This window comes from Caulobacter sp. ALps2, from assembly GCF_058681635.1.
The window spans coordinates 2,801,803-2,842,500 of the sequence record NZ_CM178743.1 but is presented as its reverse complement, the minus strand read 5'-3'; the positions used below and the strand labels follow the sequence as shown (position 1 = coordinate 2,842,500).

The 40,698-nt window shown below is 67.7% G+C and carries 39 protein-coding genes, 1 rRNA gene and 1 pseudogene (2 of these 41 cut by a window edge); 22 read left to right on the top strand and 19 right to left on the bottom strand.

The features are described from left to right. Nucleotides 1–389: ribosomal RNA gene (locus ACW173_RS13545) — 16S ribosomal RNA — on the bottom strand; it reaches 1,097 nt to the left of the window's first position. 907 nt (nucleotides 390–1,296) lie between these two features. On the opposite strand from ACW173_RS13545, the gene ACW173_RS13540 reads away from it, so the two are divergent. After that, a complete protein-coding gene (locus ACW173_RS13540; RefSeq protein ID WP_492080529.1) occupies nucleotides 1,297–1,728 on the top strand; it encodes an RrF2 family transcriptional regulator in 432 nt (143 codons plus the stop codon). Between the two features lie 94 nt (nucleotides 1,729–1,822). Here ACW173_RS13540 and ACW173_RS13535 read toward each other — a convergent pair whose 3' ends face one another. Further along, nucleotides 1,823–2,254: a CBS domain-containing protein gene (locus ACW173_RS13535; RefSeq protein ID WP_492080528.1), complete on the bottom strand. Its 432-nt coding sequence runs from the start codon at nucleotides 2,252–2,254 to the stop codon at nucleotides 1,823–1,825. A 105-nt stretch (nucleotides 2,255–2,359) separates the two neighbouring features. After that, entirely contained in the window at nucleotides 2,360–3,004 is a 645-nt protein-coding gene (locus ACW173_RS13530) for a rhomboid family intramembrane serine protease (RefSeq protein ID WP_492080527.1), read from the bottom strand. Between the two features lie 159 nt (nucleotides 3,005–3,163). Between ACW173_RS13530 and hfaA the strand changes: the two genes are divergently transcribed. From hfaA to hfaD, 3 genes are read left to right on the top strand one after another with little or no spacing between them, the layout of a single operon-like run. Further along, complete coding sequence (gene hfaA, locus ACW173_RS13525) at nucleotides 3,164–3,619, top strand: holdfast anchoring protein HfaA (RefSeq protein ID WP_492080526.1); 456 nt, start codon at nucleotides 3,164–3,166, stop codon at nucleotides 3,617–3,619. Continuing rightward, nucleotides 3,616–4,629 (top strand): holdfast anchoring protein HfaB, encoded by a 1,014-nt coding sequence (hfaB, locus tag ACW173_RS13520; protein ID WP_492080525.1) that lies wholly within the window; start codon nucleotides 3,616–3,618, stop codon nucleotides 4,627–4,629. The genes hfaA and hfaB overlap by 4 nt, the downstream gene beginning before the upstream one ends. Then, entirely contained in the window at nucleotides 4,547–5,791 is a 1,245-nt protein-coding gene (gene hfaD / locus ACW173_RS13515) for a holdfast anchor protein HfaD (RefSeq protein WP_492080524.1), read from the top strand. The genes hfaB and hfaD overlap by 83 nt, the downstream gene beginning before the upstream one ends. Before the next feature lie 8 nt (nucleotides 5,792–5,799). Here the strand turns inward: hfaD and ACW173_RS13510 are convergent, their stop codons facing one another. Beyond that, a complete protein-coding gene (locus ACW173_RS13510) occupies nucleotides 5,800–6,141 on the bottom strand; it encodes a hypothetical protein (protein WP_492080523.1) in 342 nt (113 codons plus the stop codon). Nucleotides 6,142–6,415: 274 nt separating this feature from the next. After that, complete coding sequence (locus ACW173_RS13505) at nucleotides 6,416–8,332, bottom strand: ATP-binding protein (protein ID WP_492080522.1); 1,917 nt, start codon at nucleotides 8,330–8,332, stop codon at nucleotides 6,416–6,418. 212 nt (nucleotides 8,333–8,544) lie between these two features. Between ACW173_RS13505 and ACW173_RS13500 the strand changes: the two genes are divergently transcribed. From ACW173_RS13500 to ACW173_RS13465, 8 genes are all read left to right on the top strand, one after another. Further along, a complete protein-coding gene (locus tag ACW173_RS13500) occupies nucleotides 8,545–10,392 on the top strand; it encodes an ABC-F family ATP-binding cassette domain-containing protein (protein WP_492080521.1) in 1,848 nt (615 codons plus the stop codon). 317 nt (nucleotides 10,393–10,709) lie between these two features. Beyond that, nucleotides 10,710–12,794 (top strand): MASE1 domain-containing protein, encoded by a 2,085-nt coding sequence (locus ACW173_RS13495; protein ID WP_492080520.1) that lies wholly within the window; start codon nucleotides 10,710–10,712, stop codon nucleotides 12,792–12,794. A gap of 52 nt (nucleotides 12,795–12,846) precedes the next feature. Then, the gene (locus tag ACW173_RS13490) at nucleotides 12,847–13,836 is read left to right on the top strand and encodes an ABC transporter substrate-binding protein (RefSeq protein ID WP_492080519.1); all 990 of its coding nucleotides are present in this window, start codon (nucleotides 12,847–12,849) and stop codon (nucleotides 13,834–13,836) included. Next, nucleotides 13,833–14,579 (top strand): ABC transporter ATP-binding protein, encoded by a 747-nt coding sequence (locus tag ACW173_RS13485; RefSeq protein ID WP_492080518.1) that lies wholly within the window; start codon nucleotides 13,833–13,835, stop codon nucleotides 14,577–14,579. The genes ACW173_RS13490 and ACW173_RS13485 overlap by 4 nt, the downstream gene beginning before the upstream one ends. Next, on the top strand, nucleotides 14,576–15,334 hold the full coding sequence (locus ACW173_RS13480) for an ABC transporter permease (RefSeq protein WP_492080517.1): 759 nt from the start codon (nucleotides 14,576–14,578) through the stop codon (nucleotides 15,332–15,334). Before ACW173_RS13485 ends, ACW173_RS13480 begins: the two co-directional genes overlap by 4 nt. 59 nt (nucleotides 15,335–15,393) lie before the next feature. Next, nucleotides 15,394–16,032 (top strand): hypothetical protein, encoded by a 639-nt coding sequence (locus tag ACW173_RS13475; protein WP_492080516.1) that lies wholly within the window; start codon nucleotides 15,394–15,396, stop codon nucleotides 16,030–16,032. 1 nt (nucleotide 16,033) lies between these two features. Next, complete coding sequence (locus tag ACW173_RS13470; protein ID WP_492080515.1) at nucleotides 16,034–17,122, top strand: DUF2336 domain-containing protein; 1,089 nt, start codon at nucleotides 16,034–16,036, stop codon at nucleotides 17,120–17,122. Between the two features lie 111 nt (nucleotides 17,123–17,233). After that, a complete protein-coding gene (locus tag ACW173_RS13465; RefSeq protein ID WP_492080514.1) occupies nucleotides 17,234–20,164 on the top strand; it encodes a M16 family metallopeptidase in 2,931 nt (976 codons plus the stop codon). 186 nt (nucleotides 20,165–20,350) lie between these two features. On the opposite strand, the gene ACW173_RS13460 is transcribed toward ACW173_RS13465, so the two are convergent. After that, nucleotides 20,351–21,280, bottom strand: coding sequence for a hypothetical protein (locus tag ACW173_RS13460; protein ID WP_492080513.1), 930 nt, complete (start codon nucleotides 21,278–21,280; stop codon nucleotides 20,351–20,353). 174 nt (nucleotides 21,281–21,454) lie between these two features. Here ACW173_RS13460 and ACW173_RS13455 point away from each other — a divergent pair, with 174 nt between their 5' ends. Then, on the top strand, nucleotides 21,455–22,000 hold the full coding sequence (locus ACW173_RS13455; RefSeq protein WP_492080512.1) for a PAS domain-containing protein: 546 nt from the start codon (nucleotides 21,455–21,457) through the stop codon (nucleotides 21,998–22,000). On the opposite strand, the gene ACW173_RS13450 is transcribed toward ACW173_RS13455, so the two are convergent. From ACW173_RS13450 to ACW173_RS13440, 3 genes are all read right to left on the bottom strand, one after another. Continuing rightward, entirely contained in the window at nucleotides 21,997–22,941 is a 945-nt protein-coding gene (locus ACW173_RS13450) for an aldo/keto reductase (RefSeq protein ID WP_492080511.1), read from the bottom strand. The two genes, ACW173_RS13455 and ACW173_RS13450, sit on opposite strands and share 4 nt — an antisense overlap. A gap of 11 nt (nucleotides 22,942–22,952) precedes the next feature. Beyond that, nucleotides 22,953–24,620: a choline dehydrogenase gene (locus tag ACW173_RS13445; RefSeq protein ID WP_492080510.1), complete on the bottom strand. Its 1,668-nt coding sequence runs from the start codon at nucleotides 24,618–24,620 to the stop codon at nucleotides 22,953–22,955. Between the two features lie 281 nt (nucleotides 24,621–24,901). After that, nucleotides 24,902–25,435, bottom strand: coding sequence for a gamma carbonic anhydrase family protein (locus ACW173_RS13440; protein ID WP_492080509.1), 534 nt, complete (start codon nucleotides 25,433–25,435; stop codon nucleotides 24,902–24,904). A gap of 315 nt (nucleotides 25,436–25,750) precedes the next feature. On the opposite strand from ACW173_RS13440, the gene ACW173_RS13435 reads away from it, so the two are divergent. The 3 genes from ACW173_RS13435 to ACW173_RS13425 all read left to right on the top strand — a co-directional run bounded on the left by ACW173_RS13435 (nucleotide 25,751) and on the right by ACW173_RS13425 (nucleotide 29,142). Beyond that, nucleotides 25,751–26,554: a PhoH family protein gene (locus ACW173_RS13435; RefSeq protein ID WP_492080508.1), complete on the top strand. Its 804-nt coding sequence runs from the start codon at nucleotides 25,751–25,753 to the stop codon at nucleotides 26,552–26,554. Between the two features lie 130 nt (nucleotides 26,555–26,684). After that, nucleotides 26,685–27,047 (top strand): hypothetical protein, encoded by a 363-nt coding sequence (locus ACW173_RS13430; protein WP_492080507.1) that lies wholly within the window; start codon nucleotides 26,685–26,687, stop codon nucleotides 27,045–27,047. Between the two features lie 106 nt (nucleotides 27,048–27,153). After that, entirely contained in the window at nucleotides 27,154–29,142 is a 1,989-nt protein-coding gene (locus tag ACW173_RS13425) for an OPT family oligopeptide transporter (RefSeq protein WP_492080506.1), read from the top strand. A gap of 64 nt (nucleotides 29,143–29,206) precedes the next feature. Here the strand turns inward: ACW173_RS13425 and ACW173_RS13420 are convergent, their stop codons facing one another. Together ACW173_RS13420 and ACW173_RS13415 are read right to left on the bottom strand one after the other, a co-directional pair. Next, a complete protein-coding gene (locus tag ACW173_RS13420) occupies nucleotides 29,207–29,896 on the bottom strand; it encodes a GNAT family N-acetyltransferase (protein ID WP_492080505.1) in 690 nt (229 codons plus the stop codon). An 8-nt stretch (nucleotides 29,897–29,904) separates the two neighbouring features. After that, nucleotides 29,905–30,492, bottom strand: a complete 588-nt coding sequence (locus ACW173_RS13415; RefSeq protein WP_492080504.1) for a TetR/AcrR family transcriptional regulator — start codon at nucleotides 30,490–30,492, stop codon at nucleotides 29,905–29,907. 103 nt (nucleotides 30,493–30,595) lie between these two features. On the opposite strand from ACW173_RS13415, the gene ACW173_RS13410 reads away from it, so the two are divergent. Beyond that, a complete protein-coding gene (locus ACW173_RS13410; protein ID WP_492080503.1) occupies nucleotides 30,596–31,879 on the top strand; it encodes an MFS transporter in 1,284 nt (427 codons plus the stop codon). A 24-nt stretch (nucleotides 31,880–31,903) separates the two neighbouring features. Here the strand turns inward: ACW173_RS13410 and ACW173_RS13405 are convergent, their stop codons facing one another. After that, entirely contained in the window at nucleotides 31,904–32,110 is a 207-nt protein-coding gene (locus ACW173_RS13405; protein ID WP_047409605.1) for a DUF3126 family protein, read from the bottom strand. A gap of 15 nt (nucleotides 32,111–32,125) precedes the next feature. Then, entirely contained in the window at nucleotides 32,126–33,094 is a 969-nt protein-coding gene (locus ACW173_RS13400) for a LysR substrate-binding domain-containing protein (RefSeq protein ID WP_492080502.1), read from the bottom strand. Nucleotides 33,095–33,167: 73 nt separating this feature from the next. Here ACW173_RS13400 and ACW173_RS13395 point away from each other — a divergent pair, with 73 nt between their 5' ends. Then, nucleotides 33,168–33,329 carry a hypothetical protein gene (locus tag ACW173_RS13395; protein ID WP_492080501.1) on the top strand — a complete coding sequence of 54 codons (162 nt, stop codon included), beginning with the start codon at nucleotides 33,168–33,170 and terminating at the stop codon, nucleotides 33,327–33,329. Nucleotides 33,330–33,465: 136 nt separating this feature from the next. Here ACW173_RS13395 and ACW173_RS13390 read toward each other — a convergent pair whose 3' ends face one another. From ACW173_RS13390 to ACW173_RS13380, 3 genes and pseudogenes are all read right to left on the bottom strand, one after another. Beyond that, nucleotides 33,466–34,233 (bottom strand): glutaminyl-peptide cyclotransferase, encoded by a 768-nt coding sequence (locus ACW173_RS13390; RefSeq protein WP_492085992.1) that lies wholly within the window; start codon nucleotides 34,231–34,233, stop codon nucleotides 33,466–33,468. Between the two features lie 34 nt (nucleotides 34,234–34,267). After that, nucleotides 34,268–35,098 (bottom strand): serine O-acetyltransferase, encoded by an 831-nt coding sequence (cysE, locus tag ACW173_RS13385; RefSeq protein WP_492080500.1) that lies wholly within the window; start codon nucleotides 35,096–35,098, stop codon nucleotides 34,268–34,270. Nucleotides 35,099–35,175: 77 nt separating this feature from the next. Further along, nucleotides 35,176–35,854 (bottom strand): annotated as a pseudogene (locus ACW173_RS13380) (NUDIX domain-containing protein). Between the two features lie 4 nt (nucleotides 35,855–35,858). On the opposite strand from ACW173_RS13380, the gene ACW173_RS13375 reads away from it, so the two are divergent. Continuing rightward, a complete protein-coding gene (locus ACW173_RS13375) occupies nucleotides 35,859–36,476 on the top strand; it encodes a nitroreductase family protein (RefSeq protein WP_492080499.1) in 618 nt (205 codons plus the stop codon). 38 nt (nucleotides 36,477–36,514) lie between these two features. Then, the gene (locus ACW173_RS13370) at nucleotides 36,515–36,808 is read left to right on the top strand and encodes a hypothetical protein (RefSeq protein WP_492080498.1); all 294 of its coding nucleotides are present in this window, start codon (nucleotides 36,515–36,517) and stop codon (nucleotides 36,806–36,808) included. Here ACW173_RS13370 and ACW173_RS13365 read toward each other — a convergent pair. The 3 genes from ACW173_RS13365 to queF all read right to left on the bottom strand — a co-directional run bounded on the left by ACW173_RS13365 (nucleotide 36,805) and on the right by queF (nucleotide 39,396). Continuing rightward, nucleotides 36,805–37,566: a LytR/AlgR family response regulator transcription factor gene (locus tag ACW173_RS13365; RefSeq protein WP_492080497.1), complete on the bottom strand. Its 762-nt coding sequence runs from the start codon at nucleotides 37,564–37,566 to the stop codon at nucleotides 36,805–36,807. The genes ACW173_RS13370 and ACW173_RS13365 overlap by 4 nt on opposite strands. After that, nucleotides 37,566–38,687, bottom strand: coding sequence for a sensor histidine kinase (locus ACW173_RS13360; protein WP_492080496.1), 1,122 nt, complete (start codon nucleotides 38,685–38,687; stop codon nucleotides 37,566–37,568). The genes ACW173_RS13365 and ACW173_RS13360 overlap by 1 nt, the downstream gene beginning before the upstream one ends. A gap of 253 nt (nucleotides 38,688–38,940) precedes the next feature. Beyond that, nucleotides 38,941–39,396, bottom strand: coding sequence for a preQ(1) synthase (queF, locus tag ACW173_RS13355; RefSeq protein WP_492080495.1), 456 nt, complete (start codon nucleotides 39,394–39,396; stop codon nucleotides 38,941–38,943). A gap of 85 nt (nucleotides 39,397–39,481) precedes the next feature. Between queF and ACW173_RS13350 the strand changes: the two genes are divergently transcribed. After that, entirely contained in the window at nucleotides 39,482–40,276 is a 795-nt protein-coding gene (locus ACW173_RS13350) for an SDR family NAD(P)-dependent oxidoreductase (RefSeq protein ID WP_492080494.1), read from the top strand. Nucleotides 40,277–40,522: 246 nt separating this feature from the next. Further along, nucleotides 40,523–40,698, top strand: the beginning of a protein-coding gene (locus ACW173_RS13345; protein ID WP_492080493.1) for a TorF family putative porin. The gene runs 517 nt beyond the window's last position; 176 of the gene's 693 nt are visible here — the first part of the coding sequence; the start codon lies at nucleotides 40,523–40,525; its stop codon lies off the right edge, out of view.

The following is a 40,698-nucleotide window of genomic DNA, read 5'->3' as shown; positions in this document are numbered from 1 at the left end:
AAGACCTTCATCATTCACGCGGCATGGCTGCGTCAGGCTTTCGCCCATTGCGCAAGATTCCCCACTGCTGCCTCCCGTAGGAGTTTGGGCCGTGTCTCAGTCCCAATGTGGCTGATCATCCTCTCAGACCAGCTACTGATCGTCGCCTTGGTGAGCCTTTACCTCACCAACTAGCTAATCAGACGCGGGCCGCTCCAATGGCGATAAATCTTTCCCCCGAAGGGCACATCCGGTATTAGCTCAAGTTTCCCTGAGTTGTTCCGAACCAAAGGGCACGTTCCCACGTGTTACTCACCCGTCCGCCACTAATCCCGAAGGATCCGTTCGACTTGCATGTGTTAGGCCTGCCGCCAGCGTTCGCTCTGAGCCAGGATCAAACTCTCAGGTTGAGTTGACATTGACTTCAGACTTCCAGTCCCGGGGGAAAACCCAGAACCAGGTATCTGGTTTGCATAGTTTCTTGACGAGTTCCCATCACACAATGACCAGCTCGAAAGCCAGCCACCGTATTAATGGTGTCTTCAAGAGACCGCATTTGTCAGCGTCGAGGTGGACCTAAAGTCCACCGCCAGAGCGCCGCCGCCTGCGTTTCTCTTTCCAAATCAACAATGTCAAAGACCCGCTCGCCTTCCGGCGAACCATCCGTTTAGCGCCCGATGTCGGCGGAGGCGGCTATCTATCCAACCTCGAATTCCGTGTCAAATCGTTTTTTTCAAAACTTTCCGACCTCACCGCCAACCGACCCGGAGGTCTTCGGCGGAAGCCGGCAGCTTCTAAAGAAACCACCGAAACCAGTCAAGCTATTTTTCGAAGAAACTTCGAAGCTCTCCCGGACCGAAATACTTAGAAGCTCAACAGAACCACCTAAGCATTTCTTGGAGCGCGGCTTCTAACGAAGCAGAACTCCCAGGTCAACCGCCCCTTTTACTTTTGTTTTCCTGGAGGCCAGAGCCGCTTCAGAGCGCAAAAGGTGACCGAGGCGCGCCGCTTGGAGCGCCGTAAGTCAGAAGGGATTCGATTGAGGCTGCGGAACTTAGCGATCCGCTTTCAGAAACGCAAGCCCCGAAGGTCCAGGTTTCGTCCGGCGGGCCGTGGCCCCGAAGCGAGGGGCGGCTTCTAGAGGTCGATTTCCCACCTCGCAAGCGGGGAATCGCGATTCCATCCCCAGACGCCCCATTCCCCTGTGCATGAACGCTGTCACATGGGCTCTTGCGCGGTGGCCCCGCCTCGCTCAGAAGGCTGAGCACTGTGAAAGCGTCGCCAGTGCGCGGCGCTTATATAAGGTAGCTGGCGTCCATGTTGTCCCAGAAGGCGCGTTACGCCCTGCGCGCGATGATCGAGCTGGCCCGCGAAGACGGGCAGGTGACGGCCGGCGAACTGGCCGAGCGCGCCGACGCCCCGCGCAAGTTCCTGGAAGCCATTCTCCTGTCGCTCTCGCGCGAGGGCCTGGTGATCAGCCGGCGCGGCAAGTTCGGCGGCTATGTGCTGGGCCGCCCCTCTGAAGAGATAAGCTTCGCGGAAATCATCCGCCTGGTCGACGGTCCCCTGGCCCTGACGCCCTGCGTCAGCCGCACGGCCTTCCGCCGCTGCGAGGATTGCCGGGACCTGGCGACCTGCGCCCTGCGCGAAGCGCTGCTGCGCGCCCGCGACGCGACGGCCGCGGTGCTGGAAGGCTACAGCGTGGCCGACGCCGCCAAGGGCGTCGGCGCCGAGCTGATCGAGGGATAAGCTCTCTTATATATGCGCTGTCCTCGCTACCGCTTCGCTGCTTGAGCGAGGACAGCGCATGGAAGACGCTCTCTATATAACCAGCGCCCCGCCCTCAGCCCGCCGAAATGTAAGCCTTGAGGCCGTCGGCTTCGGCCTGGGCTTCGCTGATCTTGTACTTCACCAGGTCGCCGATCGAGATGATGCCGGCCAGGCGCTCGCCCTTCACCACCGGCAGGTGGCGGATGCGGCGGTCGGTCATGCGCTCCAGCAGGATGTCGATCGACTCGTCCGGCTGGGCGAAGACGACGCTGGTGCTCATGCAGGCGCTGATCGGCTTGGTCAGCGCACCGGCGCCTTCCTTGGCGATCACCCGCACGATGTCGCGCTCGGACAAAATCCCGACCACGGCCTCCTTGTCGTCGACCACCACCATGGCCCCGACCCGCCTTGTATGAAGTAACGCCGCCGCGGCGCCGACGGTCTCCTGCGGGGAGGCCGTGAACACGAGATCGCCCTTGTCCTTGAGGATCTGAGAAACCAGCACTGCGCTTCTCCCTTGTTCTTTGAAGAACGAGGGTCTCGCAAAGAGCCCCCGTGATCAATGGGGGATCAGCCGCTTTCGACCTCTTAAACTATAAGAAAGAGCGGCTTAAGCTTCGGGCCGAGCTCGCGGACCGGCCCAGCGCGCGAACGGACCGATCAGTACGACGCCGGCGGCGAAGCCGATCAGATGCGCCTCCCAGGCCACCGCGCCGGTCCCCATGGTCAGAAGGCTGCCCGTGACGGCCATGACCAGATTCACCACCAGCCAGCCCAGGCCCAGGGAGATGACACGCGGTCCCAGGATCGGTCCGACCCGTCCTTCATAGTCCATGGTCCGGGCCGCCGCGCCCATCAGGCCCGACACCGCGCCCGAGGCGCCGATCACCGCGTTCGTCGCATCCGGATGGATCAGCGCATAGCCGACGCCCGACAGCGCGCCGCACGCCAGGTAGAACAGGCAGAAGATTCCCCCTCCCCGGCCGTTTAGTCCCAGCAGGCGGGCGACAGGAGCGCCGAACGCCAGGGCGAAGGCGGCATTCATGATCGCGTGAAGCCAGCCGCCGTGCACGAACATCATGGTGATCGCGCCGGTCCAGCGGCCTTCCCAGAAGTCGTGGGGGATCAGGGCCAGGGACTCGATCGTCGCCTCGTCCGCCCTCAGCAGCAGGATATGCGGGACGATCACGGCCGCCGCGGCCAGCAGCGCCGGCCAGGGCGCGTTGAAGATCGGCTCGGGACGCTGGTCGGTCATGCCTCCTTATCTAGGCGCTTCCGCGACGATTCGAACCACGCGGCGACCATCAGCCGGCGCTTAACCATTTTTTCTCGACCTGCTTGGTATCCCTCAGGCTGTACCTTTTTGGCACGAGGGTTGCTTACCCTTCGGTGTCGACAGTTCGCGGAGCCGCGTATGGCCTGGCATCGGAAAAAGAAGAGCAGCGTCGCGACGGCCGCCCCCCTGGTGCTGGGCATCGTCGTGCTGAGCGCTTGCGGCCCGGCCGCCGCGCAATCGATGACGACGAACTCGGCCTCGATGAACGCCGGTTACGGCCGCAGCTCGGGCCAGGAAAACCGTATGGTCGAGTATTCGACCCGCGACGCGAACGGCAACCGGGTGATCGTCGACGGCGTCATGCTGACCGGCTCGGACCAGAGCGTCTATTCCTCGAGCCGCAGCAACGGTTCGTTGGACGCCTATTCGGGCGTGGGCGGCATCGGCGGCTATGCCGGCTCGACCGCGATCGGCAACAACCTGACGGTCATCACCCAGGGCAACAACAACACGGTCATCGTCAATTCCAGCCAGGTGAACAACGGCAACGTCACCGCCGGCTCGAATGTCGTGAAGGCGGGAACCGCTCAATGAGTCTCAAGCGCACAGGTCTGGTCCTGGCCCTGATGGCCGCGACGGCCCTGGCCGGTTGCGGCAGCGTGCCCGTGGCCTCGACGGCCGGCAACTACGCCCAGCCGATCGGCAGCGCGCCGGTCACGGCCAACCCGACCGACTATTCGGCCGCCCTGGTCTGCCTGAACCAATACGCCCGCGCCAACCGCGTGGCCGCCCCGCGCATCGCGATCGGCCGCATCGCCGACTACACCGGCAAGGAAGAGTCCGACGGCTCCGGCCGCAAGGTGACGCAAGGCGCCTCGCTGATGGCCTTTTCGGCCTTCGCCAAGGCCGGCATGCCCATGGTCGAACGCTTCGACACCTCGGTGTCGGAGTTCGAACTCAAGTACGCCAACAACAAGCTGATCTCGGATCGCCCCAACAGCGCGCCCGACGCCCCGGCGGACTATCGCAAAATCCTGGCGGGCCAGGTGCCAGGCTCGGATTTCTACGTGGTCGGCGGCATCACCGAGCTGAACTACAATATCCGCTCGGCCGGCGTGGACGCCTATGTCGGCGACAAGGACACCGACGGACTGAAGGGCAACTTCCGCCGTCGCGTCTTCATCATGAACATCGCCTTGGACCTGCGGATGGTGAACACCCGCACGCTCGAGGTGGTCGACGTCATCTCGTATCAGAAGCAGGTGGTCGGCCGCGAAATCAGCGCCGGCATCTTCGACTTCCTGAACGGCAACATCTTCGACATCTCGGCCGGTCGCGGGGCGCTTGAGCCCATGCAGCTGGCGGTGCGCGCCCTGATCGAGCGCGCCACCGTCGAGATGGCGGCCAACCTCTACGGCATGGCGGGTCCGCAAAGCTGCCTGCGCTACGACCCGTTCGGGGACGCCACCGTCGGCCAGACGGGCGCCTTCGTGCCGGCCTACGACAATCTGGGAACGAACAATGCGCAAACCCGCGATGACCCGTCTCGCTGGAACGCTCGCCGCGATCCCGATATCCGTGATGCTAAGCGGGGTCGCTACTAGCCAGACCGTCACGCCGAGCCCGGTTCTCAACAACCAGCTGAATCTCGGTGAGATCTTCTCGGAGCAGACCCTCAACGTCCAGACGGTGTCGGACGGCGTGACGGCCAGCACGACCGCGCAAGCCAACGGCGTCTCGGTGGGCGTGACCAACGCCGACGCCGCCGTGACCTCGTACCAGGACAACCAGGGGACCGTTTACGGCCACACCGTCGTCGACATCGGCGCCAATGCCGGTGCGTCCAGCGCCGTGCGTAGCACCGCGGTCGGCAATTCGGGCTCGTTCTCGGCCTCCAACGGCACGGTCTCGGCCTTCGCGGTCCAGACCAATTCGGCCGAAGTCACCGCGCGCGGTCAGGTCGAGGCGGCCACCGCCGAGGCCGCCGACCTGACGGTCTCGACCCTGGCCATGGGCAACAGCCAGGGCGTCAACCTGGACAACGGCTCGGCCGGCCTGCGCATCAGCCAGGCGAACTCGGCCAACACCCTGGCCGACGGCGGGGCGATCGTCCAATACGTCTCCGGGACCAGCGCGATCACCGCGACCACGAGCGGCAACAACATCGATATCCAGGGCGGAAACCAGTCGGCGGCGCGCGCCATCACCGACCAGGCCAACACGGCCGAGGTGACCCAGGCCAGCAAGTTCACCGCCTATGGCAACAGCTACCTGACAGCGACGACCGCCACGGCGACCGGCAACAACCTGTCGGCCACCAACGAAGGCCCGCTGATGGACGTGACGTCCAACCAGTGGAACACCTCGTACGTGCGCGGCCAGGCCGAAGGGACTTCGTACCAGTTCGGCGCGGCCCAGACGAACGCCTACGCCGCCGGCAACTCCTCGCAGGTCAACAACGTCGGGACCGAGCTGGTGCTCGACAACCTGCAGACCAACACCGGCGGCGGGGTCGAGGCGACGGCCAGCTTCGAGGGCCACGACGGTTATGACGCGGTGACCACCGCCACGGCCATGGGCAACGCGGTGACGGGCTATGTCTGCGCCAAGTGCAGCGGCCGCATGACGGTGACCAACAACCAAACCAACAGCGCCGACATCGGCGCCAAGTCCGGGGCCACGATCAATGCCAGCGGTCGCCAGGTGACCGGCGTCTCGACGGCGATCGGCAACAACGCCAGCTTCAACGTCAGCGCGCCGAACTAGCCCCTCGCTCAGCGCGACGCCATGGCTTGAGGCAGGGCCGCGAGGTCGGCCTGCAGCTTGGCCAAGTCCTTGTCCGTGATCGCGCCGCCGAACTTCGGGGCCAGGGTGCGCAAGCTCTCGTGCTTGAACTTCTCGTACATCGGATGGGTGGTGAGCCCCGGAATATCGGCGTCCAACGCCGCCTTGGCCGGCGGCGTGGCGACGAGGGTCTCGACGGGGGTGTCGATGCTCAGGGCCTGGCTCGGAGAAGCCGCGGACGGCGGCGAAGACGGCGCGGACTGCGCCAGGGCCGTGGAGGCGCCAACGAGGGTCATTATCGTGGCGACCGCGACGTGACGAATGGCGGACATGCGATCTCTCTCAAGAAGAAGCGCCGCGATCCGCGTGGAAACCGGCGCGCTTTGATGAGATGAAATCCCGACACCTGGCGGTTCGCCAAGCTGAGCCGTTTCGCTAACGTGCGGCGGAGCCCGACCTGCTCAATTCCGAGGCGCCGAACGCCGGCGCGAGCAATCAGCGGGGCGGCGCGCGTCATGCTCAATCCGCCTGGGCAGGGTGAAGCCTTGGGCGCCGACGGCGCGGCGCAAGCCGCCGTCGGGCGCGGTCAAGCTTCCCCGAAAAGGTTCAGGCCTGGGCGCCGTCCAGTGCCCGGTCGGCGGTCCTCACCAGATCGTCCCGGCTCCACAGCGCGATTTTCAGCAGCAATTCCCGAGGGTTGATCGGCTTGCCGACATGGTCGTCCATGCCGCTGGCCCGGTAGAAGGCGATCTGGTCGGGCAGCACGTTGGCGGTCAGGGCGATGATCGGCGTCGCGGCCGCCTCCCCCGCCAGCATGCGGATCGCGCGCGTCGCGGCCAGGCCGTCCATGCGCGGCATCTGCACGTCCATCAGGATCAGGTCATAGCCGCCCGAGGCCGCCGCCTCGACCGCCGCGCAGCCGTCGGCGACCACGTCGACCTCATGGCCCATGGCCCGGACAAGGGTCCCGATCAGCTCGCGATTGGCTTCGTTGTCGTCGGCGACCAGCAGCTTCAGCGGCCGCGCCACGCTCTGCGTCGCCTCGGTTTCGTGGCGTTCGGGCGCGACCGCGACAGGCAGGTCCAGCACGCACCAGAAGCGCGCGCCCTGCCCGGCGACGCTGTCGACGCCGATCTCGCCGCCCATCAGCTCGACGATCTCCTTGCTGATCGCCAGGCCCAGGCCCGTGCCGCCGAACTTGCGCGCCACTTCGGGTCCGGCCTGGGCGAAGCGGTCGAAGACCGTCTCCAGCATGGCCGCCGGCACCCCGACACCGGTGTCGGAGACGGCCAGCTCAAGACGCGCGAAACCGGGCGCGGCCCCGACCCGGTGCTTGGCGCTGAGGGTCACCGAACCGGCGCCGGTGAACTTCACGGCATTGCCCAGGAAGTTGACCAGCACCTGGCGCAGGCGATCGCTGTCGCCTTCCAGCCAGTCGGGACAAGCCGGATCGACGCGCAAGGCCAGGTCCAGGCTCTTGGCCAGCGCCTGGGCCTCGAACATGCCGGCCACCTTGGTCAGCAGGGCGCGCAGATCGAACGGACGTCGGTCCAGATTGACTCCGCCAGCCTCCAGCTTCGCGAAGTCCAGGACGTCGTTCAGCGTGTCCAGCAGCACCACGCCAGCGTCGCGGATCCGGCCCAGGCGGCGCTGCTGCTCGCCATTCAGCGGCGAGGCGGCCAGAAGGTCGGTAAAGCCCAGGATGCTGGTTAGCGGCGTGCGCAACTCGTGGCTCATATTGGCCAGGAAGTCCTGCCGCGCGGCCATGGCGGCCTCAGCCAACTCGCGGGCGTCGGCCAGAGCGGACTGGGCCTCGACCTCCTCGGTGATGTCGGTCTCGTTGACCAGCACGCAAGGCTCGCCAGTCACCGGATCGGGCGTCCGGCGCGCGGCCAGGCCGTGCCAGCGCTCGCCTTGGGCCGTGATGACCCGATAGGCCCCCTCGACCGCTTCGCCGGCCAAGGCCGAGCTCCACAGCGCGCCGCCGGCGTCGCCATTGGCGAAAATCTCCGCGAAGCGGACGGCGGGGCCCGGATAGCTGGCCAGGGACGCGGGATTGCCGAAGATGCGGAAGCCGTCGGTGTCGTACAGCGACACCAGGGCGCTGGTGTGCCGCAAAGCCTCTATGGCCCGCTGCTGCTCGGCGTCGGCCTCGATGATCGCGCCTTCAAACAGCATGGCGTGGCCGCCGCCCGGCAAGGCGATGCGCGAGATCGTGGTGTCGACGGCCACCGGCGCGCCGTTTGGATAGAAAGTCCAGCGCTCCTCGGCGGGCGCCCCGCCCTCGATGCGCGCGGCGATGTCCTCCATGCGCGTGCGCACAGCCGGTGACTGGTCGGAGAAGTCGCGCGCCAGAAGCTCGTCCAGCGTCGCCGCGCCCCACAGGTCCAGAGCGGCGCGGTTGGCATAGACTTTCCGCTTCCTGGCGTCGTCGAACACCCAGATCGGCCGACGCAGTTGATCGAAGCCCAGGCCCAGAAAGCCAGGGAGATCAGAAGCAGCAATCTTCTCCGGGTTCCACATTAAGGCGAGTACTTATGCTCCGTAGGACCAGGTTCGTAGCAAGGTCAGGCTTGGCGGGCCGTTAACAGGCTAATTTGTCACGCCCGCGAACCGGCGTTCCCTGGCCTGGATCAACCGCAAACTGGGCCGTGATTTTGGCGTTTCCTCGGCGCATTGCCTGCTATACGCCCCTCACCTCCGCGACATTCCGCCGCTCTATAGTTCGAAGATCCATGGCCTCCCCCACTCGCGCGCCTGTTCTCGCCCTCAAGGACGTCCGTCTCGCCGACGGCGCCAAGCCCCTGTTCGACGGTGTCGACCTGGCCCTGGAGCCGCGCGTGCGCGCCTGCCTGGTCGGCCGCAACGGCGCGGGCAAGAGCACCCTGCTGAAGATCCTGGCCGGCCAGGGCGTCGAGGCCGACAGCGGCGAACGCGCCGTGCAGCCCGGCGCCAAGATCATCTTCGTCAGCCAGGAGCCGGAGATCACCGGCGACACCCTGCTGGACTACTGCACCGCCGGCGGCGCCGAGGATTACGAGGCCCAGGCCGCCCTCGCCGACTTCGGCCTGGATCCGGAGAAGAGCACGCAGGGCTTGTCGGGCGGCGAGAAGCGCCGAGCCGCCCTGTCGCGCGCCTTCGCCGAGCAGCCCGATGTGCTGCTGCTGGACGAACCGACGAACCACCTGGACATCTTCGCGATCCAGACGCTGGAAGAGGAGCTGGCCAACTCCAAGTGCGCGGCCCTGATCGTCAGCCACGATCGCGCCTTCCTGAACCGCGTCACCCAGCGCACCTTCTGGCTGGAGCACCGCAAGGTGCGCCGCCTGGACAAGGGCTTCGGCGAGTTCGAGGTCTGGAGCGAACAGGTGCTGGCCGCCGAGGCCGACGAAGAGCGCCGTCTCAACAAGGTGCTGGAGCGCGAGAACGCCTGGCTCGCGCGCGGCGTCCAGGGCCGCCGGGCCCGCAACGAGGGCCGTCGTCGCGCCCTGATGGACCTGCGCGCGCAGAAAAAGGACCTGCAGGGCGACAAGCGCGGCTCGATGTACATGGCCATCGAGAGCGCCGCGACCTCGGGCAAGAAGGTGGTCGAGGCCAAGCACCTGACCAAGAAATTCGGCGACCGCGTGATCGTGGAGGACTTTTCGACCCGCATCCTGCGCGGCGATCGCGTGGCCCTGGTCGGCCCGAACGGCGCCGGCAAGACCACGCTGGTGCGTCTGCTGCTGGGCGAACTCGAGCTGGACGCCGGCACGGTGCAGTTGGGCACCAACCTGGAGGTCTCCTACATCGACCAGGGCCGCATGGCGCTGTCGGACAAGATCACGCTGTGGGACTTCCTGACTCCCGGCGGCGGCGACTCCATCCTGGTGCGCGGCCAGCCCAAGCACGTGGCTGGCTACGCCAAGGACTTCCTGTTCACCGAGGCCCAGCTGCGCCAGCCGGTGACCAGCCTGTCGGGCGGCGAGCGCAACCGCCTGCTGCTGGCCCGGGCGTTGGCCAATCCCACCAACCTGATGGTGCTGGACGAACCGACCAACGACCTGGACATGGACACGCTGGATCTGCTCGAGGACCTGCTGGCCGACTTCGACGGCACGCTGATCCTGGTCAGCCACGACCGTGACTTCATCGATCGCCTGGCCACCTCGACCATCGCCATGAACGGTCACGGCAAGGTGCTGGAAACGCCCGGCGGCTGGAGCGACCTGATCGACCAGAGCCCCGACTTCTTCAAAGGCGCCCGCGGGGCCAGTGTCGGCTCGTCGTTCACGCCGGTGGGCCGCAGCACCAAGACGGCCTCCCCCGCACCAGCGCCCATCGCGACGCCGCCCAAAAAGGCCGGCAAGCTGACCTTCAAGGACCAGCGCCGCCTGGAGGAGTGCGAGGCCCTGATCGCCAAGAGCCCCGCGATCATCGCCGGCTTCGAGAAGACCTTGGCCGATCCGAACCTCTACAGCCGCGACCCGGCCGCCTTCGACAAGACCATGAAAGCGCTGGACAAGGCCCGCGCGGACCTGGAGCAGGCCGAGCTGGACTGGCTGGAGCTGGAAGGGAAGAAGGAAGCCCTCGCCAACGGTTGACCCCGCGGCGCGCTCGCATGCCGGGAGAGCCGCCCTCTTGAATTGTGGGACCCGCCATGCATTGTCAGCGCGCCTGAACGTAAAGCGCCGGGAAAATACAATCGCTTAGAGGTCGGCGCGGGTCGGAGGCGTCCTGCGGCCAAACGACACATCGAGCGATAACCGGGCAACTACACCACGCGCGGGCGTATTGATGGTGACGTCGTACCCGCGAGGCGGCGGGGCGGCGCGCGTTTGGCGTGGTTCCCGAACCGTTCGGCCGTCCCACGTCGAACGCCTGCGTAAAGACGTAGGCTGCATTGGGGGACGGAACCGGTATGCCGCACAGGCTGGCCGCGCAGGAACGTAAACGGCAGGCCGCCTTGCTGCTGGCCCTGTCCGTCGCGGTTGTCGTCAGCCTGGCCTTCAGCGAATACCTGACCCGCACCACTCTGGGCGTCGCGGCCTTCTGGCCGGCCAACGCCCTGCTGGCCGCTGGCCTGATCACCCTGAGCGGCTCGCGCGGCCTGTCCCTGAGCGTGGTCTTCGTCGCCTTCCACCTGATCATCGGCCTGCTGGTCGGCGACACCTTGCCGCGCGCCCTGCTCTATGTGGCGATCGACACCGGAGAGGCCGTGGCCATCTGGGCCATCTGCCAGCGTTTCTGGCGGGGAGCGCCGCGCATCCGCACCCTGCGTTCGCTGGTCCTGCTGCCCGCCGTCACCACCCCGGTCGCGGCCATCGCCAGCCTGGTGGCCGCCGGCGCGCTGACCCTGGGCTATGGCGAGCCGTTCATGCGCGGCCTGACCGACTGGTTCCTGCGTTGCGGCCTGGGCCTGGGTGTCGCCTTGCCCGCCGCGTTGGTGCTGATCGACGCCGAGCATCGCCGCACATTCCAACGCGACTGGCGCGAACAGCTACTGCTGATGTTCGCTGTCGCGGCCGTCACCCTGCTCTGCGCCCATCCGGCCTCGGGCGCGCCGCCGTTCCTGATCTTTCCGATCGCCCTGGCCGCGGCCTATCGCCTGGGCGCGCGCGGCGCGGCCATGGCCAGCGTGATCGTCGCCCTGATCACCCTTCCGATCGCCCTGTCCGGCGCCTCGCCGCGCTTCAACGCCATCCTCGGCCCGGTTGCTCAGGCGCGGACCATCCAGGTGTTCATCGCGGTGCTGTTCTACACCAGCCTGGCCGCGGGCCTCGCCCTTGCACAGCAGGACCGCCTCAAGCGCCTGCTCCTGCGCCGCGAACTGCTGACCCGCGCCGCCCGCGCCCGCGCCCTGGCCGCCACCGAGGCCAAGACCGAGTTCCTGGCCACCATGAGCCACGAGATCCGCACGCCGCTGAACAGCGTCCTGGGCTTCGCCCAGTTGCTGGCGACGCGGGAGGACTTGCCCCCGGACGTGCGTCGCCAGATCAATCTGATCGACAGCGCCGGCGCGGCCCTGCTGACCGTGGTCAACGACATCCTCGACTTCTCGCGTGTCGAGACTGGCCAGATCGAACTCCTGCCCCAGCCAACCTCCGCCGCGGGACTGATGCGTGACACCGTGGCGATCATGGCTCCAGAGGCGCGCGCCAAGGGCTTGTCGCTGGAGCTGGAGATCATCGACCCGGTCGAGGCCCTGCACGATGTGGACGCCGACCGCCTGCGCCAGGTGCTGATCAACCTCCTGAACAACGCCGTGAAGTTCACCGACGAAGGCCGCATCGACGCGCGACTGATCGTCGAGCACGGCGATATCGAGGACCGGCTGCGCTTCGAGATCATCGACACCGGCGTCGGCATCGACCTGGACAAGCAGGCGCTCCTCTTCCAGCGCTTCTCGCAGGCCGACAGCTCGATGAGCCGGCTGCATGGTGGGGCCGGCCTGGGCCTGGCCATCTGCCGGGCGCTGGTCGACGTGATGGGCGGCAAGATCGGTGTCGACAGCGTTCCGGGCCGCGGCTCGTGCTTCTGGATCGAGCTGTCCGCCCCGACCGCCGAGCCGATCGCCGTCCCCGAGCGCCCCAAGGTCTCGTCTCCGGGCGCGGCCAGGATCCTGATCGTGGATGACCACCCGATCAATCTGGAGATTGGCGAGGCCCTGCTGACCCTGGTCGGCTGCGAGGTCGACGTGGCCGAGAACGGCAAGCAGGCCGTCGATAAGGCCCTGCTCGGCCATTACGATCTGATCCTGATGGACATCCACATGCCGCAGATGGACGGCCTTCAGGCGACCCGGGCGATCAAGGCTCTGTCGGACGGGCGCGGCAAGGCCCCGATCATCGCCATGAGCGCCGACGCCCTGCCCCGCCAGGTCGAGCGCTGCTACGCCGCCGGCATGGTCGACCACATCGCCAAGCCCATCCAGCGCGAGGTGCTGTACGCCAAGGTCGAGCGGTGGCTGAACCACCGGAACGTTTCGGAAGCGCAAGCGGACTAGCGGCGCGCGCTGCTCCTGCTTAACTTGCCCCGAAACGGGGGAGACCTTTCCGATGCAGCGTCGCGCTTTCGCAGCTCTGGGCCTGATGGCCCTGCTGGCCGCCTGTTCGCCGACCAAGAAGGAAACAGCGGCTCCCGCCGGCGAGACCAAGCTGAAGCTGGCCACGGACTGGCGGGCCGAGGCCGAGCTGGGCGGTTACTACCAGGCGCTGGCGACCGGCGAGTACAAGAAGCGCGGCCTGGACGTGACCCTGATCCAGGGCGGTCCGGCGGTGAACGTGCCGCAGCTGCTGGCCACCGGCGCGGTCGATGTCGGGGTCGGTTCCAACAGCTTCATCGTCATGAACCTGGCCCAGCAGAAGACCCCGGTGAAGGCCGTCGCGGCCTTCATGCAGAAGGACCCGCAGGTCCTGATCGCGCACCCCAACCAGGGCGTCAACGCGATCGCCGACATGAAGGGCCGGCCGATCCTGCTGTCGGACGCCTCGATCACCGCCTTCTGGATCTGGCTGAAGGCCAAGTACCAGTTCACCGATGACCAGGTGCGCAAGTACAACTACTCGTCCGCTCCGTTCCTGGCCGACAAGCGCGTGATCCAGCAGGGCTACGCCACCAGCGAGCCGTACCTCATAGAGAAGGAAGGTAAGATCAAGCCGGCGGTGTTCCTGCTGGCCGACAGCGGCTACCCCGCCTACGCCTCGATGGCTCTGGTCCCCGACAGTCTGATCGCCAAGAACCCGGCGGCGGTGCAGGCCTTCGTCGAGGCGACGGCGGCGGGCTGGAAGTCCTACCTTTACGGCGACGCCAAGCCCGGCGACGCGGCGATCCTCAAGGACAATCCGGAAATGACCCAGGACGTCCTCGACCAGGCCCGCGAGAAGATGCGCAGCTACGGCATCGTCGGCAAGGACGCCGAGATCGGCCAGATGAGCGACGCCCGCTGGGCCGAGTTCTTCAAGGTCGCCTCGGAGCAGGGCGTCTACCCGAAGGACATGGACTTCAAGAAGGCCTACACGCTGCAGTTCCTGCCCAAGGGCCAATGAGCTCCATCGCCAGCCTGTCCGGCGTCGAGGTCGACTACGCCCGGGGTCGCGCCCTGGGGCCGATCGACCTCGCTCTCGCGCCCGGCGAGATCGTCGCCCTGGTCGGTCCGTCGGGCTGCGGCAAGTCCACGGCGCTTCGGCTGCTGGCCGGTCTGGAGCCGCCCACGCGCGGGACCGTGACCCGCGCCGCCGGCAAGGGCGAGACCTCGGTCGTCTTCCAGTCGCACACCCTGGCCCCTTGGCTGTCGGCGCGGGACAATGTCGCCTTGCCGCTGGAGCTGGCCGGCCTGTCCAAGCGCGCGGCCCAAGCCGCCGCCGACGAGGCGCTGCGCAAGGTCGGCCTAAGCGCCGCGCTGAACGCTCGCCCCGCCCAGCTGTCGGGCGGCATGGCCATGCGCGCTTCACTGGCCCGCGCTCTGGTCACCCGCCCGCGCCTGCTGCTGCTGGACGAGCCGTTCGCCGCGTTGGACGAGATCACCCGCCGCGCCCTGGCCGACGATGTCCTGTCCCTGGCCGCTGAACTCACGCCCGCCGTCGTCTTCGTGACCCACAATGTCGAGGAGGCCGTCTACATGGCCCGCCGCGTGGTGGTCATGACCCCCGGCCCCGGCCGCATCGCCGGCGAGATCGCCGTCGACGGCCCGCTCGTCCGCCCGCCCGGTTTCCGCACCACGCAGGCCTTCCGCGCCGCCGCCGAGGCGGTGTCGACCCTGCTGGCCCAAGCCACGGAGCGCGCCGCGTGAAGCGCGTCCTGGCCCCGCTGATCCTGATCACCGCCCTGCTGGGCGGCTGGGAAGTCGCCTGCCGCGTCCTGGCGGTCCCGACCTATCTTCTGCCCGCGCCCAGCGGTATCTGGATCGCGTTCCTGGGCAGCTGGCAGCTACTACTGGGCTCGGCCTGGGCGACGCTGTCGACGGCGCTGCTGGCGCTGGTCATCTCCAGCCTGGTGGCCTGCGCCCTGGCCTTCGCGGTCAGTTTGAACGGCCTCCTGGAGGACGCTGTTCGCCCGATCGCCGTGACCCTGCAGGTCACGCCGCTGGTCGCCATCGCGCCGCTGGTCACCATCTGGGCCGGCATCGACCATCCCGAGCGGGCGGTGATCGGCCTGGCCGCCGTCGTCGCCTTCTTCCCGATCTTCTCGGGCGCCCTGACGGGGCTGAAGGCGGTGGATCCGGACCTGGCCCGCCTGTTCGACCTCTATGGCGCGAGCCCCTGGCGGCGCCTGATCCGTCTGCGCCTGCCCTCAGCCGTTCCCGCCCTGCTGGAGGGGCATAAGGTCGCGGCGGGACTGGCCGTCATCGGCGCCGTCGTGGCCGAGTTCGTGGCCGGCTCGGGCGGGGCCCAAGGCCTGGCCTGGAGAATCCTGGAAGCCTACAACCGCTTGCAGACGGCCAAGGTGTTCGCGGCCCTGGTGACCCTGGCTGTCCTGGGCGTCGTGCTGCATGCGCTGATGGAACTGTTGGAAAGTCGACTTCTCGCCGTTTGGCGCGGACGTTAGCGCAAGATTAAGCGGCGCGCCCTACGACGGAAGCTCGAACCTTTCGCCCGGACCCGCTCATGCGCGCCGCCGTTCTCATCGCCGCTATCGCCTGCGCCGCTACGGCCGCGCACGCCGAAGGCTCGCGCGAGAGCCGGTACGGCCCCGCTCCGGAACGCGCTTCCAAGCCCATGAACGGCCGCGCGCCCGGCTATACCGGCCAGACCTATACCGGTCGCAGCCTGGGCTGGAGCGGCAAGCGCGAGATCGCGCCGCAGGCCGCTCAGACCGCCGCCCGGCCCCAGCCCTGGTGGGCGCAATCGGCTCCGCGGGCGCCTCAGCCGCCGCAAGCGCCACAAGCCCGCACCGCCTTCCAGTCGCAGGTTCCGGCCTACGCGCCTCAAGCCCCGCTGCCGCAAAGCATCTACGATGCCCCGCCGGCTCCGGTGGCCCAAGCTCCCGCTTACGCCCAGCCCGCTTACCAGCCGCGGCAGCAGGCCAACCTGCCGAACGGCCAGGTCGGCGCCCGCACCTATTCCGTCGGCCGCCAGTTCGGCATGACCCCCGACGCCATCCCCGCCGCCGGTCCGCCGCGCATGGTCCTGATCGCCCCGCCGGCCTCCGCGCCGGATGACGAGGACAAGCCGCGCGAAGACGAAGACCGCGACTGGGCTCCGCAAGGCCAAACGGGCAAAACCAAGAAGGACAGCGACCAGTAAGATGCAGTCGCGCCTCAACGACCTGATCGCCCTGGCCAACGAGCCCTCCAGCGCCAAGCGCCGCGAACTGCTGCGCGGCGTCACCGACATGCTGTTCGCCGCCGACGGCGCCAGTGGCGTCGAGATGGCCCTGTTCGACCAGGTGTTGGGCCAGCTGGCCGGCGAGATGGAAGAGGCCGTCCAGATCGAACTTGCCGAACGCCTGGGTGAAGCCCCGGCCGCGCCACGCGGCGTCTCGCGCACCCTGGCCTCGGGCTCGATCGCCGTGGCCGCGCCCATCCTGCGCGGTTCCACCGCCCTGACCGACGAGGACCTGGTCCACGTCGCCCGCACCAAGGGCCAGGACCACCTGCGCGCCATCTCGCAGCGCCCCAGCGTGTCCAGCGCCGTGTCCGACGCCATCGTGGCGCGCGGCGACGACGACACCCTGGGCGTCCTGTTGCGCAACGAGGGCGCGGTCCTGTCGCGCGAGGCGCATGAGACCGTCGTCGACCGCGCCGCCTCCAATCCGGCTCTGCATGACGCCGTCGTCGACCGTCACAGCCTGCCGGTCGACCTGCTGAACGAGATGTACTTCGTGGTCGAGGCTCGCCTGCGCGACCGGATCATGGAGAAGAACGCCGGCGTCGATCCGGCCATGCTGGAGGCGGCCCTGTCGGCCGGCCGCAAACGCATCGCGGTCGAGGACGGCGCCCTCCCCGCCGACCACGCCGAGGCCGAGGCCGAGTTCCGGACCCTCCGCGCCAAGGCGCAGATCTCGCCGCAGATGCTGGCCAACATGCTGCGCGGCAAGCGCACGACCCTGTTCCTGGTGGCCCTGGCCGACATGGCCGAGGTCGACTTCCACACAGCCCGCCGCATCCTGGACCGGCGCGAGATGGACGCCCTGTCGGTGATCTGCAAGGCGGCCGACTTCGACCGCTCGCTGTTCCTGACCTTCGCTCTGCTGATCCTCGAGCCGACCGACGACGTCATGCTCAAGGCCAAGACCTATGGCGAGCTCTATGCGGCCCTGCCGCGCGAGTCGGCCCTGCGCACGATCCGCTTCTGGCGGCTGCGCCGGCAGACCGGCGACGTGGCGGCGGCCTAAACACCTCTCTTCCTGAGAGAATAAGGCGCAAACCCGCCGCTCTCGCGCCTTGCGTGCGCCATGTGGGACAGCCAAGGTGCGCGCCTTGTCTACTCCTGCTCTGGATTCTCGATGATCAGCGCTTCGCGCTTGGCGCTTGTCGCCGCCGCCGGCCTTTCGGTCGCCGCCTGCTCGCATCTTCCCAAGCCCCCGTCACTTCCGTTGTTGAAGAAGGAGGCCTCCGCGCCGGCGATCGCGGAAGCGCCGCCGCTGGCGGGTCCGAAGGTCGCCGATCTGAAGCCGGGGCAATGGGCCCAGGAGATCTCGGACGTCGCGGTCGATCCGTCCTGGCGCTTCGGCGCGCTGCCCAACGGCATGCGCTACGCCATCCGCAAGAACGCCACCCCGCCCGGCCAGGCGTCCTTGCGCCTATGGTTCGACGCCGGCTCGCTGATGGAAGCCGACGACCAGCAGGGCCTAGCCCACTTCCTGGAGCACATGGCCTTCAACGGCTCCAAGAACGTGCCCGAGGGCGAGATGGTCAAGATCCTGGAGCGCCACGGCCTGGCGTTCGGGGCCGACACCAACGCCTCGACCAGCTTCGACGAGACCACCTATCAGCTGGACCTGCCCAAGTCGGACGACGCCACGGTCGACACCTCGCTGATGCTGCTGCGGGAAGCCGCCGGCGAGCTGACCATCGCCCCCGAGGCCGTCGACCGCGAACGCGGCGTGGTGATGTCCGAGCAGCGCACGCGCGACACCCCCGGCTACCGCGTCGCTATCGCCACCCTTTCGGCGCAGATGGAAGGTCAGCTGCCGCCCAAGCGCATCCCGATCGGCAAGACCGAGATCCTGAAAACCGCCCCGGCCCAGCGCATCCGCGACTTCTATGAGGCCTATTACCGCCCGGAGCGCGCGACCCTGGTGGCCGTCGGCGACTTCGACGTCGACGCCATGGAAGCCAAGATCAAGGCCAAGTTCGGCGACTGGGCCGGCAAGGGCGCCAACGGCGAGAACCCGGACCTTGGCCCGGTGATCAAGCGTGGTCCAACCGCCAAGCTGCTGGTCGAGGCCGGCGCGCCGTGGTCGGTGCAGATGACCTGGATGCGCAAGCCCGACGGCCTGCTCGAGACCAAGGCCGTCGACGAGCGTGACATGCTGGAGAACCTGGCCTTCGCGGTGCTGAACCGGCGCCTTCAGGCGATCGGCCGCTCGGCCGAGCCGCCGTTCATCGCCGGTGGGGCCTTCAAGGGCGACCAGTACGGCGCGGTGCGGGTGACCACCCTCGGCGCGACCGCCCAGCCGACCCGCTGGCGCGAAGCCATGACGTCGCTGGACGCCGAGCAGCGCCGCGCCGTCCAGTACGGCGTGCGCCAGGATGAGTTGGATCGCGAGATCGCCACCTTCCGCGCGTCGCTGGTCGCCGCCGCCGCCGGCGAGGCCACCCAGCGAACGCCGCAGCTGGCCAATCAGCTGATCGGAACCCTGGGCGATGGCGAGGTGATCACCTCGCCCAGCCAGAACCTGGCGTTCTTCGACCAACTGGTGAAGGGCCTGACCGCCGAGCGTGTCAGCGCCGTGCTGAAGTCGTCCTTCGCCGGCTCGGGTCCGCTGATCGTCATCGCCGCCCCGACCGCCATCGAAGGCGGCGAACCAGCGGTTCTCAAGGCCTATGACGAGGTCAAGAGCCAGCCGGTGGTTCCGCCGGCCGCGCCGGGCGTGACGGTCTGGCCGTATTCCAGCTTCGGCCCGACCGGCAAGGTCGCCGAGCAGAAGGACGTGAGCGACCTGGACGCCGTCTTCATCCGCTTCGACAACGGCGTGAAGCTGACGGTCAAGCCGACCAAGTTCCGCGACAACCAGGTGCTGGTGAAGGTCCGCGCCGGCCACGGCTTGCTGGACATGCCGTCCGACAAGCAGAGCCCGCTGTGGTCGGGCAGCGCCTTCGTCGAGGGGGGTCTCAAGCAGATCAGCGCCGCCGACATGGAACGCGTGCTGACCGGCAAGATCTGGAACGCCAATCTGGGCGTCGAGGACGACGCCTTCGTCCTGAGCGGCCGCACGCGTCCCGAGGACCTGTCGACCGAGCTGCAGGTGCTGGCCGCCTTCGCCACCGAGCCCGGCTGGCGTCCGGAAGCCTTCAGCCGCATCAAGACCGCCTATGGCACGGTGCACGACCAGTTGCAGAGCACGACCGGAGGCGTGATCAGCCGTGACCTCGGCGGGCTGATGCATAACGGCGACCAGCGCTGGACCTTCCCGTCGCGCGAACAGATCGCCGCCGCCTCGCTGAGCGAACTGCGCACCGTGGTCGACAACCCGCTGACCAAGGGCGACCTGGAGGTCGTCATTGTCGGCGACACAACCGTCGAGAAGGCGATCATCGCCGTGGCCGACACCTTCGGCGCCCTGCCCGCCCGTCCTGGCGACCCGGCCTTGACCGGCGCGGAGAAGGCGCCGTTCCCGACGCCGGCGACCGAGCCGGTGGTGCGCACCCACAAGGGCCGCCCCGACCAAGCGGCGCTGTTCATGGTGTGGCGCACCGACGACCTGTTCTCGAACCTGCAGCGCTCGCGCGACGTCTCGATCCTGGGCCAGGTGATGCAACTGCGCCTGATCGACGAACTGCGCGAGAAGCAGGGCGCGACCTACTCCCCCAACGCCTCGTCCACGGCCAGCGTCACCTTCAAGAACTGGGGCTATCTGGGCGTCAGCATGGAGGTGCCGCCCGAGAAGCTGGACGACGTGGTCGTCTCGATCCGCAAGATCGCCGCCGACCTGCGCGACAAGCCGATCACCGATGACGAGCTGGAGCGGGCCAAGAAGCCGCGCATCGACTCGATCGAGAAGGCCAGGGTGACCAACGAGTACTGGCTGGGGGCGCTGTCGGGCGCCCAGGACGACCCGCGCCTGCTGGACGCCACCCGCTCGGTGATCGCCGGCTTGACGCGTGTCACCCCGGCCGACGTGCAGAAGGCCGCGAAGACCTATCTCGCCGATGACCAATCGTGGCTGCTGCTGGTGAAGCCGGAAGCGGCCGCTCCGGCGGCGGCGAAGTAGGACGCAAAGAGAAAGGCCTCGGCGGAAACCGGGGCCTTTTTATATCTCCCCACTCCGTTTCCCCGGCGAAAGCCGGGGCCCAGATGGCGAAGCTCCGAGTGGGTTCTAGAAGCCCCGCGCCTTTCCAGTCAGCCCTAGCGCCTTCAGATCTGGGTCCCGGCTTTCGCCGGGAAGATCGGAATTGGGTTAGTAGACGACCCCGCCGACGCCGCCATCCAGGCTGAAGCTGGTGGTCAGGCTCTGGCGTTCCTGCACCGTCTCCTCGCGATAGGCGGTGTATTTCTCGGTGGTGACGATCGTCAGGATCTTCACCCCGGCGCCGAAGCGGCGCAGCAGCGAGCGCTCGTTGCAGTCGCGGGCCGGACGTTGCGGACGGCAGGTCAGAGTGCCCTGGCCCTGGCCGGCGCCGGGGACGTGATACAGCGCCTCGTTCTTCTGGCAGATGTAGGTCTGGCCGCCGCCACCGGCCGAAATGTCGATCTGGCCGGCATAGTCGGCGATCACGTACTGCATGCGCGAGCCGGCGATGCAGCGGTAGAGCTCACCGTCATAGAGGTCGTCGATGTCACGGTCGGGCGTGACCTGCGAGGCCGGGTGCGGCACGTCGCGGTCGTCCAGGCAGACGGCGCGGATGATCACGCGGCGCGTGCGGGTGCGGGTGGCTTCATAGGCCTGGCGACGGCGGGCCTCGCCGCCCTCGACGTTCAGGCCCTGGATGTAGCCGCTTGCCATCGGACCGGAATAGTAGCCGCCGTGACCGCCGCCGCCGTAATAGTTGACCGTGCCCGAGGCCGAGCCGGCCAGCGAGCCGGCGCCCGAGGACGCCCCCGACGCGGCGCCGGCATTGGCGGTGGCCGAAGCATTGGCGTTCACGATCACGGTCGCGCCGATGTTCACGTTGACGCCGGGAATATTGACGTTGTGACCGCCGCCGCAGCAGCCCGTCGGCGGCGCCGGAGGCTTGGGCGGCGCGGGCGGCGGCTTGCAGCAAGCGGGCGGCGTCGGCGTGCAGCCGCTGCTGCACTGCGCCCAGGCCGCGCCGCCGATCAGCAGCCCGCCCAGCAGCGCGCTCAGGGCGATCACCCAGTTCCGCGTGTTCAGTTTCGGCGCCTTCATCGGCGGTTCCCTTCGCATCGGGTCGTTCCGCTTTTGGTTAAGCAAGAATCGGGCCGGAGCCCGCCGCTCCCCCTGGATTGCGCCAGAATGGGACGGTCGGGGCCTTGGCCCGGTTCTCCTAGCAAGCCGCGTGCGGACAAAAACCAGCCGCGAGTGACCCGCCAGGGGACGACGATGTTCCATCCAAGCACGGAACGATTGATAGACTATTGGCGAGACAAGAAGGGCGACGCCGCCCTGCCGCGCCGCACGGACGTCAATCCGGGGGATTTCCTGGAGCTTCTGCCGCAGGTGTTCATCCTGGGCCGAGACGGCGGCAAGCTGCCATTTCGCCTGGCCGGCGGCTTCGTCTCCGACCTTCACGCCCGCGACCTGCGCGGCCAGGACGCCCTGTCGCTGTGGGCGCTGGCCCACAGGCTGGAACTGAAGAGCGCTCTGGACGTCGCGCGCAAACGCCGCACGCCGTTGGTGGTCACCGCCGACATTCGAGCGCACGGGGTTCCTTCGGTCGGCATGGAGGTGCTGTTCGCCCCGCTGCAGGGCGCGAGCGGCGAGACCGACCGCTTCCTGGGGCTCTACACGCCGATCGCCATGATGGCTCGCCTGATGGGCCGTCCGGCCTACGAGCTAGGCATCCGCGAGATCAAGCCGCTGGGCGACGGCAATGCGGACATGCCGCGTCTGCGCCTGGCGACCTTGGACGGGCGAGCTATCGCCTAACGGCCCGCCGCGTCCAGATTCGCCCACACATCACCCGGCAATTCCAGCCGGGCCGCGCCCATCAGCTCGTTCAGCTGCTCGACCGAGGTCGCGCTGGCCAGCGGCGCGGTGATGGCCGGGTGGGCCATGATCCAGGCGAGGGCGACCTGGGCCGGTGACGCGCTGACTTCCGCCGCCGCCTCGTCCAGGGCCACCAGCACCGCCCGTCCCTTGTCGTTCCAGTAATCGCGCAGGATCGTCCGGGCCCGCGCCTTGCCCTCGAAGTCGGCTTCGGTACGATACTTGCCGCTCAGGAAGCCTGCGGCGAGGCCGTAGAACGGGATGATCCCCAGCCCCTCGGCCTTGGTCAGGTCCGTCATCGCCCCCTCAACCTGGTCACGATCGACCAGGTTGAACTTGGGCTGGATGGTCTCGTAGCGCGCCAGGCCCTTGGCCTTCGACGTCTCGAGATTGGCCTTAAGCCGCTCGGGCGAGAAGTTCGACGCCCCCACCGCCCGCACCTTGCCGGCCCTCACCAGGCGGTCGAAGGCCGCCAGCGTCTCGTCGATCGGCGTTTCGGCGTCGTCCTGGTGCGACTGGTAGAGGTCGATGTAGTCGGTCCGCAGGCGCTTGAGCGAGCCCTCGACGGCGGCCTCGATATTGGCCGCCGACAGCCCCGGCTGTTTCGGCCACATCGCGACCTTGGTCAGGATCAGCACCTTGTCGCGCTTGCCGCTGGCCTTCAGCCAACGCCCGATCACCCCCTCGGACTCGCCGCCCTCGTGGCCCGGAACCCAGGCCGAATAGACGTCGGCCGTGTCGACGGCGTTGAAGCCGCCGTCGACGAAGGCGTCCAGCAAGCGGTGCGAGGTCGCCTCATCCGCCGTCCAGCCGAACACGTTGCCGCCGAAGACCAGCGGCGCGGTCGAAAGGCCGGAACGGCCGAGGGGGCGGTGATGCATGCGAGATTCCTCTACTCGGCGGCCACGGCGCGGCCGTCCTCGAACACCGGAACGTCCAGGGCGGCCATCGGGGCCTTGCCCAGCAAGAGGTCGGCCGCCTTCTCCGCGATCATCAAGGTCGGGGCGTTGGTGTTGCCGCCGATCAGGTTGGGCATGACCGAGGCGTCAATCACCCGCAGGCCCCGCAGACCCTGCACCCGCAGCTTGTCGTCGACCACCGCCAGAGGATCGCCGGCCACGCCCATACGGCACGTGCCGACCGGGTGGTAGATCGTTTCGGCCTTGGCGCGGATCCAGGCGTCGAGCTCGGCGTCGGTGCGCACGTCAGCCCCCGGGGCGTACTCGGCGTCGCGATAGGGGTCGAAGGCGGCCTGGGCCACGGTCTCGCGGGCGATGCGCACGCCCTCGCGGATGGCGCGGCGATCCTCGTCGGTGGCCAGGTAGTTGGCCAGGATGGTCGGATCATCGAGCGGATCGGCCGAGCGCAGGCCGACCTTGCCCCGGCTCTCGGGCCTCAGTTGGCAGACGTGCAACGTGAAGCCGTCCTTCTCGACCACCGTCTTGCCGTGGTCCTGCATGATGGCCAGCACGCCGTGGATCTGCAGGTCGGGTCGGTCCAGGTCGGGCCGCGACTTCAGGAACGCTCCGCTCTCCAGGAACTGCTGCCGGCCCAGTCCCTTGCCCATCAGCATGTAGGACAGCCCGACGCCCAGCTTGTTCAAGCCCTTGTTGGCCGAATAGGCGGTCTTGAGGTTCTTGGCGGTCCACGAGACACAGACATCCAGGTGGTCCTGCAGGTTGGCGCCGACGCCCTTGGACTCGTGGACCACCGCGATGCCGTGGGCCTTGAGATCGTCCGGCGCGCCGATACCCGACAGCTGGAGAATATGCGGCGACTGCACCGCGCCGGCGCTCAGCAGCACCTCGGCGTCGGCATAGGCCGTGTTCTTCTCGGCCGCCTTGCCGACGACGTAGTCGACGCCGACCGCCCGGCCCTTCTCGACGATGATCCGGGTGGTGCGGGCCTCGGTCACGCAGGTCAGGTTCGGCCGCGACAGGGCCTCGCTCAGATACGCCATGGCCGCGCTCCAGCGCTTGCCGTCGCGGATGGTCAGGTCGTAGGGCCCGAAGCCCTCTTGCTGGAAGCCGTTGAAGTCCTTGGTGGTCTTGTAGCCCGCCTGGCGACCGGCCTCGATCAGGGCGCCATAGAACGGGCTGTCGCTCTCGCCCTTCGATACGTGCAGCGGGCCGGCTCCGCCGTGATAGGCGTCTCCGCCGCCGTGATGGTGCTCGGAGCGCTTGAAGTACGGCAGCACCTCGGCATAGGACCAGCCGGACAGGCCCATCTGCCGCCATTGGTCATAGTCGCGTGCATGGCCGCGGATATAGATCATGCCGTTGATGGCCGAACTGCCGCCCAGGCCCTTGCCGCGCGGCCACCACAGCTCGCGATCGTTCAAGTGCGGCTCGGCCTCGGTCCAGAAGCCCCAGTTCTGCTCGCCCTTGTCCTTGATCAGCTGGCCCACGCCCGCCGGCATCCGGACCAGGATCGAGTTGTTCTTGCCGCCGGCTTCCAGCAGCAGGACCCTGATGTTGGGATCTTCCGTCAGGCGAGCGGCCAGCACGCAGCCGGCGGACCCGGCGCCGATGACGACGTAATCATAGCGTTCGCTGGCCATGGCCCCGACGCCCTCCCTCGAAGGTTATCATTGTTAAGGAGAGAGTGGTCCGGCTTTCCGCGCCACGCAAGCTTCCCCAGCGACCAGCGGAAAACGCGAGTTCCAGTTTCGCTCGGCGCGAATATGCGTATATACTACCTATGGACGAACGGATGCGGTGCGCCGCGCCGTCTCGCCGCGAATGACGCCTCCTCGCGGCGGGCTCTTCTCGCGCTGTGCCCGCGCGAGGAGCGGGAGCGCCGCCTTCATCCCCCAAGCAGCGGGTGGCGCTCCCAAGCTTCCTACTCAGCGATCGCTTTGAGATCCCGCGCGTAGCGCTTCCAGTTCTCGACATAATGCAGGGCCGAGCCCTGCAGAATCATGGTGTGATGCTCGCTGACCTCGCGCACCACCTTGCCTGGCGCGCCCATGACCATGGAGTTGTCCGGGATTTCCTTGCCTTCCGTGATCAGCGCCCCGGCGCCGATCAGGCAGTTCTTCCCGATCTTGGCTCCGTTCAGCACGATCGAGCCGATGCCGATCAGCGAACCGTCGCCGATCGTACAGCCATGCAGCATCACCATGTGACCAATGGTCACGTTGGAACCGATCGTCAGCGGAACACCAAGATCAGTGTGGAGAACCGAGCCGTCCTGGACGTTGCTGTTCTCGCCGATGGTGATCGGATCGTTGTCGCCGCGCACGATGGCGCCCCACCAAATACTGGCGTTCTTCTTGAGAATCACGTTCCCCATCACACTCGCGGTCGGCGCGATCCAGTATTCGTCCCGCGGGGGAAGCGTCGGCGTTGCGGCGCCTAGCGAATAGACAGTCATCCGTATGCCTCGTTTTCTTGGACGCCATTTTCCGGTTAACCACCCAGAAACCACGATGGGCCATTGTAGTCAGGCGATTCGAGAGGGAACATTCCTCAAGCGGGAATCATTTTTCTCTCGTGTCGGGTCGGGGGCGACCTTCGCTTTCGGCCCACCCGCTGACGAAGACGAGGTGTCGCTCTTGGCGTTCCGGCGTTCAGCACCGCCCATTGGAAGCTCCCCGGAGCCGCCCGGCCGCGCACGCGACTTCGTTATTACCCAACAGCTCACATCCAAGGACGACGCCTTCTGGCCTCGTCCTTTTTTATTGCCCTCATGGAGGCTTTGATGACCAAGCGAGCCCTGAAGCGGATGGCGCGTGAAGGCGCGTACGAGACCGGCCAATACGGTGATGACGCCAAGGTGCGTCGCCTGCCGATCGATGTTCGCGAACGTGGCAACGCGTGGAATCCGCTTGGGCACGACGGCGCGCCAAACAATCCCGAGCGCGATCAGAGCTACCTAAAAACCATAAAACCAAAATCGCCAGGCCAGGCCCAGTTGATGGAAGCCATCGACGAGAAGAACCTGGTCATGGCGCTCGGTCCGGCCGGCACCGGCAAGACCTACATCGCCATCTCCAAGGCCGTCGAAGCCCTGGAGGCCGGCAAGGTCAGCCGCATCGTCCTGTCGCGTCCCGCCGTCGAGGCCGGCGAGTCGATCGGCTATCTGCCGGGCGATATGGAAGACAAGCTGGCTCCCTATCTGCGCCCGCTCTACGACGCCCTGACCGATCGCCTGTCGGTCAAGCGCATGCGGGCCCTGATGGCCGAGGGCGCCATCGAGATCGCCCCGGTCGGCTTCATGCGCGGCCGCACCCTCAACAACGCCTTCGTGGTCATCGATGAGGCCCAGAACTGCACTTACATGCAGCTGAAGATGCTGCTCACGCGCCTCGGCTGGCACTCGACCATGGTCGTCACCGGCGACCCGAACCAGTCGGACCTCTTGCCGGGCATCTCGGGCCTGGCCGATGTGGCCTCCCGCTTCGACGCGGTGGACAACATCGCCGTGGTCCGCCTGGCCGACCGCGACATCGTCCGCCACCCGCTGGTCGCGGAGATGCTCGGCGTCCTCTGACTTCGAGCGCTCCCGAACCAACGAGCCGCTCCGTCAGCCGACGGAGCGGCTTTTGGTAGCGCAACCCCTTTACAACACCCTGGGATTGAATGAGCATACGATCTCTCATTAGGCTCAGGAATGATCGGTCATGTTCAAGCACACGGCCCTAGCGGCCCTAGCCTTCGCCATCCTCTCGACCGGCGTCGCTTCCGCCCAGTCCACCAATCCCGCCGTCGGCCCAGGCAACCCCACCGACGTCATGTCCGTCTTGCCACGCGGCTCAACGGTTATGTACATGAACCTGGGCGTGCCGCCCGCCTATGCGAACCAAGCCCAGACCGACCGATCCCGCGTAAAGGCCACGCGCCTGGAATGGGACCGAGCCAAGCAGGCGGCGCTGCTGATCAACTCCAACCACTGCGCCGACGCCTATGAGCTTGCCGTTGTCGCACAGGACGAGCGCCTGGCGAACAGCGTGAAGAACGTCTGCGGCGCCGAGCGGCGTCCCTAAAGAAGGGCCCTGGTGAAGCCTAGCGCCATTCGTTAAAATCGAGGCTTGAGTTCAGGGCGGTCGGGCGTGCAAGGTCCGGCCGCCTTAAATTTTTTCGGACTCGTACATGGCCGACCTGACCGCGCCACGCTCGGAATTGACCCTCAGAGGGATCCTTCTCGGCGTCGCCATTACCCTCGTCTTCACCGCCGCCCAGGTCTATCTGGGCCTCAAGGTCGGCCTGACCTTCGCGACCTCGATCCCCGCCGCCGTCATCTCGATGGCCCTGCTTCGGGCCTTCAAGACCTCGACCATTCAGGAAAACAACATCGTCCAGACGATCGCGTCGGCCGCGGGCACGCTGTCGTCGGTGATCTTCGTGCTGCCGGGCCTGTTGATGATCGGCTGGTGGTCGAACGTGCCGTTCCTGCCCACCTTCGGGGCCTGCGCCGTCGGCGGCATCCTGGGCGTGATGTACACCATCCCTCTGCGCCGGGCCCTGGTGACCAACTCCAACCTCCCCTACCCCGAAGGCGTCGCCGCCGCCGAGGTTCTGAAGGTCGGCACCGGCTCGCGTGAAGGCCAGGCCGAGGGCAAGGCGGGCCTGGCCGCCGTCAGCATGGGCGCGATCGCTTCCGCCCTGTTTGGCGCGCTCGCCGCCGCCAAACTGTTCGCCGCCGAGGTCGCCGGCTACTTCAAGTTCAAGGCCGGCGCGGGCGCGTCGGGCCTGGGCGCCTCCAGCTCGCTGGCCCTGATGGGCGCGGGCCACCTGATGGGCATCACCGTCGGCGTCGCCATGTTCGCCGGCCTGTTCATCGCCTGGGCGATCCTGGTGCCGATCCTGACCGTCGCCACCCCAATGCCGGGCGCCGACGCGGCCACCCACGCCCTGACCGTCTGGAAGACCCAGGTCCGCTTCCTGGGCGCCGGCGTCATCGGCGCCGCCGCCATCTGGACGCTGGCCAAGCTGGTCGGCCCGATCACCGCCGGCCTGAAGTCGGCCCTGGACGCCGCCAAGGTCCGCAAGAGCGGCGGCGGCGACATCCCCCGCGTCGAGCAGGACATCCCCATCGGCATCGTCGGCATCGTCTCGCTGATCCTGATGGCCCCGGCCGGCTGGTTCCTGGCCCACTTCCTGGTCGGCGGCCCGATCGTCAGCCTGACCGTCCCGCTGGTCGCCATCGGCATCGGCTATCTGATCGTCGCCGGCCTGCTGGCCGCCGCCGTCTGCGGCTACATGGCCGGCCTGATCGGCTCGTCCAACAGCCCAGTCTCGGGCATCGCCATCCTGACCGTGCTGGGCGCCTCCTTGATGGTCGGCATGGTGGGCCGCGGCGTGGTCGGTCCGGACGTGACCAAGGCCCTGGTCGCCTTCGCCCTCTACGCCACCACGTGCGTACTGGCCGTGGCCGTGGTCGCCAATGACAACCTGCAGGACCTCAAGACCGGCCAGCTGGTCGACGCCACCCCGTGGAAGCAGCAAGTCGGCCTGATCATCGGCGTCATCTCGGGCGCCGTGGTCATTCCGTTCGTGCTGGAACTGCTGAACCGCTCGAACGGCTTCGCCGGCGCCCCGAACCTGCAGGCCATCTCGGACGAGCCCCTGGCCGCGCCGCAGGCCACCCTGATCTCGACCCTGGCCAAGGGCGTGCTGGGTGGCGACCTGAACTGGACCTTGCTCGGCGTCGGGGCCCTGATCGGCCTCGCCCTGGTCGCCGTCGACACCATCCTGCGCAAGACCAGCAAGGACCGCTACAGCCTGCCGCCCCTCGGCGTGGGCCTGGCCATCTATCTGCCCAGCTCGGTCACGGCCCCGGTGGTGGTCGGCGCGGTGGCCGGCTGGCTGTTCGAGAAGATCGTCGCCAAGGACCGCGCGGCCGAACCGGCCAAGCGCCTGGGCGTGCTGATCGCCTCGGGCTTCATCGTGGGCGAGAGCCTGTTCAATGTGGCCCTGGCCCTGCTGATCGTCACCACCAACAAGGGCGAGCCCCTGGCCCTGCCCTTCGCCCCACCCGAGCACGTCGGCATGATCCTTTCCCTGATCGCCGCCGCCTTCGTGGTCATCGGCCTCTACCGCTGGGCCCGCAAGGCCGGCGCGAAGGCGATGGAGGCGTAAGGCCTCCCGCCCCGACGAACAGGAAACCCCGGAAGGTCCACCTTCCGGGGTTTTCTTTTAGGCCCTACTGATCCGCCGGCTTCAGTATCGTGAACCGAACTTCCTGCCGCCCGCGATAGCCCAGCGACTCATACAGCCCGATGGCCGTGGCGTTGTCGGCGTAGCTGTGCAGGAAGGCGTGCTCGCCGGTCGCCAGGATGCGGGCCGTGACCTCGCGCAACAGACGGGCCGCGTAGCCCTTGCCGCGATGGTCGGGGTGCACGCAGACGCCGCTGGCCTCGGTGAAGCCTTCGGGGCGCATCCGTTCGCCGGCCATGGCGACCAGTTGGCCGTCCACGCGCACGCCGATGAAGCGGCCCAACTGGTGGGTGCGGGTGAAGAACGGGCCAGGCTTGGTGAGGGTGGCCAGGGCCAGCATCTCAGCGGCATCAGCGTCGTCCAGGGGCGGCATGTCGAACCCGACGTCCCAGGCCGGAGCAACGGTCTGCGCGACCATCTGCAGGCACAGGGCGCTGGAGACGATCTCGGTCCCGGGCGGCGCGGGCGGCGTGTCGAGTTCGACGAGACCGACCGTTCCCAGCTCGCGCACCAGCTCGCCCAGGGCGGTGAGGCTCTCGGGGCTCTGGTCGACCGTCGCGGCGAACAGGCCGTAGTCCGGACCCATCCGCACCGCCCCGCCCCGGCGCACGGCCAGATGCGACTGGCGGCCGCTCAGGGTGGCGAAGACGGGGCGGTCGAGGATGTGGGCGGTCATACGTCCATTCAAGCGGGGCAGTACGCCGCGATCAACGCCTTTACGGCCCCGACCACGGCCTTGGCCGGCTTGTCGTCGCCGTCGAACATCTGGCTGGAGGTGAAGACGCCCTCGATCAGCAGCATCATGGCGTCGCCCAGGGCCTTAGGGTCGGACGCGCCCATCTCGGCGGCCTTGGCGTGCAGCCGGTCGCGCAGCTGCTGCTTGTGAGCCTGGGAGACCTGGCGGCCGGCGTGCTGGCGGTCGGGATATTCCACGACGGCGTTGGAGAGGTTGCAACCGCGATAGTCGTCGCCGCCCGAGCGATCCGACAGGACGCCGAAATAGGCGAGCATCTGGGCCTTGGCGTCGTTCGGATACAGCGCCTCGGCCGCCTCGAAGCGGTCCCAGAAGCCGACCTCGACCTCGCGCAGCACCGCCGCGACCAGCTCGTCCTTGGATTTGTAGCTGCGATAGAGACTGGGCTTGGTCACGCCCGCCTTGGTGACGATCTCGTCGACCCCGACGGCGCGGATGCCCTCGCGATAGAACAGGTCCCGCGCCGTGTCGAAGATGCGTTCGGCGGCGCGCGGCGTGACCCCATAGGGTCCGTTCAATCTTTCTTCCGGGGTTCGGTCTGACATGGCCCTTGACGATGTTACTTACCGGTACGTATGTAGCGGAACAAGCCCGTACCGATCGGTTACATAGAGACGCCGCATGACGATCGCCAGCAGCGAGACCAGCCGCCGCCCCTTCGGGCAGAACTACGCCTTCGTGGTCGCCGGCGCCATTTTTCTGGCCCTCTTGTCGGCCGCTGGCCTCCGGGCCGCGCCGGGCGTGCTGATCCTGCCGCTGGAGAAGGCGTTCGGCTGGGACCGCGCCTCGATCTCGTTGGCCGCCGGCATCGGCATTTTCCTCTACGGCCTGACGGGCCCCTTCGCGGCGGCGCTGATGCAGTCGTTCGGCCTGCGCAGGACCGTGACCCTGGCCCTGCTGCTGATGTCGCTGTCCACCGGCCTCTCGGCCTTCATGACCACCTCCTGGCAGTATGTCGCGACCTGGGGCGTGATGGCCGGGATCGGCAGCGGCGCGGTGGCGATGGTGCTGGGCGCGACGGTGGTGAACCGCTGGTTCGTGGCCCGGCGAGGCGTGATGATGGGTCTGCTGGCGGCCTCGACGGCGACCGGCTCGCTGATCTTCCTGCCCGGCATGGCCCTGATCGCCGACCACGGCGGCTGGAAGCCCGTGGTGATCACCGTCTCGCTGGTCGCCCTGGTCCTGGCCCCGCTGATGTGGCTGCTGATCCCCGAGCGCCCCTCGAGCGTGGGCCTCAAGCCCTATGGCGCGCCCGACGACTACCAAGAGCCGCCGCCGGTCAACGGCGCCAACGCCCTGGCCTATGCGTTCGAGGCCCTCGGCCGGGCCGCCAAGACCCGGACATTCTGGCTGCTGTTCCTGGGCTTCTTCATCTGCGGCCTGACCACCAACGGCCTGGTCGGCGTGCACATGATCGCCTTCTGCGGCGACCGGGGCATGCCCGAGGTCAAGGCCGCGGGCCTGCTGGCGCTGATGGGCCTGTTCGATCTGTTCGGCACGACCGCGTCGGGCTGGCTGAGCGATCGTTACGACGCCCGCAAGCTGCTCTTCGTCTACTACGTGCTGCGCGGCCTCTCGCTGATCTACCTGCCCTTCTCGGACTTCTCGGTGGTCAGCCTCTCGGCGTTCGCGGTGTTCTACGGCCTGGACTGGCTGGCGACCGTGCCGCCGACGGTGCGCCTGGCCACCGAAGCGTTCGGGGACCGCGACGGCCCCATCGTGTTCGGCTGGATCGCGGCAGGGCACCAACTGGGCGCGGCCACGGCCGCCATCGGAGCCGGCGTCATTCGCGCCAGCCAGGGCCAGTATGTCGAGGCCTTCATCATCGCGGGCGCCGCGGGCCTGGTGGCTGGCGCCGCCTCGCTGATGATCCGCCGCGCGGCGCCCAAGCCAGTCCTGGCCTAGGCGCGCGCGGGGTTCGAAAGGAGACTAGTCCAGGTCTTCGGCCAGGATGGCCATCTCGAACATGAACGAGCCGTCCTCGTCCTCGTCCTGGAAGACGACGCCGATGAATTCACCGGCCACTTCGACCTCGGCCGAATCCTTCTGCTTGGGGCGCGGCTTCACGGCGATGTGCGGGTTGCCGAAGGTGCGCTTCAGGTGCTTTTCGAGCTTGGCGACGGTCGTGGCGTCCACGAGGGGCCTCTTGTTCTAGCTGAGCGCCCGGGAGCGCGTTATCGGGGCGAAACTAGCGTCCGGGGCGGGAGGCGCAAGCGCTTCCGGCGGATGAGGTGTGGACGCTCCTTCCGCCAGCAACCAATCGCGGAACAGGACGGCCGCTTCGGTGGCGCCGTCAGGCGGGGTGACGGCCACGATCCGGGCCCGACCGTGAGTGAAGCCCAGCGGCGCGACCAGACGTCCACTGGCCAGATCCCGCTGCACGAAGGCCCAGGGTCCGATGGCCACGCCCAGGCCAGCGGCGGCGGCTTCGATCATGTAGAAATAGTGGTCGAACTCCTGCTCGCTGACCGGCGGCGGCAGGTCGCCTAGCTCGAAGTTGCGGGCCCAGTCCGACCAGCTCTCGACGAACGTGCGGGTCAGCAGGCGCGGCATGGCGCAAATCCGCGCCAGGCTCATCGGCTCGGCGGCGGCCAGTTCCGGCGACATGACCGGCCCGTGGAAGTGCTCCATGAATGGTGTGACGACGGAATCGTAGGTGACGACCGAGTCGGGCGTGCGCATGCGGATGGCCAGGTCGATGCCGTCGGCCTTGAAGTCGAACGGGCCGTTGGACTCGGCCACCCGCACCGGGATGTCGGGATGGGCGGCCTGGAAGGTCGGTAGGCGCGGGATCAGCCACTTCATGGCGAAGGTGGGCAGGCATGAGACGACCAGCGGCCGGGGTCCCGCCTCGAGCGGACGCGGCACGGCCGCCTCGATCTGATCAAAAGCCGGCGACAGGGCCTGGGCCAGCTTCAGCCCCGCCTCGGTCATGCGCAGGCGCGAGCGCGGCCCCTCGGTCAGGGGCACGCCCAGATGCTCTTCCAGCTGGCGAATCTGGCGGCTGACCGCGCCGTGGGTGACGCACAGCTCGTCGGCGGCCAGGGTCATGCGCCCATGCCGACCGAACGCCTCGAAGGCGCGCAGAGCGTTGAGCGACGGCAGCTGGCGGCGGGCCATGTGAAGAAACCTCACAGAAGGCCGACCGATAAGTCGTTATCCGGGCAAGCGCAACCGGGGGATAGTCGCGCGCATGTCCACCGCTGATCCCCGCCGCATCACCTTTCCACAGGTCCTGGCCCTGTTGGCGATCTGGACCGCCGTGATCTACGGCCTGACGAGCAAGTCGTCGCCGGATGTCGAGCAAATCTCACTGAAGGGAAAGAGCCCGGCCTGCGCTTCGAAAGAAGGCTAGCCCAGAAGAATACCCCCAGATAGGGGTTGGGCCCCGGCGCGTCTCGCGGCCGGGGCCCAGGTCCGCCCACTAGGTCGGGGGGGCGTAGAGGGGCGGACGTGAGATAAACGCCATCCCCCGAACGCGGTTCCGCCAGCTATCGCGCCGGCGTGAGTTTTATTTCGAAGAGCTTCGGCCACAGCTTGCCGGTGACGAATAGCCGATCCTTGGCCGCGTCGTAGGCGATGCCGTTCAGCACATCGTCGTTGCGGCCAGTGACGCCGGCCTCCTTCATCAGGCCCGCCAGCTCGATCCAGCCGGTGACGTTTCCGGAGGTCGGGTCGATCCGGGCGATGCGGGTGGTCTGCCAGACATTGGCCAGCAGCTCGCCCTTCACATATTCCAGCTCGTTGAGGTTTCGCACCGGCACGCCGTGGTCGGTGACCTCGATGCGGCCGGTCTCCTTCAGGGTGTCGGGGTCGAGGAAGCGAATGAACGAGGTGCCGTCGCTCATCATGATCCGCTTGTCGTCGCGGGTCAGGGCCCAGCCCTCGCCCGGATAGCTGAATTCGCCGATCCGCTCGAAGGTGTCGATGTCGTAGATGATGCCGAGCTCGTCGGTCCAGGTCAGCTCGTACAGCCGGTTCTTCCAGTCGACGATGCCCTCGCCGAAATAGCGACTGTCGACGATGCGCTCCTGCTCGGAGACGCCGGTCTCGAGGTTCCATTTGCGAATGAACGACCGGCCCTTCAGGCCCGTGCTCTCGAAGATGAATCCGTCGCGGTAGAACAGCCCCTCGGTGAAGGCGTTGGTGTCGTGCGGATAGGCTTTCACGACCGTGTAACCGCCAACCGGCGCCGTGGCGGCGGAGACAGGCGCGGGCCCGCAGGCGACCAGGACGGCCGCCAGCAGTACGGCGCTCAGACTTTTGAGAAGCCGCAACCTCGATCTCGCCAAATCAGATTTCGTATGAATAGACGGTCTCGGCCAGGGTGTGGTCCATGGTCCGGGCCGGTTCCTCGCAGGTCGGGCAGTTGACCAGGCGCGCCGGAACGCCGGCGGCCGTGCAGTGAGCCGGCACGGGACGCAGCACCACCGAGCCCGAGGCGATCTTGGCGTAGTCGCCGATCGAGATGTTGCCCAGCACCTTGGCGCCGGCGCCCAGCAGGACGCCCTTGCCGATCTTGGGGTGACGGTCGCCGCGATCCGCGCCGGTGCCGCCCAGGGTCACGCCGTGCAGCATCGAGACATCGTCGCCGACCACCGCGGTCTCGCCGATGACGATGCCGGTGCCGTGGTCGATGAACACCCCCTTGCCGATCTTGGCGGCCGGGTTGATGTCGACCTGGAAGATCTCGCTGGCCCGGCTTTGCAGGTAGAAGGCCAGGGTCTCGCGGCCTTCATTCCACAGCCAGTGCGACACCCGATGGGTCTGCAGCGCCAGGAAACCCTTGAAGAACAGGAACGGCTGGACGTAGCCCTTGCAGGCCGGGTCGCGCTCGAAGACCGCCTTCAGATCGGCCTCGGCGGCCTCGACCAGGGACGGATCGCTCTCGAAGGCGTCGGCGGCGAATTCGCGCGCCGTCATCGCCCGCATCTCCTGGTCGCCCAGCTTGCGGGCAAGCTGGAAGGTCAGGGCGTCGGCCAGGTTGTCGTGGCTCAGGATCACCGCGTTCAGCAGCGACGCCAGCGCGGGTTCGTCCTTGGCCGCGTGTTCGGCCTGGTTGCGCAGCGCCACCCAGACAGGGGTCTCGGTGTCCGGCGTCACCACTTCCAGATGCTTGGCCATCGGGCTCTCCCTTCCCAGCTGGCGTATCCATAGAGCATCTTGATAAAAAATGCTCCCACCGACGCGATGAACGCCGGTTATCCGAGGATTAGAGCCGCCAAGTCGGCGGGCAGTTCCCCTCGTACGGCCATATGGTGCGTCCTGAGCAGTAACGCCACTGTAATCGCGTCGGGCATATGACCGGCGACGGCCGCGTCCAACGCTTCTCGGAACGGCGCGCGGGCGACGGCCAGATCCTCCGTCTCGTCGGGGGCCGCGTCGGTGGGCGTTAGACCCATGGCCAGGAAGCCGGTCGCGACTTCATCGGTGACCGAGTTGGAAAGCTCCATGCGCAGGATCTGGCGCCAGTCGGACGCCCGCAGGCCCACCTCCTCGGCCAGTTCGCGCTTGGCGCCGTCCAGCGGATCCTCGTCGTGCGGCGCGCCGCCCTCGGGCAGCTCCCAGCTGTAGTTGGCCAGGGCGAAGCGGTTCTGGCCGACCAGGGTCACCGTGCCGTCCTCGTGCAGAGGCAGGACGCCGATCGCCTGGTTCTTCATGCTGATCTTGCCGTACAGCGCCGGCCGGCCTGTCGGGGCGATCGCCTGGTATTCGGTCAGGGTGATCCACGGGTTGTCGTACAAGACTTGACTGGACGAGACGCCCCAGGGCTTTCCGTGCGGCTTCAGCCAGGCGGGCTTCTGGGACATCGGCGGACTCGCGACTTGTGGCGGCCGGGGTCCGGCCATAGGTGTGCCCTCTACATCGCTTCGGAGAGATCGTCTTGGCAGCTTCCGTTCCGCCCGCCCCCGAATTCGCCGAAACGCTGCCAATAGAGGCGTCGCCCGAGGTCGTCGCCTTCCTGGCCAAGCGCCGGTCGGCGTCGGCCATGAGCCTGGCGGCCCCGGGTCCGGATGCGAGCCAACTGGCGGAGATCCTGCGCCTGGCCGCCCGCGTGCCCGACCACGGCAAGCTGGCCCCTTGGCGGTTCGTGATCCTGCAAGGCGCGGCCAAGGACGCCTTCGCCGAACAGATCACCAAGCTGGCCGACAGCCAGGCCAACCCGACCAAGGCCAACGCCGCCCTGCGCAAGCTGACCCGCCCGCCAGTGGCCGTGGCCGTGATCTCGCGTTTCATCCCGGGCGAGATCCCCGAATGGGAGCAGCGCCAGAGCGCCTCGGCTGTTTGTCATCAGCTTTTGTTGGCCGCATCAGCCTTGGGCTGGGGCGCCAACTGGATCACCGACTGGTACAGCTACGATCCCCGCGCCAACGCGATCCTGGGTCTGGCCGAAGGCGAACAGGTGGCCGGTTACCTCTACCTCGGGACCTCGACCGAGCAGCCGCAGGAACGCGTGCGCCCGGACGTCGCGGCGATCACCAGCGAATGGAGCCCTGCCTAGAGCGGGGCGTTTCCTCTGAACTCAGCAGGAGAGTGAAGATGGCGCGGCGCAAGGATCCCTGGACGACCCTGGCTTTCGACAGCTGGTCCCTGGGGCTGGAAGCCTCGTCCGTCATCGGCATGCGGATGATGAAACTCGCCGCCGGCGGCGCGGCCGCCCAGGCCGAGGCGCAGCTGATGGTCGGTGAAAAGGTCGCCGCCAGCCTCACCCTGCCGATACTGGCCATGACCGGCCAGTTGGGCGCGTCGGGCCCCGCGATCGCCTCGGGTTCGCTGGCCCACCTGCGCAAGAAGGTGCGGGCCAACCGGCGGCGACTCGCGAAAAAAGGCTAGGCCTCTTCCGCCATCAACCCCAGTCGCGCCTGCACCGCCTTCACATAGGTCGGCCCCACCGGCACGGCGACGCCGTCGCGCAAGACGAGGGCGATCAGGCCCTTGCCCAGGCGGTTGACCGCCTCGACCCGGTCGGGACTGACGAAGGCCGAGCGGTGGACTCGGATCATCCGGGCCGGGTCCAGCGCCTGCTCCAGGGCGCTCATGGTGATGCGGTGAATGTGGCTGCGGGTGGCCGTGTGCAGCAGGACGTAATCCTTGGCCGCCTCGATCCAGTCGATATCGGCGACCGCCACGCGGACGTGGCCCTGGCGGGTCGCCACCCAGATGCCGTCCAGATCGGTTTCGCGCGCCGGAGCAGCAGCTACGATCTGCTGCTCGAAGGCCCGCTGCAAGGTGCGACGACGGCGGGCGCGCTCGACGGCCTGACGCAGGCGGTCGAAGCGCACGGGCTTGAGCAGATAGTCGGCGGCCTCGACCGCGAAGGCGTCGGCGGCATAGACCTCGAAGGCGGTGACGAAGACGATCTCGGGCCGCGCCTCCGGCGACAGCTCCGAGGCCAGGGCCAGGCCGCTCAGTTCCGGCATCTGGATGTCCAGCATGACGAGGTCGGGCGTCAGATCCGCGATCGCCTGGGCGGCTTCGCGGCCGTTGCGGGCCACGCCGACCAGCTTGGTCTCGGGGATCTGGGCGAACAACGCCGACAGCCGCTCCAGGGCGGCTGGCTCGTCGTCGACCAGCAGGACCTTCAGCTCCATCACGCCGCCCTCGCCTGCGTCGTCTCGAAGCGCAGCGGCATCCGGACCAAGACCAGGAACCCTCGCTCTCGGGGCGCGGCCTGCAGCACGCCGCGGTCGCCGAACAACACTTGCAGCCGCTGACGGACATTGTTCAGGCCGACACCCATGCCGGCCGCCTCGGGCGCGCAAGGCTCGCCGTCGTCTTCGACGATGATGACCAGATCGTCACCGTCACGTGAGACCTCCAGCTTGATCGTCACCGGCCGGCTGGTACGGGCCACGCCATGCTTGACCGCGTTCTCGATCAGCGGCTGCAGGATGAAGCTGGGCGCCAGCGCCCCGCGCAATTCGGCGGGGCACGAGAACTCGAGCCCCAGCCGGTCGCGGAAACGGACGCTCTCGATCTCCAGATAGGCTTGCAAGGTCGCCAGCTCGTCGTCCAGCGGGATCATCGCCTGGGGATCGGCCGCCAGGGTCAGGCGCAGGAACTCGGCCAGGCGCGCCAGCATCGACTCGGCCTCTTCGTTTCGCCCCGTGATCACGCAGGCCGAAACGGCGTTCAGGGTGTTGAACAGGAAGTGCGGATTGAGCTGGTAGCGCAGGGCCGCCAGGCGCGCGGCGCTGGCCTGGGCCTCGGCGGCCAGGGCCTGGGCGCGGGCGTCGGCCAGCTGCCGGTCGCGCTCTCGGGTCACGCGGACGGCGATCATCATCAGATAGAGCGCGCCCAGCAGGGCGAACATCCAGGCCGCGATCATCAGCTGGCTGGCGGCGCGCGCCAGCACCACGCGGGGCGCGGGATGGGCGCCGTCCAGCACCGCTCGCAGATGGCCGCCGATCACCAGGTCCGCCGCCGCCATCACCACGCCCAGCCCTAGCACGGCCGGAACCAGAGCCGCGAAGCGCACCGGCCGGTCGTCATCGCGCGGCGTGCGTTCGGCGCGGACATAGACGAGGCCCGAGAGCAGCGCGCCCAGGCCCATGAAAAGAAAGTGGCTGGCCAGCACGCCCGGCAGCGGCGCCTTGCCAGCGGCCAGGTACGGTAAGGCGAACAGCAGCGTGTCCAGCCCCCAGACACCCAGAGTCAGGAGCAGCGCCTGTCTGAAAAGGTCCGACTTCAGCCCGAGGTCGATATCTTTCATGAGCTCAGTCTAGCGAAAGCCGCGCCGTGCGCAGCCCTTCTCCGACGCACCGATGTCCGCCTTCGTCGCTCCAGCGCCCGCTCGCGCTGTCCCGTCGCAAGACGGCTGACGCGGCCGGCGCCAAGCGCGATCAAGACGCTGTCCTTCCGGACGCCCGAAGCGTCGAACCCTCATTTACGCCCTGGCCCGTCTGGAAGGACGCTCCCAAAAATAAAAAGGCGCGCCCGGCTCAGGCGCGCCTTGGTCATCTGGATCAGCCGCGGCCGCGATAGGGCGGCACGCCCTGGTCGGGGATCCACAGGCCTTCCGGCGCCGCGCCCGTCTGCCAGAACACGTCGATCGGGATGCCGCCGCGCGGGTACCAGTAACCGCCGATGCGCAGCCAGCGCGGCCGCGCGATCTCCACGATCTTGCGGGCGATCTTCACCGTGCAGTCCTCGTGGAACGAGCCGTGGTTACGGAAGCTGGTCAGGTAGAGCTTCAGCGACTTGCTCTCGATCAGCCAGTCGCCCGGCGCGTAGTCGATCACGAGGTGGGCGAAGTCGGGCTGCCCGGTGACGGGGCACAGCGAGGTGAATTCCGGCGCGACGAAGCGGGCCAGGTACAGCACATCGCTCTGTGGATTGGGCACGCGCTCGAGGACGGCGGCCTCGGGGTTCTCGGGAGCGTCGACGACGCGGCCCAGTTGGGTGACGTTCAGATCGGTCATCGCCGCGATTTAGGCCTCCGGCAGCCGCGAGACAAGCCGCGTGGGGCTCGCTACAACGTCGCGAACAAATGTTTGGGAGGCGGACATGCGGGACTTCGACGGCTTCACGGTGGTGATCACGGGCGCTTCCACGGGTCTGGGCCGCGCGATCGCGGTCGAAACAGCCCGGCGCGGCGCGGGCCTGGTGGTCGTCAACTACGCCCGCAGCGAGGGCGAAGCGCAGGAGACCGCTCGCCTGGTCGAGGCCGAAGGCGCCAAGGCCGTGCTGGTCCAGGGCGACGTCGCCAACGACGAGGACTGCAAGAAGATCGCCGCGGCCGCCGAGGCCACGGGTCGCATCGACGCCCTGTTCAACAACGCCGGCGTCACCAAGTTCGCCCCGAACCACGCCGACCTCGACGCGGTCAACGCCGAGGACTTCCTGCGGCTCTATTCGGTCAATGTTGTCGGCGCCTTCCAGATGACGCGGGCCGCCCGCGCCCTGCTGGAAGCCGCGCCCTCGCCCGGGGCCGTGGTCAACACCGCCTCGATCGCGGGCGTGGTCGGCAACGGCTCGTCGGTGCCCTATGCCGCCTCGAAGGGCGCGATGACGACCATGACCTTGTCGCTGGCCAGAGCCCTGGGTCCGCGTATCCGCGTCAACGCCATCTGCCCAGGCTTCATCGACACGCCGTGGTTCAAGAACATGCCCGACGAGTCGCTGGAGCGCCTGCGGGCCGGCGCGGCGGCGGCCACGCCGCTGAAGGTCGCCTCCACCGCCGAGGACATCGCCGGCGCGGCGGTGTTCCTGGCCTCTCCGGCTTCGCGCCACGTCACCGGCGAGACCCTGCTGGTCGACGGGGGCCTGCACCTGGGCGGGGCGAGTCTTTCTATGAGGTAAAAAGCACAGCCAAGCCGGATTCGGTTTTCCGTCAGCTGTGACTTAACCGCGTCTCTTCTGAAGCAAAATCGTCACACAGCGCCCAAACTTTGGGCGGCAGGCGCCCTTCTTGCTGGCGTTCGGACTCCCCTGATTGCAACTAGAGGCGTGCCCCCGACAGATCAGTCGGGGACGCAATGCGCTTGCAGGCGCCGTCGGGGCTCGGGAACCAACCCGAGAGACGACACAGAAAAAGGGGACAGAATTATGAAAGCCATGAAGATCGCGCTGGCCGCCGCCGCCGCCACGGTCGCCCTGTCGGGCGCCGCGATGGCCCAGGAGATGAAGCTCTCGTACAACCTGGGCGTGACCAGCGACTACGTTTTCCGCGGCGTCAGCCAGACCCAGGAAGATCCGGCCATCCAGGGCGGCGTCGACCTGAC

Coding starts and splice junctions, on each gene's coding strand:
- ACW173_RS13365 (WP_492080497.1), bottom strand. CDS start 37,566: ATGGAGCTGAAGGTCCTGCTGGTCGACGACGAGCCAGCCGCCCTGGAG.
- ACW173_RS13370 (WP_492080498.1), top strand. CDS start 36,515: ATGGCGCGGCGCAAGGATCCCTGGACGACCCTGGCTTTCGACAGCTGG.
- ACW173_RS13420 (WP_492080505.1), bottom strand. CDS start 29,896: ATGACCGCCCACATCCTCGACCGCCCCGTCTTCGCCACCCTGAGCGGC.
- ACW173_RS13510 (WP_492080523.1), bottom strand. CDS start 6,141: ATGTCCGCCATTCGTCACGTCGCGGTCGCCACGATAATGACCCTCGTT.
- hfaA (WP_492080526.1), top strand. CDS start 3,164: ATGGCCTGGCATCGGAAAAAGAAGAGCAGCGTCGCGACGGCCGCCCCC.
- ACW173_RS13490 (WP_492080519.1), top strand. CDS start 12,847: ATGCAGCGTCGCGCTTTCGCAGCTCTGGGCCTGATGGCCCTGCTGGCC.
- ACW173_RS13460 (WP_492080513.1), bottom strand. CDS start 21,280: ATGAAGGCGCCGAAACTGAACACGCGGAACTGGGTGATCGCCCTGAGC.
- ACW173_RS13475 (WP_492080516.1), top strand. CDS start 15,394: ATGCGCGCCGCCGTTCTCATCGCCGCTATCGCCTGCGCCGCTACGGCC.
- ACW173_RS13350 (WP_492080494.1), top strand. CDS start 39,482: ATGCGGGACTTCGACGGCTTCACGGTGGTGATCACGGGCGCTTCCACG.
- ACW173_RS13465 (WP_492080514.1), top strand. CDS start 17,234: ATGATCAGCGCTTCGCGCTTGGCGCTTGTCGCCGCCGCCGGCCTTTCG.
- ACW173_RS13435 (WP_492080508.1), top strand. CDS start 25,751: ATGGAGGCTTTGATGACCAAGCGAGCCCTGAAGCGGATGGCGCGTGAA.
- ACW173_RS13360 (WP_492080496.1), bottom strand. CDS start 38,687: ATGAAAGATATCGACCTCGGGCTGAAGTCGGACCTTTTCAGACAGGCG.
- ACW173_RS13500 (WP_492080521.1), top strand. CDS start 8,545: ATGGCCTCCCCCACTCGCGCGCCTGTTCTCGCCCTCAAGGACGTCCGT.
- ACW173_RS13530 (WP_492080527.1), bottom strand. CDS start 3,004: ATGACCGACCAGCGTCCCGAGCCGATCTTCAACGCGCCCTGGCCGGCG.
- ACW173_RS13425 (WP_492080506.1), top strand. CDS start 27,154: ATGGCCGACCTGACCGCGCCACGCTCGGAATTGACCCTCAGAGGGATC.
- ACW173_RS13470 (WP_492080515.1), top strand. CDS start 16,034: ATGCAGTCGCGCCTCAACGACCTGATCGCCCTGGCCAACGAGCCCTCC.
- cysE (WP_492080500.1), bottom strand. CDS start 35,098: ATGGCCAAGCATCTGGAAGTGGTGACGCCGGACACCGAGACCCCTGTC.
- ACW173_RS13455 (WP_492080512.1), top strand. CDS start 21,455: ATGTTCCATCCAAGCACGGAACGATTGATAGACTATTGGCGAGACAAG.
- hfaB (WP_492080525.1), top strand. CDS start 3,616: ATGAGTCTCAAGCGCACAGGTCTGGTCCTGGCCCTGATGGCCGCGACG.
- ACW173_RS13440 (WP_492080509.1), bottom strand. CDS start 25,435: ATGACTGTCTATTCGCTAGGCGCCGCAACGCCGACGCTTCCCCCGCGG.
- ACW173_RS13450 (WP_492080511.1), bottom strand. CDS start 22,941: ATGCATCACCGCCCCCTCGGCCGTTCCGGCCTTTCGACCGCGCCGCTG.
- ACW173_RS13540 (WP_492080529.1), top strand. CDS start 1,297: ATGTTGTCCCAGAAGGCGCGTTACGCCCTGCGCGCGATGATCGAGCTG.
- ACW173_RS13485 (WP_492080518.1), top strand. CDS start 13,833: ATGAGCTCCATCGCCAGCCTGTCCGGCGTCGAGGTCGACTACGCCCGG.
- ACW173_RS13505 (WP_492080522.1), bottom strand. CDS start 8,332: ATGTGGAACCCGGAGAAGATTGCTGCTTCTGATCTCCCTGGCTTTCTG.
- ACW173_RS13495 (WP_492080520.1), top strand. CDS start 10,710: ATGCCGCACAGGCTGGCCGCGCAGGAACGTAAACGGCAGGCCGCCTTG.
- ACW173_RS13395 (WP_492080501.1), top strand. CDS start 33,168: ATGTCCACCGCTGATCCCCGCCGCATCACCTTTCCACAGGTCCTGGCC.
- ACW173_RS13410 (WP_492080503.1), top strand. CDS start 30,596: ATGACGATCGCCAGCAGCGAGACCAGCCGCCGCCCCTTCGGGCAGAAC.
- ACW173_RS13430 (WP_492080507.1), top strand. CDS start 26,685: ATGTTCAAGCACACGGCCCTAGCGGCCCTAGCCTTCGCCATCCTCTCG.
- ACW173_RS13400 (WP_492080502.1), bottom strand. CDS start 33,094: ATGGCCCGCCGCCAGCTGCCGTCGCTCAACGCTCTGCGCGCCTTCGAG.
- queF (WP_492080495.1), bottom strand. CDS start 39,396: ATGACCGATCTGAACGTCACCCAACTGGGCCGCGTCGTCGACGCTCCC.
- hfaD (WP_492080524.1), top strand. CDS start 4,547: ATGCGCAAACCCGCGATGACCCGTCTCGCTGGAACGCTCGCCGCGATC.
- ACW173_RS13445 (WP_492080510.1), bottom strand. CDS start 24,620: ATGGCCAGCGAACGCTATGATTACGTCGTCATCGGCGCCGGGTCCGCC.